The organism is Terriglobia bacterium (assembly GCA_032252755.1).
GTDB lineage: Bacteria > Acidobacteriota > Terriglobia > Terriglobales > Acidobacteriaceae > JAVUPY01.
Map to the genome: position 1 here is coordinate 1 of JAVUPY010000062.1, position 57,255 is coordinate 57,255.

56 protein-coding genes, 1 tRNA gene and 1 pseudogene (1 of these 58 only partly in view) are annotated in these 57,255 nt (G+C 57.6%); 31 read left to right on the forward strand and 27 right to left on the reverse strand.

Annotated features, from left to right (window positions below; translation table 11 throughout):
- The first annotated feature begins 40 nt into the window (after positions 1-40).
- The 3 genes from nuoI (at position 41) to ROO76_14430 (ending at position 4,793) form a co-directional block, all read left to right on the forward strand.
- Positions 41-559 (forward strand): NADH-quinone oxidoreductase subunit NuoI, encoded by a 519-nt coding sequence (gene nuoI, locus ROO76_14420; protein ID MDT8069357.1) that lies wholly within the window; start codon positions 41-43, stop codon positions 557-559.
- Positions 560-805: 246 nt separating this feature from the next.
- Positions 806-4,294: a methionine synthase gene (gene metH, locus ROO76_14425; GenBank protein ID MDT8069358.1), complete on the forward strand. Its 3,489-nt coding sequence runs from the start codon at positions 806-808 to the stop codon at positions 4,292-4,294.
- A 55-nt stretch (positions 4,295-4,349) separates the two neighbouring features.
- Positions 4,350-4,793: a GNAT family N-acetyltransferase gene (locus ROO76_14430; protein MDT8069359.1), complete on the forward strand. Its 444-nt coding sequence runs from the start codon at positions 4,350-4,352 to the stop codon at positions 4,791-4,793.
- A 99-nt stretch (positions 4,794-4,892) separates the two neighbouring features.
- Here the strand turns inward: ROO76_14430 and ROO76_14435 are convergent.
- From ROO76_14435 to ROO76_14445, 3 genes are all read right to left on the reverse strand, one after another.
- Positions 4,893-4,983, reverse strand: a tRNA-Ser gene (locus ROO76_14435).
- 182 nt (positions 4,984-5,165) lie between these two features.
- The gene (locus ROO76_14440) at positions 5,166-5,633 is read right to left on the reverse strand and encodes a VOC family protein (GenBank protein ID MDT8069360.1); all 468 of its coding nucleotides are present in this window, start codon (positions 5,631-5,633) and stop codon (positions 5,166-5,168) included.
- A gap of 123 nt (positions 5,634-5,756) precedes the next feature.
- The gene (locus ROO76_14445) at positions 5,757-6,026 is read right to left on the reverse strand and encodes a hypothetical protein (GenBank protein ID MDT8069361.1); all 270 of its coding nucleotides are present in this window, start codon (positions 6,024-6,026) and stop codon (positions 5,757-5,759) included.
- Between ROO76_14445 and ROO76_14450 the strand changes: the two genes are divergently transcribed.
- The gene (locus ROO76_14450; GenBank protein ID MDT8069362.1) at positions 5,923-6,276 is read left to right on the forward strand and encodes an MgtC/SapB family protein; all 354 of its coding nucleotides are present in this window, start codon (positions 5,923-5,925) and stop codon (positions 6,274-6,276) included. The two genes, ROO76_14445 and ROO76_14450, sit on opposite strands and share 104 nt — an antisense overlap.
- 82 nt (positions 6,277-6,358) lie before the next feature.
- Here the strand turns inward: ROO76_14450 and ROO76_14455 are convergent, their stop codons facing one another.
- A complete protein-coding gene (locus ROO76_14455; GenBank protein ID MDT8069363.1) occupies positions 6,359-6,559 on the reverse strand; it encodes a cold-shock protein in 201 nt (66 codons plus the stop codon).
- Positions 6,560-6,864: 305 nt separating this feature from the next.
- Positions 6,865-7,329, reverse strand: a complete 465-nt coding sequence (tadA, locus tag ROO76_14460; protein ID MDT8069364.1) for a tRNA adenosine(34) deaminase TadA — start codon at positions 7,327-7,329, stop codon at positions 6,865-6,867.
- 182 nt (positions 7,330-7,511) lie between these two features.
- On the opposite strand from tadA, the gene ROO76_14465 reads away from it, so the two are divergent.
- The 4 genes from ROO76_14465 to ROO76_14480 all read left to right on the forward strand — a co-directional run bounded on the left by ROO76_14465 (position 7,512) and on the right by ROO76_14480 (position 12,184).
- Positions 7,512-8,726 carry a hypothetical protein gene (locus ROO76_14465; protein MDT8069365.1) on the forward strand — a complete coding sequence of 405 codons (1,215 nt, stop codon included), beginning with the start codon at positions 7,512-7,514 and terminating at the stop codon, positions 8,724-8,726.
- 91 nt (positions 8,727-8,817) lie between these two features.
- Positions 8,818-9,279 carry an NADH-quinone oxidoreductase subunit I gene (locus ROO76_14470; GenBank protein ID MDT8069366.1) on the forward strand — a complete coding sequence of 154 codons (462 nt, stop codon included), beginning with the start codon at positions 8,818-8,820 and terminating at the stop codon, positions 9,277-9,279.
- Between the two features lie 150 nt (positions 9,280-9,429).
- Positions 9,430-10,971, forward strand: a complete 1,542-nt coding sequence (locus ROO76_14475) for an acetyl-CoA hydrolase/transferase family protein (protein ID MDT8069367.1) — start codon at positions 9,430-9,432, stop codon at positions 10,969-10,971.
- 127 nt (positions 10,972-11,098) lie between these two features.
- Complete coding sequence (locus ROO76_14480) at positions 11,099-12,184, forward strand: alpha/beta fold hydrolase (GenBank protein ID MDT8069368.1); 1,086 nt, start codon at positions 11,099-11,101, stop codon at positions 12,182-12,184.
- A 15-nt stretch (positions 12,185-12,199) separates the two neighbouring features.
- Here ROO76_14480 and ROO76_14485 read toward each other — a convergent pair whose 3' ends face one another.
- The 8 genes from ROO76_14485 to mutS form a co-directional block, all read right to left on the reverse strand.
- The gene (locus ROO76_14485) at positions 12,200-14,014 is read right to left on the reverse strand and encodes a hypothetical protein (protein ID MDT8069369.1); all 1,815 of its coding nucleotides are present in this window, start codon (positions 14,012-14,014) and stop codon (positions 12,200-12,202) included.
- Between the two features lie 50 nt (positions 14,015-14,064).
- Complete coding sequence (locus ROO76_14490; GenBank protein ID MDT8069370.1) at positions 14,065-14,811, reverse strand: HAD hydrolase-like protein; 747 nt, start codon at positions 14,809-14,811, stop codon at positions 14,065-14,067.
- 34 nt (positions 14,812-14,845) lie between these two features.
- The gene (locus ROO76_14495) at positions 14,846-15,649 is read right to left on the reverse strand and encodes a TIGR00282 family metallophosphoesterase (protein MDT8069371.1); all 804 of its coding nucleotides are present in this window, start codon (positions 15,647-15,649) and stop codon (positions 14,846-14,848) included.
- Between the two features lie 67 nt (positions 15,650-15,716).
- Complete coding sequence (locus ROO76_14500) at positions 15,717-16,178, reverse strand: hypothetical protein (GenBank protein ID MDT8069372.1); 462 nt, start codon at positions 16,176-16,178, stop codon at positions 15,717-15,719.
- A gap of 10 nt (positions 16,179-16,188) precedes the next feature.
- Complete coding sequence (locus tag ROO76_14505) at positions 16,189-17,808, reverse strand: ABC transporter substrate-binding protein (GenBank protein ID MDT8069373.1); 1,620 nt, start codon at positions 17,806-17,808, stop codon at positions 16,189-16,191.
- The gene (locus ROO76_14510) at positions 17,801-18,940 is read right to left on the reverse strand and encodes an anhydro-N-acetylmuramic acid kinase (GenBank protein MDT8069374.1); all 1,140 of its coding nucleotides are present in this window, start codon (positions 18,938-18,940) and stop codon (positions 17,801-17,803) included. The genes ROO76_14505 and ROO76_14510 overlap by 8 nt, the downstream gene beginning before the upstream one ends.
- A gap of 7 nt (positions 18,941-18,947) precedes the next feature.
- Complete coding sequence (gene nagZ, locus ROO76_14515) at positions 18,948-20,060, reverse strand: beta-N-acetylhexosaminidase (protein ID MDT8069375.1); 1,113 nt, start codon at positions 20,058-20,060, stop codon at positions 18,948-18,950.
- Positions 20,061-20,188: 128 nt separating this feature from the next.
- Complete coding sequence (gene mutS, locus ROO76_14520; GenBank protein MDT8069376.1) at positions 20,189-22,912, reverse strand: DNA mismatch repair protein MutS; 2,724 nt, start codon at positions 22,910-22,912, stop codon at positions 20,189-20,191.
- Between the two features lie 182 nt (positions 22,913-23,094).
- Here mutS and ROO76_14525 point away from each other — a divergent pair, with 182 nt between their 5' ends.
- The 14 genes from ROO76_14525 to ROO76_14590 all read left to right on the forward strand — a co-directional run bounded on the left by ROO76_14525 (position 23,095) and on the right by ROO76_14590 (position 36,216).
- Positions 23,095-23,226: a hypothetical protein gene (locus tag ROO76_14525; GenBank protein ID MDT8069377.1), complete on the forward strand. Its 132-nt coding sequence runs from the start codon at positions 23,095-23,097 to the stop codon at positions 23,224-23,226.
- Between the two features lies 1 nt (position 23,227).
- Positions 23,228-23,554 carry a RidA family protein gene (locus ROO76_14530; protein MDT8069378.1) on the forward strand — a complete coding sequence of 109 codons (327 nt, stop codon included), beginning with the start codon at positions 23,228-23,230 and terminating at the stop codon, positions 23,552-23,554.
- Positions 23,555-23,673: 119 nt separating this feature from the next.
- The gene (locus ROO76_14535; GenBank protein ID MDT8069379.1) at positions 23,674-24,684 is read left to right on the forward strand and encodes a hypothetical protein; all 1,011 of its coding nucleotides are present in this window, start codon (positions 23,674-23,676) and stop codon (positions 24,682-24,684) included.
- Positions 24,685-24,827: 143 nt separating this feature from the next.
- On the forward strand, positions 24,828-25,226 hold the full coding sequence (locus ROO76_14540; protein MDT8069380.1) for a BlaI/MecI/CopY family transcriptional regulator: 399 nt from the start codon (positions 24,828-24,830) through the stop codon (positions 25,224-25,226).
- A complete protein-coding gene (locus ROO76_14545; protein MDT8069381.1) occupies positions 25,226-26,590 on the forward strand; it encodes a M56 family metallopeptidase in 1,365 nt (454 codons plus the stop codon). The genes ROO76_14540 and ROO76_14545 overlap by 1 nt, the downstream gene beginning before the upstream one ends.
- 77 nt (positions 26,591-26,667) lie before the next feature.
- Positions 26,668-28,185, forward strand: coding sequence for a Do family serine endopeptidase (locus tag ROO76_14550; GenBank protein MDT8069382.1), 1,518 nt, complete (start codon positions 26,668-26,670; stop codon positions 28,183-28,185).
- A gap of 154 nt (positions 28,186-28,339) precedes the next feature.
- The gene (locus ROO76_14555) at positions 28,340-28,690 is read left to right on the forward strand and encodes a hypothetical protein (protein MDT8069383.1); all 351 of its coding nucleotides are present in this window, start codon (positions 28,340-28,342) and stop codon (positions 28,688-28,690) included.
- Between the two features lie 140 nt (positions 28,691-28,830).
- Entirely contained in the window at positions 28,831-29,643 is an 813-nt protein-coding gene (ccsA, locus tag ROO76_14560) for a cytochrome c biogenesis protein CcsA (GenBank protein MDT8069384.1), read from the forward strand.
- Positions 29,640-30,977, forward strand: coding sequence for a glutamyl-tRNA reductase (gene hemA / locus ROO76_14565; GenBank protein MDT8069385.1), 1,338 nt, complete (start codon positions 29,640-29,642; stop codon positions 30,975-30,977). The genes ccsA and hemA overlap by 4 nt, the downstream gene beginning before the upstream one ends.
- 9 nt (positions 30,978-30,986) lie before the next feature.
- The gene (gene hemC, locus ROO76_14570; GenBank protein ID MDT8069386.1) at positions 30,987-31,922 is read left to right on the forward strand and encodes a hydroxymethylbilane synthase; all 936 of its coding nucleotides are present in this window, start codon (positions 30,987-30,989) and stop codon (positions 31,920-31,922) included.
- Positions 31,923-31,931: 9 nt separating this feature from the next.
- On the forward strand, positions 31,932-32,804 hold the full coding sequence (locus ROO76_14575) for a uroporphyrinogen-III synthase (GenBank protein ID MDT8069387.1): 873 nt from the start codon (positions 31,932-31,934) through the stop codon (positions 32,802-32,804).
- Between the two features lie 109 nt (positions 32,805-32,913).
- On the forward strand, positions 32,914-33,963 hold the full coding sequence (locus tag ROO76_14580) for a 3-deoxy-7-phosphoheptulonate synthase (protein MDT8069388.1): 1,050 nt from the start codon (positions 32,914-32,916) through the stop codon (positions 33,961-33,963).
- Between the two features lie 1,037 nt (positions 33,964-35,000).
- Positions 35,001-35,483, forward strand: a complete 483-nt coding sequence (locus tag ROO76_14585) for a hypothetical protein (GenBank protein MDT8069389.1) — start codon at positions 35,001-35,003, stop codon at positions 35,481-35,483.
- A 139-nt stretch (positions 35,484-35,622) separates the two neighbouring features.
- A complete protein-coding gene (locus ROO76_14590; GenBank protein ID MDT8069390.1) occupies positions 35,623-36,216 on the forward strand; it encodes a DUF1990 domain-containing protein in 594 nt (197 codons plus the stop codon).
- A 57-nt stretch (positions 36,217-36,273) separates the two neighbouring features.
- On the opposite strand, the gene ROO76_14595 is transcribed toward ROO76_14590, so the two are convergent.
- The 8 genes from ROO76_14595 to ROO76_14630 all read right to left on the reverse strand — a co-directional run bounded on the left by ROO76_14595 (position 36,274) and on the right by ROO76_14630 (position 46,124).
- Positions 36,274-37,068, reverse strand: a complete 795-nt coding sequence (locus ROO76_14595) for a c-type cytochrome (protein ID MDT8069391.1) — start codon at positions 37,066-37,068, stop codon at positions 36,274-36,276.
- A 136-nt stretch (positions 37,069-37,204) separates the two neighbouring features.
- Complete coding sequence (locus ROO76_14600) at positions 37,205-38,164, reverse strand: substrate-binding domain-containing protein (GenBank protein ID MDT8069392.1); 960 nt, start codon at positions 38,162-38,164, stop codon at positions 37,205-37,207.
- 19 nt (positions 38,165-38,183) lie between these two features.
- Positions 38,184-38,771 (reverse strand): DsrE family protein, encoded by a 588-nt coding sequence (locus ROO76_14605; GenBank protein ID MDT8069393.1) that lies wholly within the window; start codon positions 38,769-38,771, stop codon positions 38,184-38,186.
- Positions 38,772-39,174: 403 nt separating this feature from the next.
- Positions 39,175-39,534: a VOC family protein gene (locus tag ROO76_14610; protein MDT8069394.1), complete on the reverse strand. Its 360-nt coding sequence runs from the start codon at positions 39,532-39,534 to the stop codon at positions 39,175-39,177.
- A 655-nt stretch (positions 39,535-40,189) separates the two neighbouring features.
- The gene (locus tag ROO76_14615) at positions 40,190-41,116 is read right to left on the reverse strand and encodes an NAD(P)H-binding protein (protein MDT8069395.1); all 927 of its coding nucleotides are present in this window, start codon (positions 41,114-41,116) and stop codon (positions 40,190-40,192) included.
- A gap of 141 nt (positions 41,117-41,257) precedes the next feature.
- Positions 41,258-41,788 carry a MarR family transcriptional regulator gene (locus ROO76_14620; GenBank protein ID MDT8069396.1) on the reverse strand — a complete coding sequence of 177 codons (531 nt, stop codon included), beginning with the start codon at positions 41,786-41,788 and terminating at the stop codon, positions 41,258-41,260.
- 98 nt (positions 41,789-41,886) lie between these two features.
- On the reverse strand, positions 41,887-43,818 hold the full coding sequence (locus ROO76_14625; GenBank protein MDT8069397.1) for a PAS domain S-box protein: 1,932 nt from the start codon (positions 43,816-43,818) through the stop codon (positions 41,887-41,889).
- Positions 43,819-44,045: 227 nt separating this feature from the next.
- A complete protein-coding gene (locus ROO76_14630) occupies positions 44,046-46,124 on the reverse strand; it encodes a S46 family peptidase (protein MDT8069398.1) in 2,079 nt (692 codons plus the stop codon).
- A 343-nt stretch (positions 46,125-46,467) separates the two neighbouring features.
- On the opposite strand from ROO76_14630, the gene ROO76_14635 reads away from it, so the two are divergent.
- The 3 genes and pseudogenes from ROO76_14635 (at position 46,468) to ROO76_14645 (ending at position 48,697) form a co-directional block, all read left to right on the forward strand.
- A complete protein-coding gene (locus ROO76_14635; GenBank protein ID MDT8069399.1) occupies positions 46,468-47,601 on the forward strand; it encodes a citrate synthase in 1,134 nt (377 codons plus the stop codon).
- Positions 47,602-47,737: 136 nt separating this feature from the next.
- Positions 47,738-48,514, forward strand: a complete 777-nt coding sequence (locus ROO76_14640; protein ID MDT8069400.1) for an isoprenylcysteine carboxylmethyltransferase family protein — start codon at positions 47,738-47,740, stop codon at positions 48,512-48,514.
- Positions 48,515-48,601: 87 nt separating this feature from the next.
- A pseudogene (locus tag ROO76_14645) lies at positions 48,602-48,697 on the forward strand (SDR family NAD(P)-dependent oxidoreductase).
- Between the two features lie 75 nt (positions 48,698-48,772).
- On the opposite strand, the gene ROO76_14650 reads toward ROO76_14645, so the two are convergent.
- Positions 48,773-49,234 carry a DUF2721 domain-containing protein gene (locus tag ROO76_14650; protein ID MDT8069401.1) on the reverse strand — a complete coding sequence of 154 codons (462 nt, stop codon included), beginning with the start codon at positions 49,232-49,234 and terminating at the stop codon, positions 48,773-48,775.
- A 624-nt stretch (positions 49,235-49,858) separates the two neighbouring features.
- On the opposite strand from ROO76_14650, the gene ROO76_14655 reads away from it, so the two are divergent.
- Together ROO76_14655 and ROO76_14660 are read left to right on the forward strand one after the other, a co-directional pair.
- Entirely contained in the window at positions 49,859-50,074 is a 216-nt protein-coding gene (locus ROO76_14655) for a hypothetical protein (GenBank protein MDT8069402.1), read from the forward strand.
- Positions 50,075-50,289: 215 nt separating this feature from the next.
- Positions 50,290-50,607 carry a hypothetical protein gene (locus ROO76_14660; GenBank protein ID MDT8069403.1) on the forward strand — a complete coding sequence of 106 codons (318 nt, stop codon included), beginning with the start codon at positions 50,290-50,292 and terminating at the stop codon, positions 50,605-50,607.
- A 392-nt stretch (positions 50,608-50,999) separates the two neighbouring features.
- Here the strand turns inward: ROO76_14660 and ROO76_14665 are convergent, their stop codons facing one another.
- Positions 51,000-51,371, reverse strand: coding sequence for a hypothetical protein (locus ROO76_14665; GenBank protein MDT8069404.1), 372 nt, complete (start codon positions 51,369-51,371; stop codon positions 51,000-51,002).
- A 246-nt stretch (positions 51,372-51,617) separates the two neighbouring features.
- Between ROO76_14665 and ROO76_14670 the strand changes: the two genes are divergently transcribed.
- Complete coding sequence (locus ROO76_14670; GenBank protein ID MDT8069405.1) at positions 51,618-52,148, forward strand: lipocalin family protein; 531 nt, start codon at positions 51,618-51,620, stop codon at positions 52,146-52,148.
- 129 nt (positions 52,149-52,277) lie between these two features.
- Here ROO76_14670 and ROO76_14675 read toward each other — a convergent pair whose 3' ends face one another.
- A complete protein-coding gene (locus ROO76_14675; GenBank protein ID MDT8069406.1) occupies positions 52,278-52,973 on the reverse strand; it encodes a VIT family protein in 696 nt (231 codons plus the stop codon).
- 604 nt (positions 52,974-53,577) lie between these two features.
- Here ROO76_14675 and ROO76_14680 point away from each other — a divergent pair.
- Complete coding sequence (locus ROO76_14680) at positions 53,578-54,822, forward strand: CBS domain-containing protein (GenBank protein MDT8069407.1); 1,245 nt, start codon at positions 53,578-53,580, stop codon at positions 54,820-54,822.
- Here ROO76_14680 and ROO76_14685 read toward each other — a convergent pair whose 3' ends face one another.
- Together ROO76_14685 and ROO76_14690 are read right to left on the reverse strand one after the other, a co-directional pair.
- Positions 54,823-55,215 carry an NUDIX domain-containing protein gene (locus ROO76_14685; GenBank protein MDT8069408.1) on the reverse strand — a complete coding sequence of 131 codons (393 nt, stop codon included), beginning with the start codon at positions 55,213-55,215 and terminating at the stop codon, positions 54,823-54,825. It abuts the gene before it with no gap.
- A complete protein-coding gene (locus tag ROO76_14690; protein ID MDT8069409.1) occupies positions 55,215-56,231 on the reverse strand; it encodes an ABC transporter substrate-binding protein in 1,017 nt (338 codons plus the stop codon). The genes ROO76_14685 and ROO76_14690 overlap by 1 nt, the downstream gene beginning before the upstream one ends.
- An 87-nt stretch (positions 56,232-56,318) precedes the next feature.
- Between ROO76_14690 and ROO76_14695 the strand changes: the two genes are divergently transcribed.
- On the forward strand, positions 56,319-56,696 hold the full coding sequence (locus tag ROO76_14695; protein MDT8069410.1) for a hypothetical protein: 378 nt from the start codon (positions 56,319-56,321) through the stop codon (positions 56,694-56,696).
- Positions 56,697-56,723: 27 nt separating this feature from the next.
- Complete coding sequence (locus ROO76_14700; GenBank protein MDT8069411.1) at positions 56,724-57,080, forward strand: iron-sulfur cluster assembly scaffold protein; 357 nt, start codon at positions 56,724-56,726, stop codon at positions 57,078-57,080.
- A 112-nt stretch (positions 57,081-57,192) separates the two neighbouring features.
- On the opposite strand, the gene ROO76_14705 is transcribed toward ROO76_14700, so the two are convergent.
- Positions 57,193-57,255, reverse strand: the final stretch of a protein-coding gene (locus ROO76_14705) for a hypothetical protein (protein ID MDT8069412.1). 207 nt of this gene lie beyond the right edge of the window; only the last 63 of its 270 coding nucleotides appear in the window; its start codon lies beyond the right edge, outside the window; the stop codon is at positions 57,193-57,195.

The following is a 57,255-nucleotide window of genomic DNA, read 5'->3' on the forward strand; positions in this document are numbered from 1 at the left end:
ATGGGTGGTCGCCTCCAGGCATCCATCGTATACTGGGGCTATGTCGGTTGTGCGCAATATCGCGGCGATTGCCAAGGGGATGAGCATCACCTTCGGGGAGATGCTGCAACCCACAACAGTTGAGAATTATCCCGACGGCAAGGGCCCGATGCGGGGAGCCATTTTTGAGCAGCGCTTCCGCGGTGGACATGTCTTGCAGCGCGATGAGAACGGCCTGGAAAAATGTGTGGCCTGCTTTTTGTGCGCGGCAGCCTGCCCGGCAAACTGTATTTATATCGAAGCGGCAGAGAACACCGAGGAGCAGCGGATTTCGTCGTCGGAGCGGTATGCGAAGGTCTACAACATCGACTACAACCGCTGCATCTTCTGCGGCTACTGCGTCGAGGCCTGCCCGACCGACGCAATAACCCACGGCCACGGTTTCGAACTGGCAACGATGAATGCCACGAACCTGATCTATCGCAAGGAGCAATTGCTGTCGAATGCCCCTGCGCACCTCGGCAACAACCAGCGCTTCAACGTCATGGACGTCGAAAAGTTCGAGCAGGAACACCGCTAAGACACAAAGTTCAAGGGAGGAAACAAAGCCAAACGCGGATTACGCGGATTCTCGCGGATCAAAACTTAGAGCTTTCGGTGTATTTGTTTCTATCCGCGTCCATCTGCGAAAATCCGCGGTTCGCGGTTCTCTTGCACCGCGCACCTCATCCGTCATTTCCCGAACTCCACTCCCGCCCTGTAAAATCAAACTATCTCAATTCCGGCTGCAGCCAGTGTGAGCGCGGCACGGAGGTGCGTTTTCCCGGTGAAGAGCTTCCTCGAGAGCGTGGCCGAACGGGTCGTCATTTATGACGGCGCGATGGGCACCAACATTCAGTTTCGTAATCCCTCCCCCGACGATTTCTGGGGCAAAGAGGGCTGCAATGAACTCCTCGTCCTCAGCCGCCCCGACATCATCAGCGACATTCACTCCGCATTCTTCACAGTCGGCTGCGATGTCGTCGAAACGAATACTTTCGGATCGACGCGAATTGTCCTCGCCGAATATCAACTCGAGGACAAAGTTGCCGAACTGAACCTCGCCGCGGCCAAACTGGCAAAGAAAGTCGCCACCGATTTTTCGACGCCCGACCGCCCGCGCTACGTCGCCGGTTCCATTGGCCCAACGACCAAGCTGCCCTCGCTAGGACACATCAGTTTCGACAACATGTCCGCAGCGTATCTCGAACAGGTCCTGGCGCTGATCGAGGGCGGGGTCGACGTGCTGCTCATCGAAACATCACAGGACATCCTGCAAACCAAGGCAGCGCTTGTTGCGGCTTTCGAGGGCCGCAAGCGGACAGGGAAAGAGGTCCCGATACAAGTTCAAGTAACGCTTGAGGCCACTGGGACCATGCTCCTCGGTACCGAAATCGGCGCTGCTCTGACCACCCTCGAAGTGTTCGACGTCGACGCAATCGGACTGAATTGTGCTACCGGACCGGCCGAGATGAACGACGCCGTCCGCTACCTGAGCGTCAACTCCCCGAAGCACGTTTCGGTTCTACCCAACGCCGGCCTACCGCAAAACGAAGGCGGCCGTGCCGTCTACAAGCTTCAACCGCAAGACCTTGCGAATTATCACAAACACTTCGTGCAGGACTACGGTGTTCGCATTGTTGGTGGCTGCTGCGGCACCACGCCTGAGCACCTTAAAGCAGTGGTTGAGGCAGTAAGTGGCATTGAACCAGCGGGTCGCGATGTGAAACTCAACGCTTCCGCAGCGAGCGCCTACAGTTCCGTCCCGCTCGACCTTGAGCCAAAGCCGCTCATCGTCGCAGAAGAGATGAACACGACGACTCGCCTCGAGAACTTCCGCAATCTCGTGCGCTCGGGCAACTATGACGGCATTCTGACGCTTGCAAAAAAACTGGTCAGCGAAGGCTCGCACATGCTCGACCTCTGCTGCGCCGTCGTCGGCGAGGACGAAAAGGCTTACATGTCCTCGGTGCTGGAGAAAATCGCAACGCGCGTACCCGCGCCGATCCTCGTCGACTCGACTGAAGCCGATGTAGTGGAAGAGGCTCTCAAGCGTATCCCCGGCAAGCCGATCATCAACTCCATCAACCTGGAAGACGGCGAAAAACGCACCAGCATCGTTCTGCCGATGGCGAAGAAGTACGGCGCGGCGGTCATCGCGCTCACCATCGACGAAGACGGCATGGCCCTCACCGCTGAGAAGAAACTCGCGATCGCCAAACGCATCTTCGATCTCGCCGTAAACAAGTACGGCATTCGCCCGCAGGACCTGATCTTCGACGCGCTGACGCTCCCGATCTCGACCGGCCAGGAAGACTATCGCACCGCGGGAATCGAAACCCTCGAAGCAATTCGGTGTATCAAGAAGGAACTACCCGAGTGCAAGACGGTTCTTGGCGTCAGCAACATCTCCTTCGGCCTGAACGCTTATGCGCGTCGCGTGTTGAATTCGGTCTTTATGCACGAAGCGGTCGAGCGCGGCCTCGACATCGCCATCGTCAACTACAGCAAGATCTACCCGCTCTACAAGATTCCCGACGCCGAAGTTGAACTCGCGCGCAAGCTCATCTTCGCCGACCGCGCGAACGGCGATCCGCTGCAAATCTACATGGGCCACTTCGACAAGATGAAAGGGCAGCAGCAGGTCGCTCAGACGGCGCACGTTGACTTACTCTCCGTCGAAGACAAGCTGAAATTCTGCATCATCCAGGGCGAAAAGACGATCGGCGACGGCGCCCGGAAGCAGTCGCTTGCTCAGTTACTCGAAGATGCTCTCGTGAACTATTCGCCGCTGGAACTGATCAACAACGTCCTGCTTGACGGGATGCGCACGGTGGGTGACCTCTTCGGCGCGCGCAAGATGCAGTTGCCTTCCGTCCTCGATTCCGCTGGCGTTATGAAAGCCGCCGTTGCCTATCTCGAGCCCAAGATGGAAAAAGTCGAAGGGTCGCAGAAGGGAACGCTCGTTCTCGCCACCGTAAAAGGTGACGTGCACGACATCGGCAAAAACCTCGTCGACATCATTCTGAGCAACAACGGCTACAAGGTCGTGAACCTCGGCATCAAGCAGCCGGCCAACACCATAATCGATGCCGCCATCGAGCACAAAGCCGACGCGATTGGGTTGAGCGGTCTGCTCGTGAAATCGACGCTCGAGATGAAATATGTCATCCAGGACCTGGAATTGAAAAAGCTCGACTTCCCGGTTATCTGCGGAGGAGCTGCTTTGACGCGCAAGTACGTCGAGGACGATCTCCGGCGGGAGTACTCATCGGCGGTCTTCTACGCTGACGACGCCTTCAGCGGGCTGCATTACATGGAGTCGCTCGTAGGCGAGGAGCGAGCCGCGGCAGTCGAACAGGGAAGAGTGGTAAAGGAATTCGCACGAGCCGCTGTGGCTACCGGCGAGAACACGGACACGACTCCGAGCGCGGTCGTTCACCCGGCGCCCGACATTCCTCAGCCACCGTTCTGGGGTGTGCGCGTGCGCCGCGATTTCGATTTGCGCACGCTCTTCCAGTACATCAACGAAACCGCCTTGTTCAAGAATCAGTGGCAGCTCAAGACGGCTTCGCAGCAGGATTATGGCCGCATTGTTGAGGAGAAGTACCGCCCCATCCTGAATGGCCTCGAAGAAGAAGTGATGCGCGAGGGTTGGTTTGAGCCGAAGGTCGTGTATGGCTTCTTCCCGTGCCAAAGTGGAGGCAACGACATCATTGTCTACGAACCGGTGCAGGGCTTGCGCGCCGGATCGCAGGCACCCGCCGGTTTGAAAGAGATTCAGCGCTTCACCTTCCCACGCCAGCGCGAAGGCCGCAAACTCTGCATTTCTGACTTTTTCCTTCCGAAATCCTCTGGCCGCCTGGACGTCCTCGGCCTGTCCGTAGTTACAATCGGCGAGCGAGCCTCACACGAAACCCAAAAGCTTTTCGAAGGCGGCGAGTATACGAAGTATTTATACCTGCATGGCCTCAGCGTGGAAACCGCCGAAGCGCTCGCCGAGTACATGCACAAGGTTGTTCGCGAAGAGATGGGTATAGGAAATGAGGATGCCGAGCGCACCAGCGATCTCTTCCACCAGAAGTATCGTGGCTCGCGATACTCGTTCGGCTACCCGGCGTGCCCGAACCTCGAAGACCAGACGAAACTATTCGCGCTGCTCAAGCCTGAAGAGGCAATCGGCGTGCGACTGACAACCGGGTTCCTGTTAGAACCAGAGCAGAGCACGAGCGCGATAGTCGTGCACCATCCAATGGCAAAATATTTTGTGGCCTAAGGTCCCGTGAGGCGTACGGATAGATATTCCAGGCATACTGATCGAGGGATATGGAATGCAGTCTTGCTCGGTGCAGATCCGCGAGTGCAGGCTTTCGGATGCCGAAAGTATCGCGCAGCTCAGCGCACAGCTCGGTTACCCCGTTCCCGCCGACGAGATGGAGCGCCGACTGCGGCATGTTACTGATGATCCCGGCCACGGCGTTCTTGTGGCTTGTATCGAGGACAGCCAAGTTGTCGGCTGGATCGACGTCGGGATTGTCTTCCATCTGCAGTCCGGCGCCTACTGTGAGATCGGCGGACTTGTCGTCGCGGAATCGGTTCGCAGCAACGGAATTGGCAGGGAACTGGTTGCCGCGGGGGAACGATGGGCCGCCTCGCGCGCTGTGAAGAAGGTGCTGGTGCGCTCCAATGCTATTCGCGCCGACGCGCATCGATTCTATCTTCGCGAAGACTACACGATGGTGAAGACGTCAGCGGTATTCGAGAAGCGCTTGTAATGTCGTTAAAGATGCAGCAGCACAGGAACACGCAATAACTCATCCAAGTTTTGCGCGTCTTGATGCTCGGTGATAGGAGCTACAGCGGAAATATTTTTCTGGCGGAGAGGGAGGGATTCGAACCCCCGATACCCGTTAAGGTATGTCCGCTTTCGAGGCGGATCGTTTCAACCAGCTCACGCACCTCTCCGCAGAGGAAGCTGCTGGTCCTGTTTTTCAGTTTAGCAAACTCCTGCCTGTGCGCGCTACGACGAGCGCCAATCTCGACACCGCTAAAATGTCGAATGACGAACGTCAAGAAGAAGAATAAAAAGCAAGAAACAAGCAGCTCATTCGTCAATCCGACATTCGTCATTCGTCAATGGCTTTCGCTCACGCCGTTTTCGCCATCGTCGCCATCCGCCGCTCCATCTCCTGTTTTGTGACTTCTTCCTTGTGAGTCGAGATCGTCCAGCGATGCCCGAACGGATCGAGGAACGTGCCCGTGCGATCGCCATAGAACTGGTCTTCGACTGGGCGTTCCGTCTTGATTCCGGCTGCGAGTGCTTGCGCCGCCACCTTGTCCACATCCTCCACGTAGATCATCAGGCCGACCGGCGTAGCGCCATCCGGCGGCGGTGCGCTGTACCCCCGCTCCGGGAACGCGTCGGCAAGCATCACCGGCGAGTCGCCAATCTTAATTTCCGCGTGCATGATTTTTCCGCCCGGGCCCTCCATACGGAACAGTTCCTGTGCTCCAAACGCTTTCTTGTAGAAGTCGATCGCTTTAGCCGCGCCATTCACGATCAGGTACGGCGTTACGCTGTGATAGCCCTCGGGAATTGGTTTCACTTTTGCCATGAAGTTCACTCCTTGAATTCGGAAATGACGTTGAGTTTCGATGGGTGAAGTGGTCGGCGACAGGTGGGACATTTTACTTCAGTTAGGGACGCTGCGGCACGGAGCCGCCCTGTTGCATCCGTGTTAATTGTGGAAAACGCACTGGGCGGTTTGTTCGCGCACTGGAACCAGGATCTCGGGATAACAGCTCGGCTCATCATTGCTGCCGTTTTGTCTGGAGCCATTGGGTGGGAGCGCGAGAGGCAGGGACGCTCCGCCGGGCTGCGAACTCACATGCTGGTAGGAGCCGGTGCCGCCCTGTTCATCGCTCTCGTGGGCCTTGCGATCGACACCTTCCCTCAATGAATCCGGAATCCATTTTGACCCGACCAGGGTCATCCAGGGCGTAATCATTGGTATCGGGTTTCTCGGCGCTGGGATCATTTTCGTGGACCGCTCTACAGGCCGGATTCGAGGCCTGACAACGGCGGCCAGCATCTGGATCACAACCGGGATCGGACTAACCGTCGGCTTGGGACGCTATCTGTTGGCGGGCCTGGCAACCGCCCTGATCTTCATCGTGCTGCACACCATGCGCGAGATCGAGCCACATCCAAAGCACGATTCCGAGACTCCGTCCAAGACTAGCCGCCGACCTTTGTGAGTACAACGCTTGTGCCAAGCGAAAGGCGGACCCTTTCAGGTCCGCCCAGTTTAAACTTGAGTTGCTTCAAATCGCTTACAGCTTAGAGAGGCTGAACGTTCTCAGCCTGCCAGCCCTTGGGTCCCTTTACGACGTTGAACTGAACCGCCTGACCTTCCTGGAGGCTGCGGAATCCGTTCGCCTGGATGGCGGAGAAATGGACGAAAACGTCCTCGCCATTCTGGCGGCTGATAAAACCAAAACCCTTAGCGTCGTTGAACCACTTTACAGTTCCTTGTTCCATGTTACTGTTTGTTCCTTTTTTGTTGATCTTTGTTACGAGAGTGAATCGGAAGGACTGTTGCAGGAACTAGCTTGGTAAGCGAGAAGCTGCTGTACGACCGTATTCCCTACGTACAAACATATGATACCAGAACTTTAGCCCGGGGTGGCACGTTCGGGACACGAAATTTCAAGGGTATACTCGATCTCAGTATTCGGCCTTAGCATTCGGTTAAGGCCCCAAAATTGGCAGTTAGCCGATTGCGATATGGCTGGCTATCACCAGGCGTCCGTCGGGAATTAGCTAAGTACCTATTATCCAGCACTTTACCGCCCGCGTCGCTCCCGAAAAAATCTCTGCACCTGCTCCATGCAACGGCCTGCCAGCACCCCTGAGACGACTTCCACACGGTGATTTAGGGCAGGATTGTCCAGCACCTCCATTGTCGAAGTCACCGCACCTGCCTTGGGATCCTCCGCGCCATAAACGAGCCTTCCTATCCGGGCATGCACGATGGCTCCCGCGCACATCGCGCAGGGCTCAACTGTGACGTAGAGATTGCACCCCGTCAGGCGATAGTTCCCAAGTCTCTGCCCGGCCTCTCGCAGCGCCAGGATCTCCGCATGGGCCGTGGGGTCGTTTGAAGTGATAGGCCGGTTGCTGCCGCGCCCAACGATCCTGCCGTCCGTAACGATGACGGCGCCAACCGGAACCTCTCCGGCGGCCTCGGCACGCTGGGCCTCCCGCAGGGCTTCTTCCATCCAGAATTCGTCGGTGTGAGGCGTGTTCATCGTGGACGCAGGACACTTTCATTGTAGCGGGCCCGGGGATTGGCATGGCATTTTTGGGGCAAACCCCGCGCTATTAACTAATCTCTAAACACTAGTCCACCCCTGATCCCTACCGCCGGGGGTTGGGCCGCAGATTGTCAAATCGAACGCCCTACCGGGCAGGATCAATTGGAGGAAGCAGCATGAAGAAAGCAGTATTTGTAACATCGGCGACATTCCTGTTGGCCGCAACTATGGCTATCGCACAGGACCAGTCACCCTCCTCCGGCACGGCTAACACCCAGGACCCGAACGCGACGCAGACTCAGCAGCAACAGCAGCCTGCATCGCCTTCGACAACGACCCCGAGCACTGATCAGCAGTCTCAGACACCGAGCAGCACCGATCAGCAAAGTTCCCAGAGTAGTTCCGCCATGGGTTCCGAATCGGGTTCGCAGACCATCCAGGGTTGCCTTAGCCAGTCGGGTGACCAGTACACGATTTCCGCAAACGGACAGACCTATAACATCACCGGGGATACTTCGCAGTTGAAAGATCACGTGAACCAGACGGTTGCAGTCACCGGGCAGGTAACTCCCGCTTCTGCATCGAGCGAAACTGGTTCCGGTAATGCCACCACAGGCAACAGCTCGAGCATGAACAACAGCACCATCGCTCTGCAGAGCGTCCAGACGGTTTCGTCGACCTGCAGCCAGAACGGCAGCAGCTCGGCAAATCCGGGCATGGCCTCCACCACCACTCCGTCCAGCACTGACCAGGTGGGCGCACAGTCTGCAACTTCGACCAACTCAATGAGTGATCAGTCGGCGACGCAGAGCTCGACTATGCAGAACGGCACGGAATCAGCTCCCGGACAGTCGGTGCAGACTCCGGTAACCAGCCAGACTCCGAGCAGCACCGCTACCACGCCCGAGAGCAATCCACCGTCGAGCAGCACAACGACCACTCAGTCAACCACAACTACCACGACCGAGCCCAACGCCACCGCAGCTCCGTCGTATTCTCAGCCGGTAAGCCCCGACCAGAACGCAACTCAGAACCAGAATGCTACCGAGCAGAATCCTGCAACCAGCACGACTCCCTCGGACACCAATCCGAGCACGGCAACGCCGCCTCAGAGCATGAGCGACAACAGCACTGCGACCCAGTCCGACCAGACTGGTGCCGCTGCAACCACCTCTGACCAGAATGCCGCCAGCAACAGCGCGGTAAGCTCCGATCAGAATGCCAACGCTGCGGACCAGGCCGCTGCGGCCGAGAACAATGGCCAGGCCAGCACCGAGGCCGCGCAGAAAAAGCTGCCGCAGACTGCTTCTCCGCTGCCGTTCCTGGGCCTCCTGGGCATGGGATCGCTAATGGGTGGCGGACTGCTCGCCCGCATTCGCGGCCGTAAATAACCGATACTTTCACCTTGGGACGCTGCCTTCGGGCAGCGTTCTTTCATTGCGGCGAATGTGGTGTTATGCTGCACCCACTCGGGTGAGGACCATGGCGCTTTCCGGAATCGTTCGCAAGATGCTGTTCGTGGACTTGATTAAGGGCTTGGGCGTGACCTTCCGCTACCAGGCTCCCAAGGAAGTCATCACCGAGCAGTATCCGCTCCAGCGGCCGCAAGTGGCCGAGCGATACCGTGGCGCGCCACGTCTCAACGTCAATCCTGACAATGAAGAATCGATGTGCATCGCCTGCGACCTCTGCGCCCTGGCCTGCCCCGAGAACCTCATCGTCGTAGGCAGTGAGCGCAACCCCGTCACCCGCCGCAAAGAGCTAACCCACTTCACTTACGACCTCTCGCGCTGCATGTTTTGCGGCCTCTGCGAAGACGCCTGTCCCACCGACGCGCTCGAACTCACCCAGGATTTTGAACTCGCCGCCTACTCGCGCGAGGGCGCCATCTGGAACCGCGAGCAGTTGGAGAAGGGCCCGGAACCCGTCAAATATCACCGTTAGACTCTCTCCATGTGCCGCTTTTGCTTTCTACTCCGCGTCCTTCGCGGCTTTCTTCCCTAATCCTTTTCGTTCACTAAGTGACGTGCCTCACAGACCGCCTGTTCAGGGCCTCGTTATCCTGTCACCCATCTTTTATCGCGAGGCCGTTTCATGGCTGAAGCCATCCAGACCCCCACCCGTGTGTTGAACCCCACCTTGGCTCAGAAGATCATGTCTGCTGATGAAGCCGCGGCGCTCATTCGCTCCGGCGACCAGATCGGTATGAGTGGCTTTACTGGCTCAGGCTATCCAAAAGAAGTCCCGGTCGCTCTGGCACGCCGTATGGCCGATGCCAATTTCCGAGGCCAGAAATTCCAAGTCAGCGTCTTCACCGGAGCCTCCACGGGGCCTGAACTCGATGGAGCACTTGCGATGGCCGGTGGCGTGCATCTCCGCCTCCCGTACCAGTCAGATCCGGAAACCCGCAAGCGCATCAACGCCGGCGAGATGGAGTATATGGATATCCATCTCAGCCACGTTGCGCAATTCGTTGATTACGGATTCCTTGGCAAACTCGACGTCGCATTGATCGAAGTCGCCGCAATCCTGGAAACAGGCCTGCTCCTGCCGAGTTCGTCGATCGGCAACAACAAGACATGGATCCAGCAGGCCGAGCGTGTCATCCTCGAAGTCAATTCGTGGCAACCCGAGGCTCTGGAGGGCATGCACGACATCTACTACGGTCTGCAACTGCCGCCGAATCGTGGACCCATTCCACTCGTGCACCCCGGACAGCGCATCGGCTCTCCATACCTGGAGGTTTCGCCCGACAAGATCGTCGGCGTTGTGCTCACCAATTCTCCCGACCGCAACAGCCCGTTTAAAGCTCCCGATGAGGCGTCGAAGAAGATTGCCGGACACATCCTCGAATTCCTCAGCTGGGAAGTGAAGAAAGGTCGCATGCCGGAGAATCTTCTTCCGCTGCAATCCGGCGTCGGCAACATCGCCAATGCCGTCCTCTTCGGTCTCGAGGAAGGTCCGTTTGAAAACCTGACCTCATACACGGAAGTCATTCAGGATGGAATGATTCGCCTCCTGAAGTCCGGCAAACTCACCTCCGCTTCGGCGACCGCGTTCTCACTCAGCCCCGAGATGCTGTTGGAAGTGAATGCCAATATGGCCGATTACCGCGATCGCATCGTGTTGCGCCCGCAGGAGATCTCCAATCATCCCGAGATCATTCGCCGCCTCGGCGTGATCGCCATGAATGCCATGATCGAAGCCGACATTTACGGCAATGTTAACTCGACCCATGTGATGGGATCGCGCATCCAGAACGGCATTGGCGGCTCGGGCGACTTTGCTCGCAACGGGTACCTCTCGATCTTCATGGCTCCGTCGATGGCGCAGAAGGGAAGTATCTCCACCATCGTTCCGATGGTCTCTCACGTAGACCACACTGAGCACGACGTGCAAGTTATCGTAACCGAGCAAGGCCTGGCCGATCTCCGAGGGCTCTCCCCACGCCAGCGCGCTCACCTGATTATCGAAAAGTGCGCCCATCCGGACTATAAGTTTTTGCTCGTCGATTACCTGAATCGTGCAGAGCGCCTGTCCTACGGAAAGCACACGCCGCATCTGTTGACGGAATCGCTGGGATGGCACAACCGCTATCTCCGCAATGGCAACATGCGACCGCGGGAAGAGAACTGATATAGCTAACTTCGAAGTCGCACACCGATATTTTTCATTGGAGCATCCGCGGTCGCCAGCTATCGCCCTTCCATTAGGGCAGCTGCTGCGGTGCGCCCGGCATTACTATGTACTTAGGAGCGTTCGGATGAAGCATTCCGTTCGATTTTGCGCCGTTTTTGTCTTCCTGCTTTTCGCGCTTACCGCGCTTGCGCAGCAGCCGGCGGTTCCAAAACCAACAGAAGGTGAATTCACACTTCATAACTTTCACTTCCAGTCCGGAGAAACCCTTCCCAACTTGCGAATTCACTATTACGCTCTCGGGAAGCCGGTCAAGGATTCTGAAGGCAAGACCAAGAACGCTGTTCTGATCCTCCACGGTACTACCGGCTCCGGCCGCCAGTTTCTGAATACGATCTTCGCAGGCGTGCTCTTCGGCCCCGGACAGCTTCTCGACGTAAGTCGCTACTACGTCATCCTCGTCGACAACATCGGGCACGGAAAATCAAGCAAGCCGAGCGATGGCATGCATGCGCATTTCCCGCGCTACGATTACGACGACATGGTAAAAGCTCAGCACGACCTGCTTGTCGACGGCCTTGGTGTCAACCATCTCCGGCTCGTTATGGGCACCTCCATGGGTTGCATGCACTCTTTTGTCTGGGGTGAGACGTATCCGGAATTCATGGATGCGCTCATGCCGTTAGCCTGTCTTCCCGTGCAGATTGCCGGGCGAAACAGGATATGGCGACAAATGACCATCGACGGCATCCGCTCCGATCCCGAATGGAAAGACGGCGACTACACCACTGAGCCTCGCGCAGGACTGCAGCTTGCCGCCGATTTCCTGCTCATCGCCGGAAGCGCTCCCCGCGTCATGCAAAAGAACCTGCCGACTCGCGATCAAGCCGACCAGTACCTCGAAAAGTTCTACCAACGAGTTATCCCCACGCTCGACGCCAATGACTTTCTCTATGCCGTCGACTCTTCCCGCAACTACGATCCCTCTCCAGACCTCGACAAGATCGTTGCGCCGCTAATGTGGATCAACTCGGCCGATGACTTCATCAACCCGCCCGAACTGGGAATCGCCGAGCAGGAGGTGAAGAAGATCAAGAAAGGAAAATTTGTCCTCCTGCCCATCTCTGATAAAACCCACGGCCACGGTACACACACCGACGCCGCTGTCTGGCAGGAATATCTGAAAGAGTTGTTGGCCGAAACCGAGCGATGATCCGCCAGTGGTGCGCTATTTCGGCGCCGTTGTCGGCAGAACGATCGTCCGGGACAATCGCTCTTTCGCGCGAATGATATGTGGCGTGACTACGATCAACAGTTCGGTATTTTCTGAAGAAGTACTTTCAGTACTGAAGAGTTTTCCCAGCCCAGGGATGCGCGACAGCAGCGGCAGTCCGGTCAGGTTTTTTTGTTCTGAACTCGTAAGCAGCCCGGCGACCACAATCGGTTCCCCATCCCGGGCCGAAATGAATCCCTTGTACTCACGGTTATTGATGATCGGGATTCCATTTACGCTTGTCGATCCCAGCGACCGTATTTCGAGATTGAAATCCAGGGCGACATCGTTCTGGCGGACCTGCGGCTTCGTCTTTAGCAGAATTCCCAGGTCTTCGTAGGTGAACGATGGAACCGGGGGAATATATGTCTCGTTCTGCAGCACTTTGTTAATCGCCGAACTGCTATAGATTGGCGCGTAGCTCGCATTGACGATGGGATACCGTGTCCCAATCCTGAAGTCTGCGGTGTCGTCGTGCGCTGCGTGCAAGGTCACGTGTTGCAGCAGGCGAAGTTGGCTGGTGTTCAGATTCAAGTGAAATGTCGTGCCCGGCAGCGTAAGGGCGCTCAGCGTAGTGCCGCCGCCAAAAAGTAGAAACGGCTGCGAGAAAATTGAATTCTGGCCGCTGAGCCCCTGTGCGATAAGCGCCGCTATTGCGGTACTTGTCGCCTGGTTGATCTGCCCTGACGAGATCAACTGGTTGATGATGTCCTGCACGCTCTGGTTCCCGAGCAGTTTCTGCGCTTCTGTCGGAACGTTGAATGCCGTGAAGTCATTCGGGAAATCGGTCCCGATCTGCTGGGCCGCTGTGCGCGAAACTTGGTACGCCTTCACATCGAGGAGAACCTGCGGCCGCCCGGTTGAAAGCTCGTCCAGGAATTTCGTCGCGGCATCCATCACCGGCTGCGGCGCGCGTACCACGATGCTGTTACTCGCCGGTTGTAGCGTCAGGTATCGAATGTCGAAGAGCACCCGCAGCGTTTGCGCAACTTCGTTCAGCTCCTGCGTCGTGCTCACGTTCGGAATGTAGAAAGTGCGCAGCGACATTCGCTGGAAATCGCGCCGGTTCTGCGGGTCGTCGTTGATGAACATTACCTGCTTTGGCGACAGCGCAATCCAGAACACCTTGCACATCTTCGCCATCAGCGAGGCCGCCGTCGGCCAGTCAACATCCCCGACCTCAAAGCGGACGTTCGCGTTTTTGACGGACTGATCGATGATCGGCGTCAGGCCATACGCCTGCGCAACCTGTTCGAGAATCTGCCGCGAGCTTCCGCGAAACTTAAATGTATGTACCCCAGGATTGGGCTGTAGATGGATTTCGTGCGACCCCGAAAACGAATCGATCTTATCGGAATGTTCCACCTGCGGCAGGTCGGGAAGGGAATCGCGCAGCCGTTGCCTTGCGAACTCGTTGCTCGGGTCAAGGTCGAGCGCCGACCGAAACGCGCCCATAGCCTGGATCTGATTCTTCGCAAGCAGCGCCGCATTGCCTCGCTGGATGTCGTCATAAACAACAATCTGCCGCAGCACCTCGCGCGCGGTCAGGTAATCAATGTTGCGCGGATCCAATTCAGCCGCCCGCTTGAAATGCCGGAATGCTTCATCGTTGTGCCCATCCTTTTTGTTGTTGACGCCTTCCTTGAACTCCCTGGCTGCCAGTTTCCTGTCATGCGCAGACGCAGCCGTCGGCACTGTCGCCACTGGTTGTGACGATTGCGCCCACACGGTCACTGCAAACAAGAGAACTGCCAGGAGGCTTTTCCGCATTGGTGGAAAGATTCTACAGCGAAGAGCAGGTGGAAAGTAGGATTCCGAACTCAGGCAGTGAACAGGTCCGCGCAGCAGAGAACGCTGAATTCAGGCTCCAGTTTCGACAGTTGCTCCAGAGAGTAGATTCCCGTTGCTACGGCGATAATCGGGCAGCCATTGGCCTTGGCCGCCGAAACATCGGTCGGGGTATCGCCGACAAAGCATACCGTCGCGGCCGCTCCCAATCGACGTCGCGCCTCGGCAACTGCATTGGCGAAGATTTCAGCCCGCTGCTCGTACCAAGGTTTATCGGCCACCGCCGGCAAGGGAGAACGGTCGCTAAACGATCCAAAGTTAAAGTATTGCTTTAATTCCCCCGCGGCCAGCTTCGGCCATCCAATTTCGGCCAGGTTTCCCGTCGCCACGCCCAGCAGTTTCTCCCGCCGCCGCAATGTCTCCAGTACCCGCGGAATCGCTGGGCAGACCTCAATGCGGAAGTCCATCGTATTGGCATGTGCACTGCGACGCATCACCGTCAGGGCCTCGGGCACTCGCCGCTCGAATGTTTCTTCGTCAATCCCGCCGAGTTGCACCGTTGCCCTGAGAATTCCGATGTCGGTATTTCCATGCACCGGAACTTCACTGACGTCCCGTTTGCATCCGTAGACCTCCAATAAGGCCGCCTGGAAAGCGCGATAGTGCACCAGGTCGCGACTGTTCAGCAGGGTCCCATCGATGTCGAAAACGTACGCGTCATAGGCAAGCCATGGCGCCTCGCGAACCGTCTGCCGCGAATTAATTTTGCTGGTACTCATTGTCTAAGTGAGATGCGCCCGAAGTGCGTCAGAGTCAGGCCGTGTCGGTAACCATGATTCGCTGGATCGATCGCGCACGTCCCGTCTTGTCGTCCGCGTCAATCAGCGCCGCGCAAAACCGCACGTCTCCCGAGGCCGCCTCGAACCGCACCGGAAGGTTCGTCAGGAATCGATTGATGATCAATTCCTTCTGTACGCCAATCACGCTGTCATAAGGGCCGGTCATTCCAACGTCCGTCTGATATGCCGTTCCCTTTGGTAAGACGCGCTCATCGGCCGTCGGCACGTGCGTATGCGTCCCCACCACCGCCGTAACGCGCCCGTCCAAGTAGAACCCCATCGCGACTTTTTCCGAGGTCGCCTCGGCGTGGATGTCTACCAGGATGACCTTCGCCGTGACCTGTTGCAGCAGTTCATCCGCCACATGAAACGGGTCGTCAATCGCCGTCATAAATACCCGGCCCTGGAGGTTCAGCACGGCGTAAGGCACGCCGGCCTTGGTCGTTCCCTGGTAAAGTCCTACCCCGGGTGTTCCCGACGGATAGTTCGCCGGGCGCAAAACCCTCTTCGCCGGACTGTAAGGTTCATTCGATGCCGAGTTGAAGTACTCGATGATCTCGCGCTTGTCCCAGATGTGATTGCCGGTCGTCAGCACGCTGATGCCAAGTTCGAAAAATTCTTCGGCGATCTGCGGTGTGAGCCCGAATCCGCCGGCCGAATTCTCGGCGTTGGCAATAACCAGATCGATCTTGTGCTCGTCGACAAGATGCTGCACCCGGTGACGGACAATGGTCCGACCGGGACGTCCAAAAATGTCTCCAATGAAGAGCAGGCGCAACGAGTGGCTCCGCGTTTCTGAAGCTGTTTATGGTATCACGACAAGGAATCGAAGACCGTGAACTCGCTCACGACTTTCCCGCAGCTCGCGTAAAGAGCGCTCCGGGTTCCGCCGGTACCGCAAATCGAAAACCGGCCAACAGGGAAGCAAACATAGGCAACCACCGCAAGACAAATTCCGCAAATGGGGAGAGGTGGCCGACTCGAATAAACGACTCGATTCCCAGCACCACAAAAACGACAAAGATCATCACGACCAGTCCCCGAGCCAGGTTCTTCAGCTCAAGGTGCCGGGTCGCCGCCAGGTAAAGAGCCAGCCCAACCCACAACACGAGCGTCAGCACCGCCAGGTAAGCCGCGGTCCTGAACAGCAGCGCCAGTGCCCAGTTGAGATGCTCACCGCGATTCACCAACGTCTCCAGTTGTGTGCTCGCTGTAACGTAGTTCCAGCCTGCCGAAAGCACGGCCGCCCAAACCGCCGCAAAGATGGCGCGGCCCTTATTCGAACTCAGCGTCATTCTAAGGCTCACAGGCTCTCCCTTAGTGCCCGTCGTCCAACTCGGCCGTCGCCAGGAAGTCGTAATCACCCGGCAACCCCAGCTTCACGTTCTTAAGCCGCTTTGAATGGACAAGGATGTTGTCGAAGTACCAGAGATTGATATACGGCAAATCGTGCGCAAGGATCCGCTGAATCTCAAAATAGTCTTTGCGCCGCGCTTCCTCGTCCACCGTACCGCGTCCGTCGGCGATCAACTTATCCACCTCGGGATTCGAATAGTAACTCCGGTTCGCTCGCTTTGGCGCAAAGCTCGCGCTATCGAAGACGTTTTCGAAAATATCCGGATCTTGATTCCCGCCGATCCACCGCATCGAGTACAACTGGAACGACCCCTTCACCACGTCCGCATAGAAGGTCGCGAATTCATAACTCCGAATATCGAGCGCGATCCCAACATTCCGCAACTGCTGCTGCAGCACCGCCGCGAACAGCCGCGTCGACTCCTCTGTCGACGTCTTCATCGTCAAATGGAAACGAATGCCATCCGGCCCAGGTTTATAACCGGCCTCATCGAGCAACTGCCGAGCCCTGGCCGGATCGTGCGGGTAATGCTCAACGTCTCCGTTATAGGCCCAACTCTGGGGCGGAAGAATGCTGTCTGCCGGACGAACCTGGTCGCGCCATAGATACTTGATGAGCGGTTCGCGATTAAGCGCATATGCAATCGCCTGCCGCACTAGCAGATGCTTCAGGATCGGATCGCGAAGATTCATCGTGAGATACGCATATATGGTTCCCGGCGCACGCTCCGTCACCAGGTCCGGGTCGTGCTCCAGAGTCACGACAGTATCGGGCGTGAGCGCGTTGATCTCCGCATCGGCGCTGCCCTTGCGAAGTTCCAGTGCCCGCGTCGTAGGATCCGGCACCACCACGAACCGCACCCGCGGAATCTTCGCCGGTGTGCCCCAGTAATTTGGATTGCGCTCGACGATGACGTCCTTATCCTGCGCCATGCTCACCAGCCGAAATGGGCCGCTGCCGATAGGGTGCCGGCTGAAATCCGCCCCGGCCCCATTTGGCACGATTCCGAACGCGCCATCGGAAAGATTCCAAAGCAACGTCGCGTACGGCTGTTTCAGCTTGATGATAAGCGTGTACGGGTCCGGAGCCTCGACATGATCGATGAACTGATATGTCGCCGCCTTCGCTGTCCTGATCTTCCCGCGCATGATCGAATCCAGCGTCCACTTCACGTCTGCCGAGGTCAGCGGCCGCCCGTCAGAAAATCCAACGTCGTGCCGCAGGTGAAAGATGTACGTCAGCGGATCGGGAATCTCCCAGCGCTCGGCCACCCACGGTTGCAAATTCAAATGCTCATCACGCCGCACCAGCGAGTCGAACATCAACTTGTCGATACGTTCCGACTGCGCATCCGTTCCAACCCGCGGATCGAGATTCGTCGGACTGCTCTCGATGATCATGACGGCGGTGTTGACAGGAGGCTTGCTCGAGCAGGATGTAAGAAGAAAAATGAGACCTAAAACAAAGACCGCGAGCAGGCGGCAAATTACGCAAAAGGCTTTGTCATCCTGGCCCTGAGTGAAGCGAATGGGAAGGTTCCCTTCGGACACGACGACCGTCTTCTCCCATCCTTCACACATACGAAACCTTGCCCAGGATCATCGCCCGCCGTGCTCCTGTCGCCGACGGAATATTCGAGGGCTGCCTTCGCCACGTCTGGTACCCCAGCAACGCAAATGCCACCGCCTCTTTCGCGTCCACCGGGAGCCCGACATTCGCACTGGTCTGAATCTTCAGCTTCATCGGAGCCAGTTGCTCTTCGACCATCCGCATCAACGTCGGGTTCTTTGCGCCACCGCCCGAGACAATGAAGTCGCGATACCTGTTCCGCTTCATCACCATCTCGACCGAGGTTGCGATCGTCCGCGCCGTGAGCGCCGTCGCAGTCGCCAGGACGTCGTTCTTTCCCGCCCGCCCGCAGCGCCGTTGAAACCAGGTCACGAAATCTTCCCCAAACTGCTCTCGCCCCGCCGTCCGCGGAGGCTTCTGCCAGAAGAACGGTGACGCCAGCACCTGGTGAATCACTCGCTCGATTGGTTCGCCCTTCATAGCCGCCTTGCCATCCACGTCGTAGCGCTTGTTTAGAAGCCGAGTCGCCAGTGCATCGATGACCATGTTTCCTGGCCCCGTGTCGAACGCGACAACCTGCTCTGGTTTCGCTCGTGCGGGAATCGCCGTGAGATTCCCGATCCCGCCAATGTTCTGCACGATCCGTCCGCGCCGCCGATGCCGAAACAGCACATAGTCGAGGAAGGGAACCAGCGGTGCCCCTTTTCCTCCCGCAGCCATGTCCGCCGGACGGAAATCCGAAACCACCGGAACACCCACCCGCGCGGCGATGAGCGACCCGTCTCCCGTTTGCCACGTCACCGCAAGCTTTCGTCCGAGAAAATTCTGCGCATCGCCCTGGTGATATAGCGTCTGCCCGTGACAGCCGACGAGTTCGCATTTAAGTCGGGCAGAGCGCTGCGCGGAAAGAATTGCTTCAGAATAGAGTTCCGCGAGAAGAAAATTCAGCCGTGCGAGGTCAGCCACCTTGGCCGACTTCGCGTCCATCGCCGCCAGCACCGCTCGCCGCACCGGAGAGGGATACGGAAATGCCTTGTGTGAGAGCAGTTCGAATCTCGTCCGGAAGCCGCGACCCATCACCCGCACTAGGGCAACGTCGATTCCGTCCGCCGAAGTTCCGCTCATCACGCCGGCAACGATCATCGCGCGCTCACATGGCCAGCCGGCGATTCGCCGACAGCCGGACCTCTTCTGTGAATGTCCAGTTCTTCTGCCGTAATCTGTCGATCGTCTCTTGGGCGGGCGCTGGCGCCATCTTGCGCTTCAGTGCCGGCGAGCGCTTCTTGATTGCAATAGTGCGCTTCGCTGCCGTCTCCACCATTGCCCGGAAACGCCGGTCGCGCTCCGCCTCGCGCAGCACCGCCTCATACGCCCGCTCGACCGATTCTTCTTTCTGACAAACCAGGAAGCTATCCGCACCCGCTCGAATACAGGCGACCGCAGCATCCTCGATCGACGCCGCCGCCAGGACGCCACCCATGTCGAGATCGTCCGACAGGATGATTCCCCGGTATCCAATCTTCTTCCGCAGAATATCCGTCAGCCACTTCTTGGAGATCGACGCCGGAGCCCGGTCCTTCGTCACCGCCGGATACGCGCAATGCGCCACCATCACGAATGGCATTTGCGCCTTCAGCTTTCGATAGGGCAGCAGATCTTCTTCCCACAACTGCTTCCACGAACGATCCACAGTGGGCAAATCGACGTGGGAGTCGAGGTTCGACCCGCCAAGCCCCGGGAAATGTTTCCCGCTCCCCAGGACATGACAATCTTTCAACCCTTGCAGCAGCTCTTTCGCGTACTCAATTGTATCCTTTGGAGATGCGCTTACGGTTCGAGAGCTAAGAACCTTACTCGAAGCCGGCAGTCCGAGATCGAGCACGGGCGCAAAATCAACGTTAAACCCCAGCGCCCGAACCTCCGCTCCCAGAAGCCGGCCATGGTCACGATAGAGCTTTCGCACCCCGGTCGCCGCCACCTGCGACACTGGCGGTACCGGCGCAATCATGTCTCTGAGTCGATCGACCACGCCCCCCTCCATATCGACACACAGAAACATGGGTATCGCAACCGCACGCTGTGATTCCCGCAACAGCGAGTGCGTCTGCTCGGGAGAGACGAGGTTACGCTTGAAAAGAATGATTCCGCCCGGCTGCATCACCGAAAGACGGTTGCAGAGCTGTGGCGTGAACTCCGTACCATCGAAACCGCAGATGATCAGTTGTCCAACTTGCGATCGAACATCTTTCGAAGCTTTTTTCATGACAATGTGCCGATGAATTATCGCCTGTCCGAAGCGAACTTAAAACCCGTAGTCACCTAGAGAGTTATAGAGACGAAGCCAGGGAACGCAAAGGAGCGCTAACCCTCAGCGTCCTCTGCGTTGATCCTTCAATCTACCTGCTTCTTCAACTCGTGCAGCAGATTCAGCGCTTCGAGCGGCGTCAGGTTGTTGAGATCGGTCTCCCGCAACCGGTCAACGAGAGTATTCGACAGCGGCGTGAAGATCGTCAGCTGCATCGAGCGCTGCGCCGATTCCTGCCCGGAGAGATGTTCCGTCGCCCGTTGCTCTGCCGTTTCGTGCTCCACCAGCACCTCGCGCGCGCGCTGTATGACCTCGGCCGGCAGCCCCGCCAGTTTCGCGACCTCTATGCCGTAGCTCTTATCTGCCGCGCCCTTCTCCACCTTTCGCAGGAAGACGACATTGCCGCCCTTTTCCTTCACCGAGACGTGATAATTCTTCACGCCTTCGAGCAGCGTCTCGAGGTCGGTCAACTCGTGGTAGTGGGTGGCGAACAGTGTCTTCGCTCGGGTGCGCGCGTGAATGAATTCGACAGCTGCCCAAGCGATCGCCAGCCCATCATAGGTCGCCGTCCCGCGCCCGATCTCGTCCAGCAGAATCAGCGACTGCCGCGTCGCCGTATTGAGGATTGCAGCTGTCTCTGTCATTTCCACCATGAACGTCGACCGCCCGCGCGCGAGATTATCCGCGGCCCCGATGCGGGTAAAAATGCGATCCACAATGCTGAGCCGAGCTGAACGCGCCGGAACGAATGCTCCCATCTGCGCCATCAGCACAATCAGCGCCGTCTGCCGCAAATACGTCGACTTGCCGCCCATATTGGGCCCTGTAAGCACCAGTACTGAATGCGAGCTGTTGTTGAGATAGAGATCGTTCGGTACGAACCGGTCGTTCGAGCCCGTCAGTTCCGGCTGCTCGATCACCGGATGCCGCCCCTCCAGCACCTCGATATCGCCGCTCTCATCGAACTTCGGCCTGCAATAGTTTTGGATGGCCGCCAGATGCGCCAGAGCCGCGAGCACGTCGACCTCGGCCAGCGCGAGCGCCGTTTGCCGAATCCGCTTCGCCTCAGCGGCAATCGCCCCGCGCAACTCCACAAACAGCCGCCGCTCAATCTCGACAATCTTCTCCTGCGCATCGAGAACCTTAGTCTCGTATTCCTTCAACTCAGGCGTAGTGAAGCGTTCGGCCCCGACCAGCGTCTGCTTGCGCTCATAGTCCGGCGGCGCCAGGTGCAGGTTCGCCTTGCTGATCTCGATGTGGTAGCCAAACACATTGTTGAACTTCACCTTCAGCGAGTTGATCGTCGTGCGCTGCCGCTCGCGTTCTTCAATCTGCGCAATGTACTGCTTGCTGTTCCGGCTCAGGTCGCGCAGTTCGTCGAGACTGGAGTCGATCCCCGGCTGAATCACTCCGCCATCGTTCAAAGTCAGCGGCGGTTCGGGGACAAGCGTCCGTTCAATGCGCTCGCGAATGTCCCCAAGATCATCCAGCAGCGTATGCAGGCTTGCGAAACGTTCGGACTTCAACCGCGCCAGCGCCCCTCTCGTCGCGGGCAGCTTTCCGAAAGACGCCGCCAGCGCAAGCAAATCTCGCGGATTCGCCGCCTCCAGCGTCACCCGGCTCAGCAGCCGCTCGATATCGAGAATGCCCTCCATCGACCGTCGCAGCTCTTCGCGCGCAACGATGTCCCCGACACCGGCTTCCACCGCATCCAGCCGCGCATTGATTTCACCGACATCGATCGACGGCCGCAGCATCCACGCCCGCAGCAGTCGCTTGCCCATCGGCGTCACCGTGCGATCAATCGCGCGGAAAAGCGTCACGTTATCGCTGGTTCCCGCGAACAACGGCTCAACCAGTTCGAGATTGCGCACCGTCACCGCGTCCAGCACCAGACAGCTCAGCCGCTCGTAGTACCCGATTCGGTCGATGTGCACCAGCGAACCGCGTTGTGTGCTTTGGGCGTAATGAAGAATCGCCCCAGCCGCACTCGCCGCCGCCGCTCGCCCCGCCAGACCGAATCCCTCGAGTGAAAGAACCCCAAAATGATTCTCAACCAGGGGAATCGCGTAATCCGGCGCGAATACCCAATCTTCCAGCGGTGTTTCCGCCCAACTGATCCCCGGGGCAATCTCGCAACTCGCAATGCGCGGAGCGGCCGCCGTCAACGGCGCACTCCCGGAAACGTGGTCCTTTGCCAGCTTTGCCGTAGTCGGCGCTTCCGTCTCCGGCAACCGCAACGCCCGGCGCGACTGCGGAAACAGGGGCAGGGAAGAGGCGTACAGAAGTTCACGGGGACGCAACGTCTGTAGCTCTTCCTGTATCCGCCGGTCGGCGTCCGCTCCTTGGAACTCTGTCGCGCGAAACTCCCCAGTCGAGAGGTCCAGCGCCGCAAATCCGACAACGTCTCCATGCCGCGCGACGGCCGCCAGGAAATTGTTTTCCTCCGACCCCATCTGGCTGTCGATTGCCGTGCCCGGCGTGAGCACGCGCGTCACCTCGCGCCGCACCAGCTTCTTCGCGAGCTTCGGATCCTCGACCTGATCGCAAATCGCGACCTTGTATCCTTTGCGAATCAGCCGCGCGATGTAGCCCTCCGCGGCGTGGTAGGGAACTCCACACATCGGCACATGAATGCCTTTTTCCTTGCTGCGTGCCGTCAGCGTAATCTGCAGTTCGCGCGCCGCAACCACAGCGTCATCAAAGAAGAGCTCGTAGAAATCGCCAACCCGGAAAAACAGCAGAGCACTGGGATGTTCTTTTTTGATCGCGGCGTGCTGCCGCATGAGTGGGGTCGACGGCTCGGACATTGTCTTAGGAGTGCGGCGAAAGTATAGCAAGCGCAGGGTTGAGGGTGTGTGTGGAAAAAGTGAGTAATCATTTAGGCGCAGAGGACGCCGAGATTGCTAATGCGTAAAGAGACTCATCGACCTTCGGATTGATTACTTCTATCCGTGTCGCCCTCACCGCGCGTTCTTTATAATCCATCTCCATGAAAACGACCCTGCTGTTTGCCCTGGTCCTGCTTGGTTCCCTCCGACTCGCCGCTCAAACCGAATTCATCAATCCGAAGGGTCTCGCTGCGCCGCACGGCTACACGCACGTCATCACGACGGCCGGGTAAGATGGTCTTCATCTCCGGCCAGGTTGCGATGGACAAACAAGGGCACCTCGTCGGCAAGGACGATCTCCGCGCCCAAACCAAGCAGGTTTTCGAAAACCTGAAAACCGCGCTCACCGCCGCCGGTGCGACCTTCGACGATGTCGTAAAGATCACCTGGTACGTGAAGGGCTACAACCCGCAACTGTTGCCGATCCTGCGGGATGTTAGGGATGAATATGTCAAGAAGGAGGCCCCGCCTACCAGCACGCTGGTGGGAGTGGCGTCATTGTTCCAGAATGACTACCTGCTGGAGGTGGATGCCGTCGCCGTCATCCCGCAGAAGCAATAAAGGGCCTTTCACTCATCAATGTGAAAATCGTCAGTGCGGCGGTGATCTCCGCCGCCCCCTCCGCGTTGATCTTTCCGCCGGGTTGACTCCGCCGTCTGGCGGTGTTCTTCTATTCTCGTATGGAGTTGCGGAAAGACCCCATAACGCGCTCATGGATCGTCACCGGCGACGATAGCGAAGCCGGGCCGCACAGTGAGCCATTCTGCCGTTATTGTCCCGAGTCGCCCAAGCAGGCCCAGGTGATCTCGTCCATGCCGTCGGTCGACGGTGGCCCCTGGGCAGCGCGCGCGGTAGTGCATCCCGCTCCCCTTTACCATGTCGAGGGTGATCCCACTCGCCGCGGTGTTGGCCTCTACGACACCATGAAATCTGTCGGTGCGCACGAAGTCCTCGTCGAGAACCCACGCCACGACCGCCATCTCTGGGTCGCCTCCGACGCTGAAGTCGAACAGTTCCTCGTTCTCTGCGCGCAACGGATCCAGGATCTCAAGAAAGATCGCCGCTTCAAGTACGTCTCCGTCTTCAAGGATTACGGTACTATCGCTGGGCAGGAATTCGACCACCCGACGTCGCAGATCATCGCCACGACCTTCGTTCCCCGCCGCGTCCTCTATGAACTCCGCGCCGCCCGCGAGCACTACCTGAGCAAAGAACGCTGCGTTTTCTGCGATATCCTTTCGCAGGAACTCCAGCAGAAGACACGCATCGTCGAAGTGCGCGGTGACTACGTCGCCTGCTGCCCCTTCGCGCCTCGCGTCCCATTTGAAACCTGGATACTGCCGTGCCACCATGACGCACATTTCGCGCGCAGCGGACTCTCTCGCTTCGGTGTGCTGCGCGACTGCGCTGCCATCCTGCGCCGTACCCTGAACCGCATCCGCTCCATCACTGACAGCTTTCACCTCGTCCTTCACACCTCGCCCAACACCCTGCACAAGTCGCAGGTGCTGAACTACTGGAAGACGATTGACGAGGACTACCACTGGCACATCGAAATCCTGCCGGTGATTGCGAGTAAGGCGAAGTCCTATACATTCAAAGAGGTGTACTACTCGGCGATATCGCCTGAGACAGCCGCCGCCCGCCTCCGCGAAGCCCCGACTGACTTCCGCCCCGGCTACATGCCCTAGCGCCTTGGTGCCCCACGTCTGCGCTCTTTTCGCAGATGTTGGTCCTCTCCGCTGGGCCAATTAGCCAATCCTAAAATATCAACTAAAGTTTTAGTTACTTTTCCCGAATTATTGCGTCTAATACGGCTAGGAGGCCAGAACCGGTGCCCAGGCGACCATCCGCGACCTTGACCGAAGCCGAGCTTCGAATCATGGAAGTCCTCTGGCAGCGGCAGTCGGGTACCGTTCAACAGGTCCTTGAAGCCCTGCCACAGCGCCCCGCATTGGCCTATAACTCCGTCTTAACTATCATTCGCATCCTGGAGAAGAAGGGCTACGTCGAGCACGTTAAGGACGGTCGCGCGCACATTTACGCTCCTCTCGTCGGAAGGGAAGATGCCCGCCGATCCGAAATTCGTCACCTGGTCAGTCGCTTTTTCAAGAACTCTCACGAACAACTCGTGTTGAACATTCTGGAAGAGCGCGGAGTCGACCGCGAAGAGTTGAACCGGCTCAAAAAGATGTTGGAGGCCAGCGAAATGAAGGAGGCCGAAAAGCTGTGATGGGCTTTCTGGTCTCCACTCAATGGATCGCGGAGCGGGTACTGAACTCCATCCCCGAAGGCCTTTTGATTGCCGCATTCGCCTGGCTGCTGCTCTGGTTGGTAGGTCGACAGAATTCCGGAACCCGCTTTGCCGTCTGGTTTGCTGCCCTGCTCGCAATCGCCGCAATCCCGTTCGTTCCCGCAGTCCCTGTAGGTGGCTCGGTTGCCCGCGCCGTTCATGCCGAAGTGAATTTACCCGGTTCGTGGGCTGCCGGAATCTTCGCCGTATGGGCACTGATTGCATTACTCGCGGCTGTTCGCCTGACGCTTGGCTTGTGGCGCCTGCGTTCATTGCGTCGAAACGCTTCTCCAATATCCACGGACGATCCTCTAATCCTCGCAACGATCGAGCATTGCAGGTCCATTCGCCCAGTTGATGTTTGCGCATCATCTGAAGTCCGCGTTCCGACCGCCATCGGATTTTTCCATCCTGTAATTCTGATCCCCGAATGGGCCGTTGCAGAACTTCAGGCGGAAGAACTTCGTGCCATCGTCCTTCATGAGTTCGCGCATCTGCGCCGCTGGGATGACTGGACCAACCTGTTGCAGAAGATCGTCGGCACCTTTTTCTTTTTCCATCCCGCCGTACTTTGGATCGAGCGACGTCTCTCCCTCGAACGCGAGATGGCCTGCGACGATGCCGTTCTCGCCGAAACCGGCAACCCACACCTTTACGCCCGCTGCCTCGTATCGCTCGCGGAGCGCAGCTTCCTTCGTCGCAGCATCGCAATGGCGCAGGCCGCGATCACTCGGACTAAGGACACATCCCTGCGTCTCGCGCAGATTCTCGATCTCGAGCGCCCCAAGGCCACTCGCGTATTAAGCCCGGTGGTTGCGGCCGTAGCTGTCTTTGCTGGGCTTTGCATTTATGCGTTTCCCAATGCCCCGCAACTCGTCGCCTTCGACCAACCGGTAGCGCCCGCCCTCACTATGCCCACTGTTCCAGCCACCCTCGCCTACGACTCTGCTCCTGTAGTGCCGAAATCTATGGTGATTGAAGCGTCAGCCCATCTCGACCGAGTTTCAGTGACGAAACGAGCAGCGAGAGAAATGCAACAGGGCAAGGTGATACTTGCGACGCACAAGACTCTGTCCGCAGGCCAGCCACGCGAGATTCTACTGCGAGCTAAGCAGGCACAGCATAGGCCCCTGGTAGTGCAGGCCATTGTGAAACGGCCTACGCCACTTCCGCCGCAATTCGTGGTCTTCACACAATCAACGGAATATTTTCGCAAGGGTTCTTCAATCATGTCCTATTCGGTATGGCGCGTAATGCTCGTAACGGCGAAGCCGGTGAGCAATAAGCCACCGAATCAAACGTAAAAAATTTTTACCCCAAGCAACTAAATGCTTAGTTGAATGACAAAACGATTTCGGACTTTCAAAGGAGAAAGAAGAAAATGAACCAGGGAATCGAGAACAAAGTTAGAAAACTCACCCGCGGCGCCATCGTTCCCGCACTCGCGGTCGCGATAGCCGTGGGCGTTGGAGCCTATGAGTTGGCCAAGCCTGCATCGGCGGCTTCGCCGTCGCCCACGGCACCGGCGCCGGCTCTCACTGCAACTAGCGTCGAACCCCTCATTGCTTACGATCACGCCATGGAAGTGCTCGCGGCACGCGTTACGCCCGCTGTCGTGAACGTCACCGTCACCTCGAAGACGAAGGGCGGCGATGAGGAGGGCGGGCTTCCGCCGGAAATCCAGCACTTCTTCGGAAACCAGTTCGGCTTCCAGTTCCCGCAGCAACAGCAGGGACCGCGGATCGAGCACGGCCTTGGTAGCGGCGTCATCATTTCGCCCGACGGCTACATCGTCACCAACAACCACGTCATTGAGAACGCGACCGACATCCGCGTCACGATGAAGGACCGCCAGGTGATGAGGGCCAAACTCATCGGCGCCGATCCCCTCACCGATCTCGCCGTCATCAAGATCAACGGCACAAACCTGCCCAGCGTTCCCTTCGGCGACTCCACGAAGCTCGAGCCCGGACAGACCGTGCTCGCGTTCGGCAACCCATACGGCTTCCGCTTCACCGTGACGCGTGGAATCGTCAGCGCGCTCAACCGGCCAAATCCGGAAACGGATCGACGCAAGCCCGGCGAGTTCATTCAGACCGACGCAGCCATCAATCCCGGCAACTCCGGGGGCCCGCTCGTCGACGCCCGCGGCCAGGTCATCGGCATCAACACCTTCCTGATCTCCGGCACCGGTTCTTTCTCGGGCATGGGCTTCGCCATCCCAACCCAGATCGTGAAGCCGACGGTCGATGCTCTCATCAAGTACGGCAAAGTGAGCCATGGCTACATGGGAATCGGCATCACCGACGTCACCCCTGAAAACGCGAAGTTTTTCGACATGCAGAAAGCCGAAGGTGCTCTTGTCGATCAGGTTGAGCCCGATACTCCGGGCGCGAAAGCTGGTCTAAAGACTGGCGACGTCATCACGGCACTCAATGGTAAACCGATCAACGACGCTGGACAGCTCCAGGTCGAAGTCGGACAAACTGCGCCCGGTACGACCATTCAGTTAGGCGTCGTTCGCAATGGAAAGAACGAAACTATTCCGGTCACCCTCGAAGCCATGGGCAAGAAGGCCGGCGAAGTTTCCGCCAGCAACGAAAACGGTAAGCCGCGCTGGGGTCTTGGTCTTGCCGATCTCACACCCGACATTCGCCAGCAGATCCAGGCTCCGCAGAATGTAAGTGGCGCCGTCGTCGGCAGCGTTCAGCCCGGCAGCCCGGCCGATAACGCCGGCATCCAGAAGGGCGACGTCATCGTCTCCGTCGATCGCAAACCGGTCAGCAACGCCGAACAGGCTTCGCAAGCGCTGAAGAGCATCCCCGCCGGACAGGACGCCCTCATCCTCGTCTGGTCGCAGGGTGGCAACACCTTCCGCGTCCTGCACCCCAACGGCTGATAGACTCTCCCCACAACGGTGTTAACCGTGCCCCACATCTGCGGCTGTTAGCAGATGTGGGGTTTTTGCATTCGTCCTTCTGATTGGCTTTCAATCGTCAGTGTGAAAGTCCTCCATCGTCAATCTGGCCCACAAGGGTTGCTACAATCTCGCCATGCTCCGACGCGTCAAGACCTACACCGCCCAGACCGGCCTCGTCTACGAGTACTACTTTGTAGGCCAGCGTCAGGCAATCGGTGAGGTTCCGGCCACCGAGTACATCTTTGACATCATCAGCGACCGCCGGGCCCGATACTCCGTCAGCGTCTTCATCCACAAGGACGGCCTCGATTCCTGGGCCGCGAGTCATGCTCGCCGCCTCAGCGATTCCGAGCAGTACGCCCTCGCTAAGTTACGGCTACAGCAGGGCTTCGACGAAACAGGCGACATGCTCGCCGAGGGGCGTAGCCTGAACGTCGGTCCCGGCAATATCGAAGAACTCCTCGCCCCACTGGACCTTTCCTGAACCCAGACGTTCTGAGTTTTGTGATGTCAGTCACAAATACCTGTGATTCACATACTTAGCTCCGATACAAGCGGCTTTATAATCAATAGGTCTGGTGGGGAACTCTGGGCAACCGCTGGGTCCTGCGCCGGAAACCAGTTATGCCTTTGCTTTGGCTCAGGGTCGCCATTTTCCTATACGCCGTCGGGCTTATCCACGCGTTGCTCCTCCTTCTCAAAAAAGAGTGGCTTGCGCACGTTGCCGTTCCCGCCGTCGGCTTGGGGATGGTTTTCCATTTCGTCTCGCTCACCGAACTGGCTCTGACGGAAAACTACCTCTTCCTGCTGACCATCCGTCACGCCGAATCCGCCATGGCGCTGCTCATCGGTTGCGTGTTCATGTACCTGTTCGTGCGCTATCGCACAGTGTCGCCGGGAATCTTCATGTTCCCGCTGATGTTCCTGCTGACATTCGCCTCGGAGATGGCGCAGCGGCCACCGGCCACGAATTCACCGCTCATTCATAGCTGGCTCATTCCGGTTCACGTTTCGCTATTGCTCATTGGCTACGCAGCGTTATTCCTCAGCTTTGTCGCTAGCCTTCTTTATCTTGTTCAGTCGCGTAACCTGAAACGAAAATCGCCGGCTAATCAGTTCAGCCGCCTGCCCGCACTCGAAGTCATCGACCAGATCGGCTACAAATCGTTGATTTGCGGTTTTCCATTCATGACCTTTGGCCTGGTAGCTGGTTCCATCGTCGCGCAGGCCAAGATAGGCCCCGATTATTTTCTCGACCCCAAGGTTCTGCTCTCTTTCCTGATGTGGGGCGTTTACATGGTGCTGCTCTACACCCGGTGGAGTTCCGGTTGGCGCGGACGCCGCGCCGCTTATCTCGCGACCTTTGCATTTGCCGCCGCCGTTTGCGCGTGGGTGGCCAATTCCATCAGCACCGTGCACAGGTTCATCGCCCCATGAACTTCTTCGTCATCGGCGTGAATCACAAGACGGCTCCGGTTGAAGTCCGCGAGCGCTTCGCCATTCCTGAGGCGCAGCTGCCCGACGCTCTCCGCCAACTGACTGAGGTTCCCGGTATCGAAGAAGGCATGATCGTTTCCACCTGCAACCGCGTCGAAATCATCGCGCGCACAATGAATGGAAACTGCGATCTTCGCGGTTTTGTGAATAAGTACTACGGCTTCGAGCCCGGCCAGTACGATCGCTACGTTTTCGAGCATCGCGGCAAAGACGCCATCCGTCACCTGTTCCGCGTCGCCTCAAGCCTCGACTCCATGGTCGTCGGCGAACCGCAGATCCTCGGCCAGGTTAAAGAAGCCTACGCCGTCGCCCGCGCCGTAGGCGCTGTGCAATCGCATCTCGATGCGTTGCTCACCCGATCCTTTGCCGTCGCTAAGAAAGTTCGCAGCGAGACCGCCGTCGCATCCTCGTCCGTCTCCGTGGCTTCGGTTGCCGTCGAACTCGCCCAGAAGATTTTCGGCGAACTCAACGGCAAAGCCATCTGCCTCGTCGGCGCCGGCAAGATGTGCGAACTCGCCGCCCGCCACCTGATCGCCCACGGAGCAGGGAAGATCTACGTAGCGAATCGCACCTTCGAGCGCGCCGTCGCCCTCGCGCGTAAGTTCAACGGCGACGCGGTCTCCTTCGACAAGCTCTACGAGACCGTCGAAAAAGCCGACATCATCATCAGTTCCACCGGCGCGCCCCACGCGATTTTCCGCAAAGAGCATGGCGAGCACTTCCTCAAGGTTCGCAAGAACCGGCCCATGTTCTTCATCGACATCGCCGTACCCCGCGACATCGATCCCAAGATCAACGACCTCGACGGAATCTTCGTCTATGACATAGATGACCTGCAACAGGTCGTCTCCTCCCACCTTGGCGACCGTAAGCGTGAAGCCGATCGAGCCGAAGCCCTCGTTGCCGACGAGGTAGAACGGTTCGAATCACGTCTCCAGACCCTGAACGTGGTTCCGACCATCGTGTCCTTGCAGGAGCATCTCGAGACCGTGCGCCAGGCCGAAATCGACCGTCTCCGCGGGCGCCTCGGTGAACTCACCCCCGAGCAGGAGATGGCAGTCGAGGCGCTCACCAAGGGGATTATTAACAAGATCATGCACACGCCCATTACTACGTTGAAGAGTGCAGCGCGTGATCACGAAGCCACGACCGTTGTCGAACTCATCCGCAAGCTCTTCAACCTGAGGACGGCGCCCGATGGACGGTCCGAACAGGCCATGGGCGCAGCGGCAGGAACAAGTGACGAAGAAAGCGATAACACCTCCGAGGGATAGGACGTATACATGGCCCGGTTAAGAATCGGTTCACGCGGATCACAACTCGCACTCTGGCAGGCCAATCACATTTCGGCACTGTTGCGCGAGAAGGGCCATGAGGTCGAACTCGAGATCATTAAGACGACAGGCGACAAGATCACCGATGTCGCGCTGGCCAAGGTAGGCACAAAAGGCATGTTCACAAAGGAGATCGAAGAAGCTCTCGCTGCCGGGCGCGTCGACCTCGCCGTGCACAGCCTCAAGGACCTGCCCACCGATCTGCCCTCCGGATTCGAAATCGCCGCTATCACCACGCGCCAGAACCCGCGTGATGTCTTTCTCTCGGTTAAGTACGACAGCATCGACGCCCTCCCGAACGGCGCCAAGGTCGGTACCAGCAGCCTTCGCCGTCAGGCGCAACTAAAAGCGATCCGGCCCGATCTGTTCATCTTCCCCCTGCGCGGCAACGTCGATACGCGCATGCGCAAGCTCGAAGAAGGGCAGTACGACGCCATCATTCTTGCCGCCGCCGGTCTCTTCCGCCTCGGCAAAACGCAGTTGGTAAAGCAGTTAATTGAAGAAGACACGATGTGTCCCGCCGCCGGCCAGGGCGCCCTCGGCATTGAAATCCGCCAGGATGACACCCGTATGCGGGAGTTGCTCGCGTTCCTCGACGACGAAGACGCGCGTGCAACGACAGTTTGTGAACGAGCACTACTCAATAAGCTGGGCGGTGGTTGCCAGGTGCCCATCGGCGCTTTTGCCGAAAAGGACGGAAGCGTCCTGCGCCTGACCGCCATCTGCGCACGCCCGGATGGTACGGAAGTTATTCGCGAGGTTCAGACCGGCAACGATCCGGTCGAATTGGGCGAACGCGTCGGCGAGACAATTTTGCGCCGCGGCGGCGACCAGATCCTTCGCGAAGTTTATGGCACGGCTGCGGTTGTGCCGAGCGAACCATAGGATTGTGATATGAGCAGTATGGTTTCCACTTTGACAAAGGCGAAATCCCCACTCCCTCACAGCAAACGGGGCAACGGCCAACTGCCACTTGATGGCTTTCGTGTACTTGTCTCCCGCGCCCGTCAACAGGCCGGATGCCTTTCAGAACTTCTCCGGGCTGAAGGCGCCGACGTCCTCGAGATTCCGTTCATCGAAATCCGCCCGCCGCGCTCCTACAAGTGCATGGACGACGCGCTGCGCCTCATCAGCGAATACGAGTGGCTGATCCTGACCAGCGTCAACGGCGTCAACGCCTTGTTTGAGCGCATGGAAAAGCTCGGCATTCCCAAGCGCCGCCTCATACCGCTGAACATCGTCGCTATCGGCCCTGCGACCCGCGCCGCCATCGAAAAGCACGGATTGCCGGTGGCGCTCATGCCGAAGGAGTATGTCGCCGAAGCCGTCGTGCAGGCCCTCGATGGCAAGGTCCGGGGAAAGCGTGTGCTCCTCTGCCGCGCCAAGATCGCCCGCGACGTCATTCCTCGCGAACTCCGTCTGCTCGGCGCTTTCGTCGACGTCGTCGAAGCCTACGAAACCGTGATCCCGGCGGCCTCGCGCATCAAACTGCGCCGCGTTCTTCGCGACCAACTGCAGCGGCCGCACGCGATCACCTTCACCAGTTCCTCTACCGTGAAGAACTACGTGAGCCTGCTCGGAATTCGCAGCGGCAAGTCGAAACTCGTTCAGGGAGTCTGGAACGCATCGATAGGTCCCGTAACGTCGGAGACATTGCGCGAGTACGAACTCAACGTCGACGTTCAGGCCACCGAGTACACAATCCCCGGCCTGATCAAGGCGCTGTCCGAGTACGCCGCCAAGAACCGACCGGGAAAGCCCTCGTAGCGAAGTTCCCAAAACGTCCTTGACCCACATCTGCCTCTTTCAGCAGATGTGGGCATTCCGCACTCATGACAACCCGCGCACCTCATCTTGATACACTCTGACTTTCACTATGTATCGTACTGACGATCTTCGCATCAAGTGGACCAAGGTCCTGCTCCCTCCGGCGTTTCTCGAAGAGGAACTGCCGACCACCGAGAAGGCTTCCGCCGCTGTCCATCAATTCCGCAGCGAAATCGTCGACATCCTCGACGGCCGCGATCGCCGTCTCCTCGTCGTAGTCGGTCCATGCTCGATTCATGACACAAAGGCCGCGCTCGATTACGCGCAGCGCCTGAGATCCGCCGAAAGGGAACTGTCGAAAGAGTTGCGCCTCGTCATGCGCGTCTACTTTGAGAAGCCGCGCACGACCATCGGCTGGAAGGGCCTCATCAATGACCCGCATCTCGACGAGACGTTCAACATCAATGACGGCCTGCGCATCGCGCGTCGCCTGCTCGTCGATCTCGCCGAACTCGGCGTACCCGCCGGAACCGAATTCCTCGACATGGTGACGCCGCAGTATCTTGCCGGACTCGTCAGTTGGGGCGCCATCGGCGCGCGTACTACCGAGAGCCAGGTACACCGCGAACTCGTCTCCGGCCTTTCCTGTCCCGTCGGCTTCAAGAACGGAACCTCTGGCAACGTCCAGATCGCCGTCGAAGCCGTGCTCTCCGCCGCGCACCAGCACAGCTTCCTCGGACACACCAAGTACGGCCAGTCCGCCATCTTCAATACGACGGGAAATCCCAACTGCCACGTCATCCTTCGCGGCGGCCGCACCACCGTGAATTACGACGCCGAATCCGTCGCACAGGCCAGCGCGCTTCTCGAGAAATCCAAACTCCCGGCGCGCCTCATGATCGACTGCAGCCACGCCAACAGCAACAAGGACTACCGCAAGCAAGCCTTGGTCTGTCGCGACGTCGCCGCGCAAATCACAAAAGGGAACCGCAACATCATCGGCGTAATGCTCGAAAGCAACCTCGTCGCCGGCGCCCAAAACCTCACCCCGGGGCAGCCGCTCACTTATGGCCAAAGCATCACCGACGCCTGCCTTGGGTGGGACGAGACGCTGCCACTGCTGAAGGAGTTGGCGACAGCGGTTAAGGATGGACGGTAGACTTGTTCGCTCTGTGTCGTGCTCCAGAGCTGCCGGCAATTTCGAACTCCGCATTGTTTATTTGTCGGTAAACCTTAGACGGAGCAGGTACCCCCTCCCCCCTGGCCGAAACTTTAGAATCAATCGCTTAAGTTAGAAATGCTGATTAAATACTTTGAAATCAGCAGATACAGGGAAGAAATAGATTCCAAAGGACTTAGCCCGCAAAACTGACTGTTCTGGCCCCGGATTGACGATTGACGATTTTCACATTGACGATTGAAAAGCGTCGATTCCGGGTGGAAGGTGCCGGTTGCCGCACCTGGCGAAGTTTACAAAGAGCTAACGCAAACGGCGCCCGAAAGAGGGCGCCGCTGGTGGACTGATCCATGTTGAGAATGTGGGGTGAGGGGAGTGCGTGTCTGTGATGTCAATGGAAAAAGTTTTGGCTTATTCCCGAATCGGGAAAAAGGCGCAGACTCGGCCCTGTTCCCAACAACAATCCGTTGATACTATTCCTGCGAATGTTCCGTACAAGCCGGAGCTTTCCATGACTCCATCCGAATCGTCGGGAACCACAAAGCCCACGCAACTAATCATCACTACCGCATTGATGGCTTTTGCGGTCATCGCTGCGCTCGTTGGAGCGATTTGGCTTTGGTCAACTCTTCCGCATCCTCTCACGGGCTCAGTACTTCTGTTGGGCTGTTCGAGTGTTTTGCTTTGGTTCTATTGGCAGGGATACGGTGCGGCGCGATGGACGGTCTTGGTGCTGAGTGTGCTTCTCATTATTGACGCACTGAACGTACTCTTCCGACTGCCGCTCCTTGCGCCATTTTCAGCAGAGCCAGACCTAACCTTTGGCAAAGCGAAGTATGTGATCCAACTGTGCATCTGCACATACGTTGTCGGTTGGCTAGTCACAAGAAACGCAGCTCGTTATTTCAGTGCAGACGCCCGGCGAGAGCGCAATTCGCTGCTTGTCGCGAGAAGCCGATAGAGATTGTTGTTGATATATCGGCTCACCCTAACCTATCCAGAGTAGCCGGAGTACAGCCGTGAGCAAGACCAAATACGTCAGCTATCGTGAGCGCGGATTCTACGTCTACGACGTTGCTTTGGGCGTGTTCCTCCAACAATTTTTCGATGCCGCAGAAGCCAGTGAGCACGTGAACACAGAATGGCTGATGAGTGCCGTTTCGGATTGGCGCGTCTCCGCTTGCATTCAAGATATTGGGATGACTCTTGATGAACGCTGGTCAACGTCGCAGTGCCAGACGATTGTCGCATTGGCAGAGGAAGCCTGTAGAACGCTAGAACAGAGAGACTCGATTCCTGCCAAAGAAATAGTTCAGTGGCGCATTTTGGACGACGAACATATCTTTCCTCGTGGTGCGATGGAAGTCTCCACAGCACCAATTATCGAACTGGGACGTGCAATCATTGCGCTGGTCGAAGGCAACTTGCCCATCGCACCTGAGGGCAAGGCTTGGTTCTACGGCACGGAAAAAGGCCGTCAGATACTGGCATTGCGACCTTAGTTGTCGAGAAATCGTCATCGCATAATCTATCTGTGTCTGTCGTCGCGCAAGGCACGACTTGAGAATGTCAATTGGATCGCTACCCCGGACTCACGTCCGTGGCTACTTTCTCGGCTCGTTGGTGCCGTAAAATCCACCTGTGTTCTTCCTGTCCGCACCACCGCGTGCTGTCGTTCGAGATTTCATCGAGCAGCAGAGTCAATCTGAATTTTCCTACTCGGAGGTGGGCACGACGGCTGGCGCGATGCCGAAGGGATACAACCTGGATCACCATCGCATCCAGCTTGGCTCCGGCGCGGCGTCGTGGAATGACGCGCTGAACGCGTTCCGCAGATGGCAGGTGTTCGATATTCCATGGGTTCGGCTGTATTGGCCCAATTTGCGCATGCATGTCGGCGTCACGGTTGCGCTGCAGGTCCGGCACTACGGTTTCTACTCCTTAAATGCGTGCCGGATCGTGTACGTGATCGATGAAGTGGAGCCTCTTCGGCGCTTCGGCTTCGCGTATGGAACCTTGCTCGATCATGCCGAGAGCGGCGAAGAGCGGTTCGTGGTGGAGTGGAACCGCGCTGACGATGGCGTCTGGTACGACATCACGGCTTTTTCACGACCACGACACGCTCTCGCGAAATTGGCGTATCCCGTGTCACGCTCACTTCAAAAGCGATTCGCAGCGGCATCCGCCGCCGCTATGCAACGAGCCACTTTTCCACGCGCTGAAGCGCGTGGCTAGACATGGCGTGCTCGCTCCGCGAGCGAAATCGTCAATCCGACATTCGTCAATCGTCAATTATTCTTTGAAGTGCGGTCTCGGCTGCTTCGTAACATACGCTGCGACATCGTAAGCCTGGTCGACCGAGAGGTCCGGGGTTCCTTTTGGCATGTTGGCATGCACGAAGGATGCGAACGTTTCCAGCTTCGCCATTCCGGCGCCATCGTTGAATGATTGTGGGCCCCACAGCGGCGGAGCCTGCACGGTTCCGGCGCCATCGGCTCCGTGACAGAGCGCGCATCGCACTGCGAAGATACTCTGGCCGTTAGCGCGATCGGGATCACGCGTCGGCTGCACGCGCTTCACGCCGAGCCACGGAACATCTGAGTAGATGGGAGTGCCGCGCGAGATCCACGCGAAATACGCTTGCAGCGCCTGCATCTCGCGGCTCGTCACCGGGGCGGCGCGGCCGTTCATGCTGCGCTCGAAGCACTCGTTGGTTCGCGCCACCAGGTCCGTCGCGTAGTTGGTACGTTTGCGGTACTTGGGATAGGTCGCCGCGACTCCGACCAGCGGTATGCCCTCGTCGACCAGTCCCGCCGCGAAATGGCAACTGCTGCAATTGAGCTTGTTCCCGGTGTAGGCCGGAGCGTAGGTCGCGGTGTGCATCATGATGTCGTAACCGAGCAGCACGGCGGGACGCAGTTGCGGCGGAGCGTCTTCGGGATTCGGCGCCTTGAAGCGCGGTGCCTTGGCAGAGACAGCAGGCGGAGCGGGGGCGCGATATTTTTCCATGAACAGATAGACGATCCCGACGTAGAGCAACACCACGGCCACGACCATCGAAGCGAGGATGACGCTCAATTTCCGCATCGCGATGCTCCCGCAATGTCTCCGAGACAACAGCAGTGTCCCCCAGGGGCTAAAGCCCGAACTCTCGGGGACCCTCTTCGGCACGGCTGAAGCCGTGACCCTTCAAAACCGATGCTGTCGCCGATGCCCTCGTTCCTCAGTGCTTCACCTCCTGCGGCGGCCCTGAAAATCCATACTTGCTGAAGATGGCCTGCGCCTTGTCACTCAGCAGAAACTTTGCAAAGGCCCGCGCCGCTTCGGCGTGAGGCGCGTCCTTGAAGATGCCCGCCTGGTAGATGCCGTTCATGTTCTGCTCCGGCGGAATCTCCACCATGGCAATCGGGTTTCCGATCATCTGCTGAAACGGGGCTTCGGAATACCACACCACCCCGGCATCTGATTCGCCCAGCATAATCCGGATCGGCGTCTGCCGGTGGTGAATGTGGGTGAGGAACGTGGTTCCATCCTGCACCTTCGTCTTCATGATCCGGTTCACCAGTTCGTCCCCGCCTGCCTTTTTGTACGACGCAGTAATCAGGTTTGCCACGCCCTCCCACTCCGGATTCGGCATGGAGATCCGCACATCATTGCGTGCGAGATCCTTTAATGACCGTATCCCCTTCGGATTCCCTTCGCGCACCATGATCGCCAGTTTGTTCTGCGCATACGTTTCGACGCTCTCAAATCGGTCTTCCTTCTGGAACTGCTGAATGCGCCGCGCACCCGCCGTGTAGATATCCGGCTTGATCGCTATCCGCAAGTTCCCGATAATCAGCGCTCCCTGGTCGATCTGCTTCGCCAAAATACCGGGCGGCAGCGTCTCCCAGTAGATTCGCTGAACTTCCGGGTGCTCCTGCCGGAAAGCCTCCATCAGTTCGTGCGTCGCCATGAACTGGTTCCCGGCGAAAAAGATCACCAGTTGCGGATCGACAATGTCGCCATGCAGGTCGGGAACGTCGTCGATCTGCGGAACCGTGAAATTCAGGCCATTGGTCGGTGGCGGACTCCATGGTGGCCAAACCTTCGCAGCCTTGGGTGGGGTCGGATTCTGGGCAAGAACCGTGGCGGCGAGGCACACCGCCACGCTTAACAACAGCAAAACTATCTTGCTGGACATGATCTTTCCTCGGCTTCCGCTAGAACGGCATCAACGCATAACCATCGTTCTGATACATCGCGAGAACGATCAACGCCGAGGTAGCTAATTTCACGTCTGGAAGCATGTCTTTTTCGTTTAAGTTGAGCCCATGCAGGGCCTGCCCGCACAGCAGCAGCTTCACGCCCGCAGCCCTCAGTTCCTGGATGACCCTTAGATTCGGATTATCGACTCCGAATTTCGCCTTGTAGACCTCATTGCTCATTGCTGCGTAGGATGCTGCTGGCCCGTGAAACACCCCTACGACCTTCAAATTCTGCGGGGGCACTCCCCGCGTGGCGAACACGTTGAACATTCTCGCCATGTGATCGAGGCCCGGCATAACCTCGTCCGGTTTTTCCGCCGGATGCGAGAGACTGAAGAGCACCTTGTATGTCCGTCCCTTTTGCGGCTGCGCCTCGGCATCCGGCAGATTCCAGGCATCTCCATAGCCCTTGATCACCGGATACGTCCACCCACTCGCAGCCTGGTTAGTCGCACCCTGGTCGGCCTTCTTCTCTTGCGCAGCCACCATTGTCACAGTGCCCGACACGAGCACCAGTAAAGCAATCCACACCCCACGTACCATGTGAATCTCCTTTTCCAATTTTTCGATTATCCAGTGTGCTACCCCATGGCTACCCCGGATACACTTCAGGCGCCGTTAATGGATGGGACGGCAAATGCAAAAGTCGAACCCCGCCGGATATGTTACAGAATATTTTCGCCCGAACGAACGGAAGGTCGTTCCCCGGCCATTTGATGTAAAACAACTGGAAATCTTGAGATGTTCTAAACGATTGCCGAGATATTAGCATGGCCGTAAGGTGCTCAGGCGCTATGCGGATAGCGATGGCCCCACAAAGCACAACAATTCAACAAACACTTTAAGAGTGGCAGGGAAGCATCGTCACATCCTCCAAGCCGGCGGACAGGCTTCTCCCAAACCCGCCGAACATCAAGCCGCCATGCGCCTCCAGGCGGGTTTAAGCCTATGTGTATTGCCAAAGGCTAATTTCATTGCCGTCCGGATCGTTGAAGAACGACAGCAGCCCGCCGGGTTTCTTCTCAACGGGCATAGTCTTCACGCCCTTTGCTTCTAACTCACGCGTCGCGAGGCGAATGTCGTTCATCCCCAGGCACAGGCGCGCATTCCCATCTCCGGGCAGGGTATGTCCGGGCGGATTCGGAACAAGCTCAAACAGCACGCCGTCCAGATCGAAACGCGCAACGTAATCCCGCGACACAAGCTGGAATCCCAAAACATCGCGATAGAAAGCAATCGACCGCTCCATGTCGGAGACGTGGTAGTAGACGGCATCAAATCGAAACTTGAGTTCTGAATGATCCATGGCGCAAGCCCCCGATGAATTTGAACGCGGTAAGGGTGCTCCCAGGTAGGGTCACGCGTCAGTGACGAGCGTGATTGCTGGTCGTAGCAATAACATTTGTGGATTGAGAGTCGGGAATATCAGTAATGTCCGATAACAGATATTCTGTTAAATACACTTGCCTGCGTTTCCAGTTTGCGCACGCAGCTCTTGCAGACGCCTTCGATGGCCACAATATGGTTGCGCGTAAGAGGCAAAGTCCCCTTCCGGCAGAACTTCGGCAAGTGCCGGTACCCCGTCCCAGACTGATTGGGCATTCTCGAGATCCGGGCACGCTTCGACAGAACATTCGGCGCAGTTGAGAAAGGCTTTCGACCGGCAACAGGCCCGAGCATTGCAATTGCGGCTCGTATGGAAGAGTTCCTCGTCCGGCCCCAGGCAACCGCCGCAGGAGATGTTTTCCGGCGTTTCTTGCAGCCCGTAAATCCTCCCCCAAGCGGCCGCCGTTTGCCGCTGGTGCGCAACGCCCTTCACCTCGCCAAGATAGGCCGGACAATCCGAGCACAGCACTCCGCACACCGAAACCATTCTCATGGTCCTGTGCCTCCAGCTAACATCATCCCCGAAAGGCAACCCGGTAGTCTGTGAGTTTGGTAATCCTGAATTGGGGATTTCTCTACAGCCGATGCCCCGCCGCATGCTCGCGATAGTGTCTCCCCAGTTCCGACGCATAGGTCGTTCCCAGGTTCCGAGCATTCGCGTAAATCCAATCGTGCAGGCTCGTGTGTCCTGTGGGCGGCCCGTGTGAAACGAGTAGATCCGCCGTCAATCCCTTGATTTCGTCTCTCGTGAGCACCACGTCATCGACGATCAATCCGAGGATCTTTGACGCCAGCCGAATCAGCGGCGCCGGCTGATATGTAATTCGTGCCCGGCTGCCAATGGCCTCTTGAATCATTCGCACCAGCGCATCATAGGTGTACGTCTCCGGACCCACGGCATCGCTGACACCATTTTCCTTTGCGCGTCCGCTCGCGACCGCCAGTTCCGCCAGGTCCTCCACGAAGATGGGCTGTACGCGGTATTCGCCCATGCGCGGCACCGCGAATACCGGAAAATTCCGCAACATCCAGGCGATGTTGTTGATCAGAATGTCGCCCTGGCCAAATAACACTGCAGGCCGCAGGATGGCGTAGGACAGCTTTGAGGCACGAATGCTCTCCTCCACCTCGGCCTTCCCGCGGAAATACGGCAGCGGCGATTCCAGCGACGGATTCGTAATGCTGACGTGAACGATTTTCTTCACCCCGGCTGCTTCCGCCGCGCGAATCAGCCGCTTCGTGTTCCGGATCGCCAGTTCATGGCTAGCCCCTCCGTACGCAAAACGCACCCAGTACGTGTTGAAGAGAACGGTTGCACCTGCCAGAGACCGCGCCAGCGTGGCCTCATCTTCGAAATCGAGACGCGCAATTTCCATGCGGTCGTACAGAGCCGAGGCGGTATCCGGATGATTCGTCAGCGTGCGCACCCGTTCTCCCCGCATCAGCAGCTTCTGCGCGATGCATCTTCCGCTGAACCCAAATCCTCCGGTTACAACGCTCACCGGTGAATCTTCCCGCCTCCCGACCCACTCCATAACCACCTCACCGCAAAATTCTGTTGTGCGACTTCCCTATGCATCCTCATCTCATGCTAAGCGCCTGTGAAGTATAACTTTAAGTATAATGAGCTACACGATTGCAAGTTATGATCTTACTTGTCCGATAAATAGCTTTCTAAATTTTCCCCGCGCCCTTATTGCTCCCCTCAATGCCGGTATCGGAACCCCCCGCATTTCCGTATACAGCGCATCGATCTCGGCGAAGAATTCATGTAGTTCCCTTAGACGTTCCCGCGTGTATTTGTCATTCGGCCCTAGTTCGGCAATGCAACTCTTCAACAGATCGAGTGTCGGGTCCACCTCGCGCCGTTTTCGCTGCTCGAGAATGATCTTAAACATTTCCCAGACATCTTTGATGGAATCAAAGTGCTGCCGCCGATCTCCCAGGACGTGCACGGCCCGCACCAATCCCCAACCCTGCAACTCGCGCAAGCTGGTGCTGACGTTCGACCTCGCCACGCTGAGCGTTTCTGCGATCTCTTCGGCTGTAAGCGGGGTCGGCGAAACATGTAGCAAGGCATGAATCTGGGCCACTGTACGGTTGATTCCCCACCGATTGCCCATCTCGCCCCAGTGGAGAATGAACTGTTTCTTGGTCTGGCTGAGTTCCGTCATACGTTTATTTCAGTCATGACAGAAATAACAGAAAACATCGCCATCGTCAACGAGAGGGCTCAGCCGGAGTCATCGCTGGATTCATTTGTCTTGGGTCTTTAGTCCGCGCTCAAACTCGCCGCCTCTTCCGGTTGAAAGTCTGTACTCCGAGGCAAAATTACCGAGAACACCGTTCCGTGCCGCGCCGCCGTCTGGTTCGTGCGAACCCGGATATGGCCATTGTGTTTCTGCACAATTCCGCGCGTCACCCACAGCCCTAACCCGCTACCGCGGCTGCTCTTGGTCGTATAGAAGGGTTCAAATATCCGCTGGACCGTTTCGCCAGACATTCCACTGCCATTATCGCAAACAGAAATGAGGACAGTTCCCGGGTCGCCCGGCAGGTCCCTCACGCGCACCCGAATGCGTCCGCCCTGATCCACCGCATCGATCGCGTTCTCCAGCAGATTTGACAATACTTGTCCCAACTCCCCTGCCAGGCCCCAAGTCCTGCCGTTGCCGTTCACTTCCGTTTCCAGCTTAATTCCCTTCTCTGCCACGCGCTGTTTTTTTCCGCGCAGTATGGTGTCCAGTTGCTGCCCTATGTCGACCTCGCCCGGCAGGTTCGGACTGCGATAGAACGAGAGGGTTCGTCGCGTGATTTCGCTTGCGCGCTCAACTTCCCGCAGCAACAGGCCAGCGTAGTAACTGGCTTTCTCCGACAGCCCGGAATCGCATGTCAGCAGGTACGCCAGGTTCATGATTGATTCCAGCGGATTGTTCACCTCGTGCGCGATTGCCGCCGCCATGCGTCCCGTCGCCGCCAGCTTTTCTTTTTCGATCAGCGCTACTTCCGCCCGCTTCCGTTCGGTGATATCCCGCGCAATCTTCGACGCCCCAATTACTTTTCCCGTTGAATCCTTGATCGGCGAGATTGTCAATGAAACATCAATCAGTTCGCCGTTCTTCCGTCTACGCTTCGATTCGTAGTGATCTATCCGCAACCCGGCGCGCAGACGCGAAAGAATCATCGGCTCTTCATGGTGGAGTTCCTTGGGAATCAGCCGCAGCACCGAGTGGCCCACGATTTCCTCTGCCTCATACCCGAAAATCTGCTTCGCGCCCGAATTCCAACTTGTGATCACTCCGTCCAGGTCTTTGCTGATAATTGCATCGTCGGATGATTCCACGATTGCCGCCAGGCGCATCTGGGTCTCCTCTGTGCGCCGCCGCTCCGAAATGTCTCGCGCGATCTGCGATGCCCCTATCACCTTTCCGGCAGTGTTAAGGATGGGCGAAATGGTAAGCGCTACATCAATCCGTTCTCCGTCTTTTCGCAGCCTTTCTGTCTCAAAATGCGTGATTTTCTCACCCTGCAGCAGTCTTTGCATCGTCTCCAGTTCTTGATGCTGGAGATCCGGCGGAACCAGCATCGTCATCGAGTGGCCCAGGATCTCGCCGGCGGCATATCCAAATATCCGTTCGGCACCCGTGTTCCAACTCGTAATCCTCCCATCCAAATCCCGGCTAATGATGCCGTCGTTCGAGGAGTCAACAATCGCCGCTAATCGCCGGCGCGCGTCCTCAATTTGCGTATCTCCTTGAAGATCCCTGGCAGTCTTAACTAGTCCTATAATCGCTCCGTCGGGGCCGGAAATCGGCGCCAGGTTCACGGCCACATCAACACGTCCGCCGCCCTTCATCAACATCTGCGAGAGAGCGCCCCCGATTCGACGCCCAGCCAGCACATCGGACTGCAGCTGCTTCGCTTGTTCGTGCAGGTCCGGTGGAATCAGCAGCAAATTCGGCAGCCCGATGATCTCGCCGGCGTTGTACCCGAAAAGCCGTTCCGCCGCCCTGTTCCAGGTAACAATCGTGCCATCGCGATCAGTGCTGAGAATCGCTTCGCCCGTCGAATCCTGAATGGCCGCCAGGTACACGGCAAGTTCATGCGCGTCCCGCAGTTCAATCCTGTCCGACTTCTGCATAGGTGCGCCTTGGTTTTGCGTGGGATCTACTTGTTGGGCCCGGGCGAATTTGTTGTAGGTCATGGGTTAACTGCGAGAGACAGACTCCGCGCGCGGACAGCGTAAGTTGCCTTAGGGAGAGATGCAAATGTCTCAAGTAAGGTTGTCACTTCTGTGTCGTACTCTGCTCCGGGGTGCTTCTTCACCTTCCCGTGCCCCGCATTCGCCGACATCAGCAGTGGTGGGTAAAGTCGCTCTTACCAAAAAAAAAGTACCGGGCTCTTTCGAGCCCGGTAAGTCTATCAAAGCTTCTACTTACTTCCGCCTGCATTAGGCTTCGAGACGCCCATCAACTCATCCGCCAGCGCGGGCGCATTGTATATCTTCCGCAGCGCCTCAACGACTGCCGTCGAATTCGTGATTACCGAGCGTCCTACCTTATCTTCGTACTGGAAATTCCACGGCAACGACTCGATGTTCCCATCGAAGATGATTCCCACAACTTCGCCCTTCTTGTTCACCGCCGGAGAACCAGAGTTCCCGCCGATGATGTCGGTCGTATTCACCGAGTCATACTGTGTCTTCAGGTTGAGCGTGCCCTTCGCTTTCATCCAGCTATCCGGCAGCTTGTACGGATCCTTGTTCCCGTGCTGCGCGGCATACTCAAAGGCATCGCCGAGCGTCGTGTAGTACCGGACCTTCTTCGTACCTTGCATGTAGCTCTTCGCAGGCCCATAGCTCAGACGAAGGGTGTTCGTCGCGTCCGGAGGAATTTCCGTCCCGTACAGCTTGAACCGCGCCTTCGCGATGTATGCCCCGTTCCGACGCACCACTGAATTGACGTTGTCCTCCACGTCCTTGCGAACCGCCCGCGCATCCGGATCGATCTTGCGGATCAGAACCAGCATGGGATCGGTTGATGCCTCGACCGCTTCCTTGCCACCCGCCAGCAGTTCCTTGCGGTAAGCCAGGTCGCCGAGTTTCGTACCGCTCACCAGTTCAGCCGCACGCTCTGCGGGAGACTTCCCTGCCAGCACCGTCTGCACGAACGGATCGTTCGCGCCCAACTTTTCCTGCATCATCTCGAACGCCAATCGCAGCTGCAATTCTTCCAGTCCGGGGACTACTGGCTGCGTTGACTCGACAACCTGTTCCAGCCGCATCGGCCCTTGCACGTTCCTATCTTCCGGGCTGCCCGAGGTCAGCCGGATCAGCGCCCGCGCCGTCATCGCCAGCCGTCCCGGAACCCCATTGTCACCCATGAAAGTAACTCGATTGAAGTTGTCGCGCTGCCACTGCATCGCCTTCGCGATCGCATCCCACGCTCCGCCGTACTCCTTCGCCATCTCGGGATCTTTCATCACGGCATCCCGCAGCGCTTTCTCGTCGGCGGCCTTCTTCGCCATGACGGCCTTGTCCAGCAAGCCCGACTGGTATCCGGTGATCGCCTTATAGCTGTTCTGCGCGCCGAAGATGTAGTTCTCAGCCTCGCGCTTGTTCTCCGCGCTCTTGTCCGCATACTCGAAGTATGCCTTGACCTGTTTTTGCAGCGTGTTCAGCCGCCACGGATAAGCAAGGTCGCGCAGATACTCCAACTGCGCCATTGTCTGCAACCGCCCCGTCGAGCCCGGATGCCCGGAGACGAAGATTAGTTCGTTCTCTTTGATCGGCTTATCGCTAAACTTCAGGTAGTCCTTGATAACCGCTGGCTTGTCGTTCTCGTATGCCCGCAAGAACGTGATATCGAGGTCATACCGCGGATACGTGAAGTTATCCGGATCGCCACCGAAGAACGCAATGTCGTACTCCGGCGCCATCACCATCCGGATATCTTTGTAGATTTTGTACTTATAGAGCTGATACATCCCGCCCGAGTAGAGCGTAACCATCTGGCAGCGAATATTGTGCTCTGCATCGCTGCAATCCTTTTCCAGCTTCGCGATCTCTGACCGCTGTGCCGCGCCAACTTCCGCATCGCTCATGCCGGCCTTTGCCGTACCTTCGATGTCCTTCGTCACGTCCTTGATTTCCTGCAAGGTCATGACTTCCAACCCCGGACACTTCGGCTCGGCATCGCGCGTCTTCGCGTAGAAGCCTTCTTTCATGTAGTCATGCTCGGCTGTCGAAATCGCATGCGTGCAGCCACGCCCAATGTGGTGATTGGTGAAAATCAGTCCGTCCGGTGAAACGAACGACCCCGAACCTCCCGGAAACTTCACCGACGCCAACTGAAGATGATCGAGCCAGGCCTGTGTCAGGTCGACCCCATACTTCGCCTTGATTTTGGCCTTCGGAACCGCGTTATAAGGCCACATTCCTTCGTCCGCAACCGCCATGATTGCAGACAAAATCAACATTACGATAGCAACACAAAATAAAACTTTCTTCATGCAACACTCCGTGGGCAGAGCCCCTTGCATACTTCCGGGGGCGATTTGATTACCAGAAATACACGCCACTATAGTCCCAGCCCCGAACCCCGTCCACGAACTTCATTCACTCGAAGAATCGACACTTAGACATGTCATCCTGAGCGGAGCGTAGCTGTATCGCACGGAACCGGAGGCCTTCTGTTTTTCCTTTGTGTTCCTTCGTGTCCTTCGTGGTTAGCTCTCCCTTCCCTTCCCATTCCCCCCACTGCGGTTTAGAATTCCCTTAGCGCGTGTGGGCGCATCCTACTTAGTAGTTACGCGTAGTAGTTACAGCAGTTATTTCAATTTCTGAGAGCGATTCATGCCAACCACCGAGACCACCAAGGGACTCGAAGGCGTAGTTGCCGCGAATTCCTCCATTTGTTACATCGACGGTGACCGTGGAATCCTTGCCTATCGCGGCATCGACATCCACGAACTCGCCGATCATTCCAATTTCGAAGAAGTCTGTTACCTGCTCTGGTTTGGGAAGCTGCCGTCCCGCTCCGAGCTAGCCGACTTCCGCATGCAGCTCATTCGCGAGCGCAAGCTCGATGCCCAGATCATCAGCTTCATTCGGCAGACGCCCAAGCACGCCCTGCCCATGGACATGCTGCGGACAATCGTCTCTGCCCTGGCTCTCTTCGATCCCGAGGAGAAGTCCAATGACGCCGACGCGAACCTGCGCAAGTCCACCCGCGTGACCTCGCAGATCGCCATGATCGTCGCCGCTTACGATCGCATCCGCAAGAACCTCCCGATCGTCGAGCCTGACCGTTCCCTCTCGCACGCCGGCAACTTCCTGTACATGCTGAACGGCCAGGTCCCGAGCGAAACCGCGACACGTGCCCTCGACATAGCGCTCATCCTGCACGCCGATCACGAATTCAACGCCTCTACTTTCGCCGCTCGCGTCACCGCCGCTACTCTCAGCGACATGCACTCGGCAATTACCTCCGCCATTGGCGCACTCAAGGGTCCCCTCCACGGCGGAGCCAACGAAGCCGTCTTCCGTATTCTCGAGGAGATCAACAACAGCGGCGCCGACCCGGTCGACTACGTCAAGGGAATGCTGGCGCAGAAGAAAAAGATCCCCGGTTTCGGACACCGCGTTTACACGACTGAAGATCCGCGCGCAACGCATCTCCGCCAGATGTCACGCGACCTTGGCTACTCCAGTGGCCAGTCCAAGTGGTTCGAGATCTCACACAAGATTGAGGGGTACATCAACGCCGAAAAGAAGCTCAATGCCAACGTCGACTTCTACTCCGCCTCGACCTACCACACGCTCGGCATCGATATCGACCTCTTCACCCCGATTTTCGCCGTCTCCCGTATCAGCGGCTGGACCGCGCACGTAATGGAGCAACTCAACGACAACCGCCTCATCCGCCCGCGTGCCGAATACGTCGGTCCGGCCTACCCGAATCGTTACGTTCCGATAGAGAAGCGTTAGCTTCTGTTTCCGTCCTGTTTCCGTGCCCCACGTCTGCCGCAGTCAGCAGACGTGGGGTTTTTCAATTGGGGCGTCACTTGTCCGTTGACACCTCCCCCACCTTCGTGACAGCATTCCCGCCGTGTGAGGTGAGGGCATGAAGAAGTTCCTCGTGTTGGCCTACGGCGTAGCTGTCTACGTCTTCTTCTTTGTCACGTTTCTCTACGCCATCGGTTTCGTCGGAGACCTGTTCGTTCCCAAAAACATCGACAACGGTCCTCTCTCCAGTACGACCGGGGCGATCATCATCGATCTCCTGTTGCTTGGCCTCTTCGCCATCCAGCACAGCGTCATGGCGCGTATGGGATTCAAGCGTGTAATGACGAAATTGATCGCGTGGCACATCGAACGCTCAACGTATGTTCTCGCCGCGACGATTTGTCTCGCCGTCCTCATGTGGCAGTGGCGTCCCATACCCGGAATCGTCTGGCAGGTCCAGAACCCCACCGGAGTCCTCGCACTTCAAGCCCTCTATCTGCTGGGCTGGCTTGGAATCCTGATCAGCACTTTCCTGATCAATCACTTCGACCTGTTCGGCCTCCACCAGGCCTATCGCTACTTCCGCGGCGAACCGCTCAAGCCCATTCCCTTCAAGACGCCGGCACTTTACAAGATGGTGCGCCATCCCATCTATCTCTGCTTCCTGGTTTCCTTCTGGGCAGCTCCAACGATGACCGCCGGGCACCTGCTCTTCTCCGTTATGACCACCGGCTACATTTTCGTAGGGATCTTCTTCGAGGAGCGCGACCTGGTCCATCACTACGGCGAGCAGTACCGCAAGTACCGCCAAATGGTCCCAATGATCATTCCATGGTTCTTCCGCCGTGCGTCGCAACCCACGGACGAGCCCAAGAAGATGCGCGGCGCCGCATAATCCGGTCCAAATAACGCTCCATGCCTTACGTCTGCCTTGTGCAGGCTTGGGCTCTGATCGCCGAGGAGAGATGGCAGTGCAGTCAGTTTGATTACCGGAACAAGCAAAGGCATTAGGTATGAAACCGCGTTAGCCTTCGCACGCGCGGGCTATCGAGTACATGCGACCATGCGCAATCCAGCGTGAGCCTCTCACCTTGGAGACTCCAGAGCCGCATGCTTCATCTGTGCTCACATCGGCCTGAAGGTACGTGGGTTGTCAGACGCGGCCGACATCCATGAAGCTGAGGTCATGTGCTTCGTCCTGTACAGAACTCAGTGCGACTTTCACCTCGGCGATATAGAAGGCGCAACAGACAAGCAATGACATCATAGAGACGACGAAGACAATCGCCGCGCAGACTGCGGCAGCGCTCCAGTAAAGTCCAAGTCCCAACAGCAGGCATGACAACAACGTTCCGGCGAGCGCGAGCAGCGCGAACAGGAACGCGCGGCGAATCATCTCGGCGCGATGCTCGATCGAGGCGATCTGCGCTGTGTATGCGTCTGCTTCTGCATTCCGGGAGTTCCTGGTTGCGTCGTGTTTCGCGTGAACATATTGCCGAAGACGGCTGACAATTCCCATCAGTCGGACGTTGATGGAGAGAATCAAGAGCGCAGTCGCGGAGACGAAAATCGCAGGAGAGACGAATGCTTGAAATAACCGAGCAACATCATTCATAGGATTCTCTACGAGACTATGATTCTTTATCGGATGCCAATGTCTCAACAGCTATTCTTCGGTAATTTGGTACCCCCCTTGTTTCGCCCGTCCTGTTTTCAACGAGTTACGGAAATTTCCCTTGTAGCGCGATGGAAAGAAAGAACTTAAATCTGAAAATATCCCAGCGGCGTTTGTTTTCAGAATTTTGGGAAGGAAAATTGTCGTTTTGTCTGCGTGTTGTCGGACGCTGTTGCCGCTGGACGTTCTTCTTTCTTTGTTAAGGGAAAGGGCGCCGCGACATTTCAGCCGAGCGCGAAACAGAGTGCAGAGTCACTAAGACGTGCAGCAGGCTAGGGCGCTCTCGGTCCTGGGTGGGCGTCGGCGCGGGTAATACGGCAGCGACGAGTCGGGATGTGAAAGACCGTTGTTCGTTCCCCGCACCAAAGCCCGCGATAAGGTTAAGGCCCGAAAAACTTACGGCGCCCGCTGGGGGCGCCGCTTGATGGACTGTGTCCGGAACAATTGTACAACGTGGGGTCAAGGGTGTCGGTGGTTGGGATGAGGAAAACTTTCGGGCAGTTCCGAAATGGGAGGCAACTGAAAAGCTGTGTGCGCAAAGCAGTGGACTGTGTAGTGGGTGCGATGAAGCGATTACCGACTAGTGACAACGCGCAGCAGGGAGCGGAAGACGCTCTCGCGAGGGGCTGTGTATCGTTCAGTCGGGCATCGGTGGTGACGGATGATGTCGGTCATATGGTTAGCCTGTTCGCGGATGACCGTAAGCCGGGAGTTGGCTTCAGCACAGTTTGTATCCTGCAAGAGTTCGCATTCGCCAAGGACGACGGTAAGGGCTATTGAGGAGATCGTGCAGGAGGGAGCATTTGAGGGGGTCCACTTTGTTGACCTCGATATCAAGTATGCCATTCAGTCGGCGCGCAGATGTACTGAATGTGTCACAAGTGACGGTGACGTCAGTCACCTCTTTAGTGGGGGGATGGGCCAATCGAGCGAGTTTGTTCCGAATTCAGAACAAATTCAGCCACCTTGATTCAGGTCATTCAAGAAGTGGTAACGTGGCGGTTGTGGGGGACATTGCTGTGGGGGACAAAAGGCTGGGCGACCCAGAGATTAATCCGGGTGGCAAGTTGCACAGGCTCATCACATCGGACGAAGAGATCCTCAAGGCGGTGGTGAACCATGTTGGGCTGGACAGTTCCGAAGAGGCCCAAGCGATCTATGCGGAAGCCAGAAGAGGAAACCAGGTAGGGCAGTTCATTGTTGGGATGGCGCTTCTAAAGGCAGGGCGCGAAGAGGCGGCAACGCCCTGGTTTGATCTGTCGGCTGCGCAGGGGTTCGAACCGGCGAAGCAACATTTAAGGAAAGCCGGGTAGGACGGGGACACGAGGAAGACGGAATCGGTGGTTTGATCGGACTGGCGGGCCCACCCTGGAGCAAGAACAGAGTGATCGAGCGGTGGCTATTTTTCGGGCTGATGATTGAAATAGTCGGAATAGTGATTCTATTCCGTCTGCTGCATCGGAAGTTGAAGGCCCGACATCGCTCGCGGAACGAACTGATTAAGCGGATTTACACAGCGCGGGTTCTATCCCAACCATCTACCCCACGCAACCCAAATCGACAGCGGCACGGCTACTTTCAATAAAGAAACGTTGGGGTTGTGACGGCGTGCTTTCTATGCCGTTAGCTGTCCTTGTGATACCGTCCGCGACACACTTACCGTTGCGACTGCGGAGCGGCATCCCGCCGCCGTGCTCACCTCGGTTTAAACGATCGATTGCAGGTGTTCTCGGATGGCCTGCACCGTTTTCATGAGGCTGTCGCCTGGCTCGATTCCAACGGATATGTGTCCTCTCTTCAGCGGTTGCACGAACTCGAAGAAGTTCCCGTACCGGATCAGGACATACTGCAATCCACCGCAATCGATCTCTCCTCTCTGCTGGACCAATTTCAACAGCGTCGGATTGACAATCAACTCCTCGTACTTGTCCGACTCCGACGCACTCGCGTTTGCCAGCGCCGCCCGCTGCCGCGACGTCAGCTTCCCATCCACATAAACCGCCACATACCGAACCGCAGCATCAATGCCAAAAACGCTATCGATAATTGAGTTCGATACAGAAGGTGCACTCGCCATATCTGCCTCCGATCGCTCCACGATCCATGATCAGGATAGAGGGTCATGTGGGCGGCTGTCAGTGTCTCCGAAGAGGCATGCCCCCAGTCGTGGGTGGAAAGATTGAGCAATGTTGAACAGACGCGGTCTTGATATCTTCTTACCCTTTGGTGAGTGCTTTGGGTAAGCTCAGCTATTCAGGAGTTACCAAAGCCCAGTCAAGCAGCGAGCCGGTCGCACCCGCTCTATTGAAAAGGAATCTCACTCATGTTGAAGCAGGTCTTATATGTCGCATTCGTGTATGGTGCCATGTCTGCCGCTTCTGGCGATTCGAAGCCGCCGCTGCAGACCGTGGGCAAAGTTGATCTTCAACGCTATGTCGGCAAATGGTATGAGATCGCTCGGTATCCCAACCGCTTCGAAAAGCGCTGCGTTTCCGATATCACAGCAACTTACACCGCACGGCCGGACGGCAAGATCACGGTGCTCAACACATGCCGGAAAGCTGACGGTCAGATGAAGTCATCGCGGGGCCTCGCCAAAAGCGTCGATCAGCGGACGAACGCCAAATTGAAAGTAACCTTCTTTTGGCCTTTATACGGCAAGTACTGGGTGATTGGACTGGATCCCGAATACCGGTATGCAGTGGTCAGCGAGCCGAGCCGCAAATACTTGTGGATTCTGAGTCGCACACCGAAGCTGGATCCCGAGCTTTACCAGAGGGCAGTGGACACGGTCCGGCAGCAAGGTCTCGATCCTTCTCGTCTGATTCGACCGCTGCAGGCTGAGAGGCCATAGGTCTCAGTTGACAATAATGATCCTCAATAGGTGAGGAACCGATGTCAGTTGGCAGGATTGAATCCTGCCACGCCGCATGCGCATACCGAGTTGCGGCGATGGACTCGAGTGATGGAATGTCATTGTGTGTCACACGACTGTTCCGAACAGCGCCCCGACGCCAGCGGTTACGGCCATCGCAATTGCACCCCAGAACGTGACGCGCGCTGCGCCTATCACGACCCCGGCACCGCCCACGCGCGCCGCCAACCCGCCCAGAATCGCCAGAAATACCAGTGAAGTTCCGGAGACGAGCGGGATCAGAGCACCAGACGGAGCGAAGACGGTGACCAGGAGAGGCATGGCTGCTCCAACCCCGAAGCTGCCGGCTGAAGTCAAGGCAGCTTGGATCGGACGTGCACGGAAAGTCTCGGAGATGCCAAGCTCGTCCTGGGCGTGCGCGCCTATCGCGTCATGGGCCATCAACTGCTCGGCAACCTGTTTCGCAAGCGCCGGGTCTAGCCCGCGAGCGACATAGATTGCCATCAGTTCCTTTTGTTCACCCTTACGGTCAGCTTTGAGTTCCTTCCGCTCAAGCTCAAGTTCGGCCTTCTCGGTGTCTGCCTGTGAATAGACGGACACATACTCGCCGGCGGCCATTGACATTGACCCAGCCACCAATCCGGCAACCCCTGCGACCAATACGCTACTGTGAGTCGCATGTGCGGCTGCGACACCGAGTACCAGGCTTGATGTCGAAAGGATACCGTCGTTCGCGCCCAGTACTGCCGCACGCAGCCAGCCGATGCGTCCCGTGCGATGTTGTTCAATGTTGCCTGAAGGCATACTCGAAGCGTCTCGCAAAAAGGATCAAGCAACAACAAAGTCAGGCGGGGGGATGCTTACCCGCGCCAACGAGAGTATCCCCATCCACCGCCACCGAGAACAAGCAGCACCAGGAGAACAATCAATATGGTTGTCATGTTGTACCTCACTTTCCATGAGGAAGTTAGCGGCCTTTGTAACGATCGCTCACGTCTTCATTCAATATCCTAGAAGTTGTGGAGACACCTGTCTGGTCACAATGGATCACATTGGAGCGGTACCTTTGCTCTTCGCGGATGTATTCTCGCTTTTGTTATGAATTGGAACCGTGAGGCGGCGCTCGGGACAGGTGGATCCGAATGACGGGATGGAGAATCCTCGAGGAACTACCCCGCCCCAGCGAAGCCAGGATGGCAACCCGGCTACAGCGAGGGCTTTTGTTCAGATATGTCGTCGCGCGAGGCGCGACTTGGCGGGTCTCGGCGACGGTAGACCCCTTACTCACGTGCGAGGCTACTTTCCCGGGTGGGATGGGTGACTAAGGGTCGACAATTTCTGGAAAAAATCGGTTCGCCTGAAGCTTTCCATTACTCTCAACCACTCGTTTTCAGCTATCCTGCGATTGATGGCTCCTTTCGCACTTTCCGATCTTCTTGGTCAGCCGGTTTACGACAATTCCGGCGGAAAAGTGGGACGTGTGCGCGAAATCGCCATTGTTCCGCAGGACGATCCGAATCATGTTGCGGCCTTCGTCGTGAAGACCTCCGAAGGCGATCGGCTGCTCTCCAGTCACAGGGTGAAGAGCGTCAACGGCGGAGTTAGGAGCCTCGGCGCGCTCAGCGACCTGACACCTTATAACGGTTCGGAAGGCATGTTGTTGCTGGAGCGCGACCTGCTCGATCAGCAGATCATCGACGTTCACGGCCGCAAGGTGGTTCGTGTCAACGACGCGGTGCTGCTCGGCGAGGAAGTCAAGGACGGAACGGTCTCGCTGCGCATCGAGTCGGTCGATGTCGGCGCTCGCGGCGCGTTGCGGCGCCTGCTGCGCGGAGTGGTTCCGCACATTGCTCTGCGCGGACTGCTGGAGAGGATTCCGCCGAAGCCGATTCCGTGGGAGTTCGTGAACCTGATCGAGACCGATCCCGCGCGTCGCGTGCGCCTGAAGATCTCCTCCGATCGTCTGGCGAAGCTGCATCCAGCGGACATCGCGGACATCATCGAGGAACTCGCGCCAGCCGAACGCGACGCCGTCTTCCAGACCCTGGACGAGGAAGTCGCAGCGCAGGCACTGGAGGAGATCGACCCGAAGCTGCAGGTCTCGATCGTCAACTCGATGGGAAGCGACAAGGCCGCGGACATCGTCGAAGAGATGGACCCGGACGCTGCGGCCGACCTGCTCGCCGACCTGACTCCAGAGCAGTCGGAAGAGATACTGGAGGAAATGGAGCCGGAAGCGGCGTCCGAAGTCGGCGAACTGCTGGAGTTTCCCGAGGACACAGCCGCTGGCCGCATGACCACGGACTACATGTCCTTGGCTCCGACTGCTACCGTGCGCGACGCGGTCTCCATGCTGAGGACCTTCGAAGGCGGCCTGGAGAGCATGAGCACCATCTACCTTGTGCGCGACGGTGAATACCTGGTGGGGGCTGTGCCGCTGGCGAAACTGGTGCTCTCAGATCCGGAAACAAAACTTCATTCGCTCGGGACCGATCCATTGATCTCGTGTCCTCCGGGAGCGGAAGAGAACGAAGTCGCGGAACTGTTTGACAAGTACAACCTGCTCACGCTTCCGGTGGTGGATGAAGAAGGAAAGCTGACAGGTGTGATCACCGCGGACGATGTGATCAGCATCCTTCGAGCGAGGCTGTAGTTAAAGAACCTTTCCTGCGGCAATTTTCTCCACGAACGCCTTGTCTGCTTCCAGGAAGTCGAATTGCGGCAAGGTGCCTCGCTCGACCCAGCGAACGTCCTTGAAGATGCGGTTCTCGATCTCGCCTTCGTAGGCTTCGACGAGGAAGAAGTGGAGTTCGACGCCGTTTCCGTTGCGGTAGGTGTGAGCGATGGTCGCGACTTCGGGACCGACGGCCGCGCGGATTCCCAGCTCTTCCTCGAGTTCCCTTTCCAGCGCGGCTGGCGGCTCTTCGCCGGGCTCGATCTTGCCGCCGGGAAACTCCCACTGCAAAGGCATTGGCTGATGCTTCGTGCGCTGACAAATCAGCATCTGGGAGCCGCGAACGATCAATCCTGCGACGACCTGCTTCATCAGCTCGCTTTGACCTCTCTGATCTCCTCGATCTTGCGAACGCCTGGCGGTTGGTCGAACCTCTCGGGATGAAGAGCCCATGCGATGGCTCGCAGGCCGCCTATCAGGGTTGTTGCGGGAGTATTGAGCAGTTCGTCGGCGACGCAGAAGACGCGACCGTTCTTCCCCGCATTGGTTTCGAGCCAACCTCGATCGCGGACGATCTTCTCCAGCGGGACGCGATCTCCGGCGCCGCACCACGCGGCAAGAGTCACGTCAGGATTCATGGCGCGCACTTCTTCCGCGGCGGTCTGCGCGCCCGGAATTCCGACGAACTCTCCGCCCGCGGCTTCGACCAGCTCAGCGACCCACGTTTGCGAGGCGATTAGAGGTTTTCCCCATTCCTCGGAGAAGACTCGCAGCCTGGGGAAGAACGCGGTTGCGCGGCGAATGCGGTTAATCTCCCACTGCATCTCGCGCACTACTGCGTCGCCTCGAACGGATGCTCCCGCGATCCGAGCGATCATGCGGATATCGTCGTAGATATCTGCGAGGGTGTGCGGAGCGAGAGCGAGGAAGCGAACGCCAGCCTTCATAATCTGAAGAACGGCTTCTTTCTGGTACGGGACCGAGGCGATTACGATGTCGGGCTTCGCCTCGAGGATCTCGTCGGCGCGAGCAGTCCAGGAGTCCTGGACGATAAGCTTCCCTCCCGTGACAACCTCGGGACAGACGTCGGCGCAGTACCTGGTGCAGGCGACGAGTTGGTCGAGTTCGCCAATATCAGCCAGCGTGAGAGTCACACTGGGCTGCAGCGACGCTATGCGGAGCTTTGCCACCTCACCATCGTCCATGAGCGATGCGGGTTTCGTCAATGCGGAGAGGCACTCGCGCAGGCGTTCGGGTGTAAGATTGGCTCGTTCAAGGAGCATCTTCCCGGGGGGTGCGATACGAGCCATCGTATTGTCAGAGTTCTCGGATTCGCTTTCATCGCGGTCGTATTCCTGTTCGCGACCACGACCTTTTCTTACGGCCAAGACTCGTCGCAGACTACCTCTGCGAAAGCAGCCTCAGCGAAGTCGAAGAAAGTCGCGCAATCGGGAAAGCCTGAGGAGAGCAAAAAAGTGGCACAGCCGGGCGAAGCAGGCAAAGCCGAAGCAAACGGCACTAATAAGTCTCAGCCGGCAAAGAGCGACGAAGCGAAGAAGGAAGAAGCTCCGCCGCCACCGCCCAGCCCGAAGCTGATCGAGGTTCCGCAGGACAGCGCAACCTACACGCCGCGCCCGAAGGTCGTGGCGATATTCGTGTTCACGAACGGCAACCGGATTGAGTCCGATGATTACCTGATCACGAAGGACGCGCTTTTCATCAACAAGGATGGGCAGAAGACGCGGTATCCGATCAACACGGTCGACCGCGCCGCGACTAAGGCCGCTAATGAGGGTCGCGGAGTGGATATCGTTTTTCCTAAATCGAGGAGCGAGTTTAATCTCGATTTCTGAATTTCAAGCCTCAGCTAAAATCGATCCATGTATTCGGCGCTGCTGCTCGATCATTTTCAAAATCCACGTTACGCGGGAGAATTGCCGGACGCTGATTTCACAGTCCGGCAGGAGAACCCTGTCTGCGGAGACATTCTTGAACTGTGCGCGAGAGTTCGCAAGGGAGTGATAGAGGAGATTCGGTTTCGTGCGAAGGGATGTGTTCCGACCATGGCGTGCGGTTCGGCAGCCTGCGAGTTAGCGGCAGGGAAGCCGATCTCTGAGATTCGAGAGATAAGTAAAGAGGATGTCATCGATGCGGTCGGAGGGGTTCCCAACGGGTCTGATCATGCGGCGCAGTTGGCCTTGGATACCCTCAAGAGTTTGCTTGCCGAAGTGAAATAAACCGCAAATTCAATTTTGAAAAGATCCGGACATATTCTGACTACCCCACCCAAGACAAAGGACGGACCGGATGGGCTAACCGATGTTGCGCACGGAGAGAACTGCTAATCTCTTACGGCCAAACCCTCTTGGCTGAGTCCGAGCGCGGAGCTTCCACGGGCTTCGGGATCGAGGC

Excerpts from the sequence above, each read along its gene's own strand:
- nuoI (MDT8069357.1), top strand. The coding sequence starts at position 41 with ATGTCGGTTGTGCGCAATATCGCGGCGATTGCCAAGGGGATGAGCATC.
- ROO76_14430 (MDT8069359.1), top strand. The coding sequence starts at position 4,350 with ATGCAGTCTTGCTCGGTGCAGATCCGCGAGTGCAGGCTTTCGGATGCC.
- ROO76_14440 (MDT8069360.1), bottom strand. The coding sequence starts at position 5,633 with ATGGCAAAAGTGAAACCAATTCCCGAGGGCTATCACAGCGTAACGCCG.
- ROO76_14445 (MDT8069361.1), bottom strand. The coding sequence starts at position 6,026 with ATGATTACGCCCTGGATGACCCTGGTCGGGTCAAAATGGATTCCGGAT.
- ROO76_14455 (MDT8069363.1), bottom strand. The coding sequence starts at position 6,559 with ATGGAACAAGGAACTGTAAAGTGGTTCAACGACGCTAAGGGTTTTGGT.
- tadA (MDT8069364.1), bottom strand. The coding sequence starts at position 7,329 with ATGAACACGCCTCACACCGACGAATTCTGGATGGAAGAAGCCCTGCGG.
- ROO76_14465 (MDT8069365.1), top strand. The coding sequence starts at position 7,512 with ATGAAGAAAGCAGTATTTGTAACATCGGCGACATTCCTGTTGGCCGCA.
- ROO76_14470 (MDT8069366.1), top strand. The coding sequence starts at position 8,818 with ATGGCGCTTTCCGGAATCGTTCGCAAGATGCTGTTCGTGGACTTGATT.
- ROO76_14475 (MDT8069367.1), top strand. The coding sequence starts at position 9,430 with ATGGCTGAAGCCATCCAGACCCCCACCCGTGTGTTGAACCCCACCTTG.
- ROO76_14480 (MDT8069368.1), top strand. The coding sequence starts at position 11,099 with ATGAAGCATTCCGTTCGATTTTGCGCCGTTTTTGTCTTCCTGCTTTTC.
- ROO76_14485 (MDT8069369.1), bottom strand. The coding sequence starts at position 14,014 with ATGCGGAAAAGCCTCCTGGCAGTTCTCTTGTTTGCAGTGACCGTGTGG.
- ROO76_14490 (MDT8069370.1), bottom strand. The coding sequence starts at position 14,811 with ATGAGTACCAGCAAAATTAATTCGCGGCAGACGGTTCGCGAGGCGCCA.
- ROO76_14505 (MDT8069373.1), bottom strand. The coding sequence starts at position 17,808 with ATGTGTGAAGGATGGGAGAAGACGGTCGTCGTGTCCGAAGGGAACCTT.
- ROO76_14510 (MDT8069374.1), bottom strand. The coding sequence starts at position 18,940 with ATGATCGTTGCCGGCGTGATGAGCGGAACTTCGGCGGACGGAATCGAC.
- nagZ (MDT8069375.1), bottom strand. The coding sequence starts at position 20,060 with ATGAAAAAAGCTTCGAAAGATGTTCGATCGCAAGTTGGACAACTGATC.
- mutS (MDT8069376.1), bottom strand. The coding sequence starts at position 22,912 with ATGTCCGAGCCGTCGACCCCACTCATGCGGCAGCACGCCGCGATCAAA.
- ROO76_14525 (MDT8069377.1), top strand. The coding sequence starts at position 23,095 with ATGAAAACGACCCTGCTGTTTGCCCTGGTCCTGCTTGGTTCCCTCCGA.
- ROO76_14530 (MDT8069378.1), top strand. The coding sequence starts at position 23,228 with ATGGTCTTCATCTCCGGCCAGGTTGCGATGGACAAACAAGGGCACCTC.
- ROO76_14535 (MDT8069379.1), top strand. The coding sequence starts at position 23,674 with ATGGAGTTGCGGAAAGACCCCATAACGCGCTCATGGATCGTCACCGGC.
- ROO76_14545 (MDT8069381.1), top strand. The coding sequence starts at position 25,226 with ATGGGCTTTCTGGTCTCCACTCAATGGATCGCGGAGCGGGTACTGAAC.
- ROO76_14550 (MDT8069382.1), top strand. The coding sequence starts at position 26,668 with ATGAACCAGGGAATCGAGAACAAAGTTAGAAAACTCACCCGCGGCGCC.
- ROO76_14555 (MDT8069383.1), top strand. The coding sequence starts at position 28,340 with ATGCTCCGACGCGTCAAGACCTACACCGCCCAGACCGGCCTCGTCTAC.
- ccsA (MDT8069384.1), top strand. The coding sequence starts at position 28,831 with ATGCCTTTGCTTTGGCTCAGGGTCGCCATTTTCCTATACGCCGTCGGG.
- hemA (MDT8069385.1), top strand. The coding sequence starts at position 29,640 with ATGAACTTCTTCGTCATCGGCGTGAATCACAAGACGGCTCCGGTTGAA.
- hemC (MDT8069386.1), top strand. The coding sequence starts at position 30,987 with ATGGCCCGGTTAAGAATCGGTTCACGCGGATCACAACTCGCACTCTGG.
- ROO76_14575 (MDT8069387.1), top strand. The coding sequence starts at position 31,932 with ATGAGCAGTATGGTTTCCACTTTGACAAAGGCGAAATCCCCACTCCCT.
- ROO76_14580 (MDT8069388.1), top strand. The coding sequence starts at position 32,914 with ATGTATCGTACTGACGATCTTCGCATCAAGTGGACCAAGGTCCTGCTC.
- ROO76_14595 (MDT8069391.1), bottom strand. The coding sequence starts at position 37,068 with ATGCGGAAATTGAGCGTCATCCTCGCTTCGATGGTCGTGGCCGTGGTG.
- ROO76_14600 (MDT8069392.1), bottom strand. The coding sequence starts at position 38,164 with ATGTCCAGCAAGATAGTTTTGCTGTTGTTAAGCGTGGCGGTGTGCCTC.
- ROO76_14605 (MDT8069393.1), bottom strand. The coding sequence starts at position 38,771 with ATGGTACGTGGGGTGTGGATTGCTTTACTGGTGCTCGTGTCGGGCACT.
- ROO76_14610 (MDT8069394.1), bottom strand. The coding sequence starts at position 39,534 with ATGGATCATTCAGAACTCAAGTTTCGATTTGATGCCGTCTACTACCAC.
- ROO76_14620 (MDT8069396.1), bottom strand. The coding sequence starts at position 41,788 with ATGACGGAACTCAGCCAGACCAAGAAACAGTTCATTCTCCACTGGGGC.
- ROO76_14625 (MDT8069397.1), bottom strand. The coding sequence starts at position 43,818 with ATGACCTACAACAAATTCGCCCGGGCCCAACAAGTAGATCCCACGCAA.
- ROO76_14630 (MDT8069398.1), bottom strand. The coding sequence starts at position 46,124 with ATGAAGAAAGTTTTATTTTGTGTTGCTATCGTAATGTTGATTTTGTCT.
- ROO76_14635 (MDT8069399.1), top strand. The coding sequence starts at position 46,468 with ATGCCAACCACCGAGACCACCAAGGGACTCGAAGGCGTAGTTGCCGCG.
- ROO76_14640 (MDT8069400.1), top strand. The coding sequence starts at position 47,738 with ATGAAGAAGTTCCTCGTGTTGGCCTACGGCGTAGCTGTCTACGTCTTC.
- ROO76_14650 (MDT8069401.1), bottom strand. The coding sequence starts at position 49,234 with ATGAATGATGTTGCTCGGTTATTTCAAGCATTCGTCTCTCCTGCGATT.
- ROO76_14655 (MDT8069402.1), top strand. The coding sequence starts at position 49,859 with ATGAAGCGATTACCGACTAGTGACAACGCGCAGCAGGGAGCGGAAGAC.
- ROO76_14665 (MDT8069404.1), bottom strand. The coding sequence starts at position 51,371 with ATGGCGAGTGCACCTTCTGTATCGAACTCAATTATCGATAGCGTTTTT.
- ROO76_14670 (MDT8069405.1), top strand. The coding sequence starts at position 51,618 with ATGTTGAAGCAGGTCTTATATGTCGCATTCGTGTATGGTGCCATGTCT.
- ROO76_14675 (MDT8069406.1), bottom strand. The coding sequence starts at position 52,973 with ATGCCTTCAGGCAACATTGAACAACATCGCACGGGACGCATCGGCTGG.
- ROO76_14680 (MDT8069407.1), top strand. The coding sequence starts at position 53,578 with ATGGCTCCTTTCGCACTTTCCGATCTTCTTGGTCAGCCGGTTTACGAC.
- ROO76_14685 (MDT8069408.1), bottom strand. The coding sequence starts at position 55,215 with ATGAAGCAGGTCGTCGCAGGATTGATCGTTCGCGGCTCCCAGATGCTG.
- ROO76_14700 (MDT8069411.1), top strand. The coding sequence starts at position 56,724 with ATGTATTCGGCGCTGCTGCTCGATCATTTTCAAAATCCACGTTACGCG.